This is a genomic window from Porphyromonas somerae (assembly GCF_022845615.1).
Lineage (GTDB): Bacteria > Bacteroidota > Bacteroidia > Bacteroidales > Porphyromonadaceae > Porphyromonas_A > Porphyromonas_A somerae.
Genome location: NZ_AP025559.1, coordinates 1,210,234 through 1,267,904 on the forward strand (window position 1 = coordinate 1,210,234; position 57,671 = coordinate 1,267,904).

The 57,671-nt window shown below is 44.5% G+C and carries 47 protein-coding genes, 3 tRNA genes and 1 pseudogene (2 of these 51 only partly in view); 13 read left to right on the plus strand and 38 right to left on the minus strand.

The features are described 5' to 3' along the window. The 4 genes in view from MWL85_RS05320 to MWL85_RS05335 are tightly spaced (at most 26 nt apart) and all read left to right on the plus strand, a layout consistent with a single transcriptional unit that may run on beyond the window. Positions 1–266, plus strand: the 3' portion of a protein-coding gene (locus MWL85_RS05320; protein WP_021903535.1) for a DUF4387 domain-containing protein. 55 nt of this gene lie to the left of the window's left edge; the window shows 266 of its 321 coding nt (coding positions 56–321); its start codon lies beyond the left edge, outside the window; the stop codon is at positions 264–266. Beyond that, a complete protein-coding gene (locus MWL85_RS05325) occupies positions 259–1,236 on the plus strand; it encodes an alanine-tRNA synthetase second additional domain-containing protein (RefSeq protein ID WP_244401743.1) in 978 nt (325 codons plus the stop codon). Before MWL85_RS05320 ends, MWL85_RS05325 begins: the two co-directional genes overlap by 8 nt. Positions 1,237–1,245: 9 nt before the next feature. Then, the gene (locus MWL85_RS05330) at positions 1,246–2,088 is read left to right on the plus strand and encodes a fumarate hydratase (RefSeq protein ID WP_244401744.1); all 843 of its coding nucleotides are present in this window, start codon (positions 1,246–1,248) and stop codon (positions 2,086–2,088) included. Between the two features lie 26 nt (positions 2,089–2,114). Continuing rightward, entirely contained in the window at positions 2,115–2,672 is a 558-nt protein-coding gene (locus tag MWL85_RS05335) for a Fe-S-containing hydro-lyase (RefSeq protein WP_018029173.1), read from the plus strand. A 65-nt stretch (positions 2,673–2,737) separates the two neighbouring features. On the opposite strand, the gene MWL85_RS05340 is transcribed toward MWL85_RS05335, so the two are convergent. The 20 genes from MWL85_RS05340 to MWL85_RS05435 form a co-directional block, all read right to left on the minus strand. Further along, positions 2,738–4,441: a sensor histidine kinase gene (locus MWL85_RS05340; protein WP_244401745.1), complete on the minus strand. Its 1,704-nt coding sequence runs from the start codon at positions 4,439–4,441 to the stop codon at positions 2,738–2,740. 12 nt (positions 4,442–4,453) lie between these two features. After that, positions 4,454–5,155 carry a two-component system response regulator PhoB gene (locus MWL85_RS05345; RefSeq protein ID WP_244401746.1) on the minus strand — a complete coding sequence of 234 codons (702 nt, stop codon included), beginning with the start codon at positions 5,153–5,155 and terminating at the stop codon, positions 4,454–4,456. After that, positions 5,139–5,843 carry a phosphate signaling complex PhoU family protein gene (locus MWL85_RS05350; protein WP_018027979.1) on the minus strand — a complete coding sequence of 235 codons (705 nt, stop codon included), beginning with the start codon at positions 5,841–5,843 and terminating at the stop codon, positions 5,139–5,141. Before MWL85_RS05350 ends, MWL85_RS05345 begins: the two co-directional genes overlap by 17 nt. 14 nt (positions 5,844–5,857) lie before the next feature. Continuing rightward, positions 5,858–6,697, minus strand: a complete 840-nt coding sequence (pstB, locus tag MWL85_RS05355) for a phosphate ABC transporter ATP-binding protein PstB (RefSeq protein WP_244401747.1) — start codon at positions 6,695–6,697, stop codon at positions 5,858–5,860. A 7-nt stretch (positions 6,698–6,704) separates the two neighbouring features. Continuing rightward, a complete protein-coding gene (pstA, locus tag MWL85_RS05360; RefSeq protein ID WP_244401748.1) occupies positions 6,705–7,547 on the minus strand; it encodes a phosphate ABC transporter permease PstA in 843 nt (280 codons plus the stop codon). 14 nt (positions 7,548–7,561) lie between these two features. Further along, positions 7,562–8,413 carry a phosphate ABC transporter permease subunit PstC gene (pstC, locus tag MWL85_RS05365; RefSeq protein WP_244401749.1) on the minus strand — a complete coding sequence of 284 codons (852 nt, stop codon included), beginning with the start codon at positions 8,411–8,413 and terminating at the stop codon, positions 7,562–7,564. Positions 8,414–8,474: 61 nt separating this feature from the next. Further along, complete coding sequence (gene pstS / locus MWL85_RS05370; protein WP_244401750.1) at positions 8,475–9,542, minus strand: phosphate ABC transporter substrate-binding protein PstS; 1,068 nt, start codon at positions 9,540–9,542, stop codon at positions 8,475–8,477. 215 nt (positions 9,543–9,757) lie between these two features. Then, on the minus strand, positions 9,758–11,233 hold the full coding sequence (gene cls, locus MWL85_RS05375) for a cardiolipin synthase (protein WP_244401751.1): 1,476 nt from the start codon (positions 11,231–11,233) through the stop codon (positions 9,758–9,760). Positions 11,234–11,478: 245 nt separating this feature from the next. Continuing rightward, positions 11,479–11,928 carry an ATP synthase subunit C-like protein gene (locus MWL85_RS05380; RefSeq protein ID WP_021903543.1) on the minus strand — a complete coding sequence of 150 codons (450 nt, stop codon included), beginning with the start codon at positions 11,926–11,928 and terminating at the stop codon, positions 11,479–11,481. 57 nt (positions 11,929–11,985) lie between these two features. Further along, the gene (locus MWL85_RS05385; RefSeq protein WP_244401752.1) at positions 11,986–13,845 is read right to left on the minus strand and encodes a V-type ATP synthase subunit I; all 1,860 of its coding nucleotides are present in this window, start codon (positions 13,843–13,845) and stop codon (positions 11,986–11,988) included. Next, complete coding sequence (locus MWL85_RS05390) at positions 13,842–14,459, minus strand: V-type ATP synthase subunit D (protein ID WP_018027987.1); 618 nt, start codon at positions 14,457–14,459, stop codon at positions 13,842–13,844. Before MWL85_RS05390 ends, MWL85_RS05385 begins: the two co-directional genes overlap by 4 nt. Positions 14,460–14,481: 22 nt before the next feature. Continuing rightward, on the minus strand, positions 14,482–15,810 hold the full coding sequence (locus MWL85_RS05395; protein WP_018027988.1) for a V-type ATP synthase subunit B: 1,329 nt from the start codon (positions 15,808–15,810) through the stop codon (positions 14,482–14,484). Positions 15,811–15,836: 26 nt separating this feature from the next. Continuing rightward, positions 15,837–17,603, minus strand: coding sequence for a V-type ATP synthase subunit A (locus tag MWL85_RS05400; RefSeq protein WP_018027989.1), 1,767 nt, complete (start codon positions 17,601–17,603; stop codon positions 15,837–15,839). Between the two features lie 24 nt (positions 17,604–17,627). Beyond that, complete coding sequence (locus MWL85_RS05405) at positions 17,628–18,596, minus strand: DUF2764 family protein (RefSeq protein ID WP_244401753.1); 969 nt, start codon at positions 18,594–18,596, stop codon at positions 17,628–17,630. A gap of 22 nt (positions 18,597–18,618) precedes the next feature. Next, positions 18,619–19,233, minus strand: coding sequence for a hypothetical protein (locus MWL85_RS05410; RefSeq protein WP_070707256.1), 615 nt, complete (start codon positions 19,231–19,233; stop codon positions 18,619–18,621). A gap of 146 nt (positions 19,234–19,379) precedes the next feature. Next, a complete protein-coding gene (locus MWL85_RS05415) occupies positions 19,380–20,240 on the minus strand; it encodes a DUF4296 domain-containing protein (protein ID WP_244401754.1) in 861 nt (286 codons plus the stop codon). Beyond that, the gene (locus tag MWL85_RS05420; RefSeq protein ID WP_244401755.1) at positions 20,227–20,907 is read right to left on the minus strand and encodes a lipoprotein signal peptidase; all 681 of its coding nucleotides are present in this window, start codon (positions 20,905–20,907) and stop codon (positions 20,227–20,229) included. The genes MWL85_RS05415 and MWL85_RS05420 overlap by 14 nt, the downstream gene beginning before the upstream one ends. Before the next feature lie 32 nt (positions 20,908–20,939). After that, positions 20,940–21,317 carry a TraR/DksA family transcriptional regulator gene (locus MWL85_RS05425; protein WP_018027994.1) on the minus strand — a complete coding sequence of 126 codons (378 nt, stop codon included), beginning with the start codon at positions 21,315–21,317 and terminating at the stop codon, positions 20,940–20,942. 30 nt (positions 21,318–21,347) lie between these two features. After that, positions 21,348–24,752, minus strand: coding sequence for an isoleucine--tRNA ligase (gene ileS, locus MWL85_RS05430; RefSeq protein WP_244401756.1), 3,405 nt, complete (start codon positions 24,750–24,752; stop codon positions 21,348–21,350). Positions 24,753–25,085: 333 nt separating this feature from the next. Next, positions 25,086–25,481 carry a rhodanese-like domain-containing protein gene (locus MWL85_RS05435; RefSeq protein WP_244401757.1) on the minus strand — a complete coding sequence of 132 codons (396 nt, stop codon included), beginning with the start codon at positions 25,479–25,481 and terminating at the stop codon, positions 25,086–25,088. Positions 25,482–26,774: 1,293 nt separating this feature from the next. Between MWL85_RS05435 and MWL85_RS05440 the strand changes: the two genes are divergently transcribed. After that, entirely contained in the window at positions 26,775–26,999 is a 225-nt protein-coding gene (locus tag MWL85_RS05440; RefSeq protein WP_244401758.1) for a DUF7675 family protein, read from the plus strand. A 55-nt stretch (positions 27,000–27,054) separates the two neighbouring features. Continuing rightward, positions 27,055–27,285, plus strand: a complete 231-nt coding sequence (locus MWL85_RS05445; RefSeq protein ID WP_244401759.1) for a hypothetical protein — start codon at positions 27,055–27,057, stop codon at positions 27,283–27,285. A 167-nt stretch (positions 27,286–27,452) separates the two neighbouring features. Here the strand turns inward: MWL85_RS05445 and MWL85_RS05450 are convergent, their stop codons facing one another. The 8 genes from MWL85_RS05450 to MWL85_RS05485 form a co-directional block, all read right to left on the minus strand. Further along, the gene (locus tag MWL85_RS05450; protein WP_244401760.1) at positions 27,453–28,745 is read right to left on the minus strand and encodes an ATP-binding protein; all 1,293 of its coding nucleotides are present in this window, start codon (positions 28,743–28,745) and stop codon (positions 27,453–27,455) included. Positions 28,746–29,485: 740 nt separating this feature from the next. Continuing rightward, a complete protein-coding gene (locus MWL85_RS05455) occupies positions 29,486–31,042 on the minus strand; it encodes a restriction endonuclease subunit S (protein WP_244401761.1) in 1,557 nt (518 codons plus the stop codon). 2 nt (positions 31,043–31,044) lie between these two features. Further along, the gene (locus tag MWL85_RS05460; RefSeq protein WP_244401762.1) at positions 31,045–32,571 is read right to left on the minus strand and encodes a class I SAM-dependent DNA methyltransferase; all 1,527 of its coding nucleotides are present in this window, start codon (positions 32,569–32,571) and stop codon (positions 31,045–31,047) included. Beyond that, the gene (gene hsdR, locus MWL85_RS05465) at positions 32,572–34,923 is read right to left on the minus strand and encodes an EcoAI/FtnUII family type I restriction enzme subunit R (protein ID WP_244401763.1); all 2,352 of its coding nucleotides are present in this window, start codon (positions 34,921–34,923) and stop codon (positions 32,572–32,574) included. 32 nt (positions 34,924–34,955) lie between these two features. After that, on the minus strand, positions 34,956–36,119 hold the full coding sequence (locus MWL85_RS05470; protein WP_244401764.1) for a glycosyltransferase: 1,164 nt from the start codon (positions 36,117–36,119) through the stop codon (positions 34,956–34,958). 41 nt (positions 36,120–36,160) lie between these two features. After that, positions 36,161–37,399, minus strand: coding sequence for a GTPase HflX (gene hflX, locus MWL85_RS05475; RefSeq protein ID WP_244401765.1), 1,239 nt, complete (start codon positions 37,397–37,399; stop codon positions 36,161–36,163). Between the two features lie 147 nt (positions 37,400–37,546). Continuing rightward, entirely contained in the window at positions 37,547–38,701 is a 1,155-nt protein-coding gene (locus MWL85_RS05480) for a M20 aminoacylase family protein (protein ID WP_244401766.1), read from the minus strand. Between the two features lie 25 nt (positions 38,702–38,726). Then, entirely contained in the window at positions 38,727–40,196 is a 1,470-nt protein-coding gene (locus tag MWL85_RS05485; RefSeq protein ID WP_244401767.1) for an MFS transporter, read from the minus strand. Between the two features lie 228 nt (positions 40,197–40,424). Here MWL85_RS05485 and MWL85_RS05490 point away from each other — a divergent pair. The 4 genes from MWL85_RS05490 (at position 40,425) to MWL85_RS05505 (ending at position 45,306) form a co-directional block, all read left to right on the plus strand. After that, positions 40,425–40,511, plus strand: a tRNA-Ser gene (locus MWL85_RS05490). 243 nt (positions 40,512–40,754) lie between these two features. Beyond that, entirely contained in the window at positions 40,755–42,800 is a 2,046-nt protein-coding gene (locus MWL85_RS05495) for an HsdM family class I SAM-dependent methyltransferase (protein WP_244401768.1), read from the plus strand. Positions 42,801–42,817: 17 nt separating this feature from the next. Beyond that, positions 42,818–43,927, plus strand: coding sequence for a restriction endonuclease subunit S (locus MWL85_RS05500; RefSeq protein WP_244401769.1), 1,110 nt, complete (start codon positions 42,818–42,820; stop codon positions 43,925–43,927). 92 nt (positions 43,928–44,019) lie between these two features. Beyond that, the gene (locus MWL85_RS05505; protein ID WP_244401770.1) at positions 44,020–45,306 is read left to right on the plus strand and encodes an ApeA N-terminal domain 1-containing protein; all 1,287 of its coding nucleotides are present in this window, start codon (positions 44,020–44,022) and stop codon (positions 45,304–45,306) included. A gap of 121 nt (positions 45,307–45,427) precedes the next feature. On the opposite strand, the gene MWL85_RS05510 is transcribed toward MWL85_RS05505, so the two are convergent. From MWL85_RS05510 to rpsA, 10 genes and pseudogenes are all read right to left on the minus strand, one after another. Further along, positions 45,428–46,123 (minus strand): hypothetical protein, encoded by a 696-nt coding sequence (locus MWL85_RS05510; RefSeq protein ID WP_244401771.1) that lies wholly within the window; start codon positions 46,121–46,123, stop codon positions 45,428–45,430. Then, a complete protein-coding gene (locus tag MWL85_RS05515) occupies positions 46,120–47,037 on the minus strand; it encodes a relaxase/mobilization nuclease domain-containing protein (RefSeq protein ID WP_244401772.1) in 918 nt (305 codons plus the stop codon). The genes MWL85_RS05510 and MWL85_RS05515 overlap by 4 nt, the downstream gene beginning before the upstream one ends. Continuing rightward, the gene (locus MWL85_RS05520) at positions 47,034–47,387 is read right to left on the minus strand and encodes a MobC family plasmid mobilization relaxosome protein (RefSeq protein ID WP_244401773.1); all 354 of its coding nucleotides are present in this window, start codon (positions 47,385–47,387) and stop codon (positions 47,034–47,036) included. The genes MWL85_RS05515 and MWL85_RS05520 overlap by 4 nt, the downstream gene beginning before the upstream one ends. Before the next feature lie 240 nt (positions 47,388–47,627). Beyond that, a complete protein-coding gene (locus MWL85_RS05525) occupies positions 47,628–48,518 on the minus strand; it encodes a DUF8464 domain-containing protein (protein ID WP_244401774.1) in 891 nt (296 codons plus the stop codon). A 153-nt stretch (positions 48,519–48,671) separates the two neighbouring features. Next, positions 48,672–49,736, minus strand: a pseudogene (locus MWL85_RS05530) (AAA family ATPase). A 2-nt stretch (positions 49,737–49,738) separates the two neighbouring features. Then, a complete protein-coding gene (locus tag MWL85_RS05535; RefSeq protein WP_027451226.1) occupies positions 49,739–50,041 on the minus strand; it encodes a DUF3853 family protein in 303 nt (100 codons plus the stop codon). A 260-nt stretch (positions 50,042–50,301) separates the two neighbouring features. After that, a complete protein-coding gene (locus tag MWL85_RS05540) occupies positions 50,302–51,561 on the minus strand; it encodes an ATP-binding protein (RefSeq protein ID WP_244401775.1) in 1,260 nt (419 codons plus the stop codon). A 108-nt stretch (positions 51,562–51,669) separates the two neighbouring features. Further along, positions 51,670–52,941, minus strand: a complete 1,272-nt coding sequence (locus tag MWL85_RS05545; RefSeq protein ID WP_244401776.1) for a site-specific integrase — start codon at positions 52,939–52,941, stop codon at positions 51,670–51,672. A gap of 263 nt (positions 52,942–53,204) precedes the next feature. Next, positions 53,205–54,173, minus strand: coding sequence for a YeiH family protein (locus MWL85_RS05550; protein ID WP_244401777.1), 969 nt, complete (start codon positions 54,171–54,173; stop codon positions 53,205–53,207). 84 nt (positions 54,174–54,257) lie between these two features. After that, positions 54,258–56,048, minus strand: coding sequence for a 30S ribosomal protein S1 (rpsA, locus tag MWL85_RS05555; RefSeq protein ID WP_018029043.1), 1,791 nt, complete (start codon positions 56,046–56,048; stop codon positions 54,258–54,260). A gap of 606 nt (positions 56,049–56,654) precedes the next feature. Between rpsA and MWL85_RS05560 the strand changes: the two genes are divergently transcribed. The 3 genes from MWL85_RS05560 to MWL85_RS05570 form a co-directional block, all read left to right on the plus strand. Next, positions 56,655–56,728 (plus strand) — tRNA-Arg (locus MWL85_RS05560). A 26-nt stretch (positions 56,729–56,754) separates the two neighbouring features. Beyond that, a tRNA-Arg gene (locus MWL85_RS05565) sits at positions 56,755–56,828 on the plus strand. A 68-nt stretch (positions 56,829–56,896) separates the two neighbouring features. After that, on the plus strand, positions 56,897–57,671 hold the 5' portion of the coding sequence (locus MWL85_RS05570; protein ID WP_244401778.1) for an MATE family efflux transporter. The gene runs 584 nt beyond the window's last position; 775 of the gene's 1,359 nt are visible here — the first part of the coding sequence; it begins with the start codon at positions 56,897–56,899; its stop codon lies beyond the right edge, outside the window.

The window sequence follows — 57,671 nt, forward strand, 5'->3', positions numbered from 1 at the left end:
GTCCCTACGAGCTTACTTTCGATATTATATTCAAGACCTTTGATGATTACAACTTCTTCAAGAAGCATGAGCCTATTAATAAGTCATCTTTCGCAAAGCTTTACGGCATTGCCGAGGAGGATGTGCTACAGGTGATTTATTTCGACCCTGCAAAGGCAGTAAAGGCTACCATCAAGCGTCCAATTCCTAGTGGTGCACTAGGAGAGACTGATGTGTATGGTGCTCAACAGCACGCTCCACTCATGAAGTTTACTTTTGATGCATAATCATCACAGTGCAAAGCCAAAGAGATTGCAGGAGCATTGGGTCTCCACGCAATACTATGCCCCTAGGGGTAAGGAGAGACTCCTTACCCTTGGGGAGCAATTGGCTCACTTTCATCTGAGCTTTACAGATCGCCTTATCGGCTTTATCGGTGACGCAGGGAGCGGTAAAAGTTCACTGATTAAGGGAATATTTCCTGGTCTAGAACTTGCTAATGACGATGATGTCCTTGACCCTCGTAAGATTATGCAAGTAAGGCAAGGGATGGAAAACCTCAGAGAGGCCTCTACCTACCATATTGACATGCGATTTCAGACTGCATTTACTCAGATGTATGAAATCGTTGACTTTGTTCAAGAGGCTCTGGATAAGGGCAAGCGAGTAGTTGTAGAGCACTTCAATCTACTCAATCAAGCACTAGGCCGCAATGCCGATATCATCTTTGCTATTGGTGAGGAGATCATCGTTACACGACCTAGCATTTTTGGGCCCCAACCACAAACTCTATACGATATTGTTCACACTTCACTGCTTTATCGTAAGATGGCTCACTCTGCCGAAGAGGTAGCAAGCTATGCACTAGATAAGCTATTCGGGCTAGATATGTCTAAGTATTATAGTGCTGATGTACCCTCGGGCTTTGTCTTGAAATTCAATGAGGATCCAAAACTTTCACGAAGCGATTTGGACCGACTTGAGGAAGAAATTATTCATTTAATCAATGAGGATATCTCTATTGATTATTATGATGAAGACCATATCCGAATGGGTAATGAGATAAAGCCTTGTGATGGTCCTCGTATTCATGTCCGTTCTACAGGTGAAATAGAGAACTTTTCATTACACAAGGAGCTCATCTACGACAAAAGGTACGACGCCTACTGCCTCATAGGTCTTCTGGATAAAGATCCTAAGAGCCACGAAGAAATCAATAATAGAAACTCATTCTACTTTTTAGGCAAGAAATACTAACGTATAGATATGAGAGAAATCAATGTAAAGCAGATTTCAGAGCTTGTCAGTAAGCTATGTATTGAAGCCTGCTACTTTATGACTCCAGACATTCACCAAAAGATTACGGAGTCCAAACTAATAGAAAAATCTCCCCTGGGACAAGAAATATTGGGAACCCTCCTCGAAAATAGCCACATTGCCCGCACCCAAGAGAAACCTCTTTGTCAAGATACCGGTATGACGGTTGTCTTTGTTAACCTTGGGCAAGATGTACACGTGATTGGTGGATCTATTGAAGATGCAATCAATGAGGGGGTTAGAGAGGGTTACGAAAAGGGCTATCTACGGAAGTCAGTAGTCAATGATCCTATTCTTCGGGAGAATACCAAAGACAATACTCCTGCTGTAATACACTATAACATCGTACCTGGTGATAAAATTGAAATAGAAGTGTCTCCCAAGGGCTTTGGTAGTGAGAATAAGAGCCAACTCAAGATGCTTACACCAAGTCAAGGTGTTGAGGGTGTAAAGGACTATGTAGTTCAGGTTGTATCAGAGGCCGGTGCCAATCCTTGTCCTCCCATTATTGTTGGTGTAGGTATTGGCGGTACGATGGAGCGTTGTGCCTATTATGCCAAGCATGCTTTACTTCGTCCTGTAGGTCAACACAGTAACAAGCCACACATCAAAGCCATCGAAGAGGAGCTTCTGGAGCGTATCAACAAACTAGGAATTGGCCCTGCTGGATTTGGTGGTACCACTACCGCACTTGCTGTAAATGTTGAGGTAGGTGCCACACATATTGCGGGACTACCAGTTGCTGTGAATATTGGCTGCCATGCTACACGACATGCCCATGGCGTATTGTAAGAGACACAAACTTATAAGCTACTAAAATGAGTACAGATAAACGCATTATAACCCCTCCCCTGACTGACGATGTTATTAAGACACTGCATGCAGGCGATATGGTCTATATTTCTGGCACTATCTATACCGCCAGAGATGCAGCCCATCTAAGACTGGTAGAGATGCTTAAGGAGGGTAAGCCTATGCCCTTTGACTTCAAAGGGCAAATCGTCTATTATGCTGGACCTGCTCCTGCAAAGCCTGGAGAGCCAATTGGATCGGTAGGACCTACCACTGCTGGTAGAATGGATGCCTACTCCCCTACCCTTATGAAGCAAGGTCTTAAGGCTATGATAGGCAAAGGTCTTCGTAGCCAAGAGGTGATTGATACTCTTAAGTCTGAAACCGGAGTTTATTTTGCTGCCATAGGTGGTGCAGCTGCTTTGATGGGACAAAGAGTAAAGAAAGCTGAAGTGATTGCATTTGATGACCTAGGCCCAGAAGCAATACGTCGCTTAGAAGTTGAAGAACTTCCTGTAATCGTAGCTATTGACTGCCAAGGCAATAATGCCTACGAGAAAGGGAGAAGTCAATTTGCCGAATAAGGGGCAGACTAATCAAATAAAAAAAAGAGAGAGGACCCATAAAAGGTCCTCTCTCTTTTTGCATCCTATTTATGGAGATTGAATAAGATCTCCAGTCCTCCCGATGAGTGAATGCGAGCCTCTACTTCACCGCCATGTAGTAGGATAGAATTTTTTACGATACTCAATCCTAGGCCAGTACCTCCACTTTCTCGAGTTCGTCCCTCATCCACACGATAGAATCGCTCAAAGATGCGGCTAAGTTGCTTTTCATCTACTCCCTTACCAGTATCATAGTAGCTAAAGAAGAGATGATTTTCATCTTGATGATAGCAATTAATCACCATTTCAATCCCCTCTCCGGCATATCTCAAGGAGTTCTCCACCAAGTTTTGGAATATTGAATAGAGGAGTGATTCATTTCCCTTTACCTGAAGTTCCTCAGGCAGATTGTTTTGCAATTTATCACCTTTCTCATTGATCTTAGTGAGGAAAGCAACTCTTACCTCCTCCACAATCTGGTGAAGCGAAACTGTACTGAATTCAAATGCCCTAGTAGGCTCATCTAGCTTAGTCAGCAATCCGATATCCTTCATCAAATCACTAAGTCTAAGAGTTTGGTCATACGCCTTTTCAATAAAGTGCTTTTGCTTATCTTCGGGAAGCTCCATAAAGTTAAGTGTCTCAAGGTATCCTCGTATAGAGGTTAATGGCGTACGTATCTCATGCATAATATTACTGGTCATCTCCTGCTTCAGCTGCCGATTCTTTTCCTGTTCAGTAATATCCTCAATAGTAATTTCAAAACTACCATACTCCGATTTAAGAGCCTTCACCTCGTAAGTCTTCCCCCCTTTAGGGATCAGAATTGATATGTGCTGCTCCTCAGACTTATCCTCAATAAAATGCTTTATCGGTAGCATCAAAGGGTCTTCGATCAGTTCGCCTGCATCAGTAATAGGGTTACTAGCCAGCAAATTGGCATATTGAATAAAGTGAGCATTGGCATATTCTACACTGTGCACCATATTAAAGAGAGCGATCCCGATATGCGAGAGCTTAAAGTGTTGAATGAGTCTTTCTTTAGCATTTTCAATCTTATGCCTTGCATCCTCTTTTTGTCTTAGTATCCTCAAGAGTTGCTCCGACACATCGTCCAACTCAGTCTCCCCCACATCTATATCTTGCTCATAATCGCCATCAGCTATCTGCTTAGTCAGCTTATTGAGCTGCATGAGCATCCGATCATATCGCTTTGTAAGTAGATATACAAAGAGGGCCATCAACAAAAAGAAAGTGATAGAGACATAGATGAATACTCGGCTCGACTTGAGTTTTTGTTGCAGCTCTAAATCATAAGGAAGCGCTGTGCGGACATAGTGATCGTCATAATAAGTGGCATAGTACAAAAAATCTCTATCCATTGTAGCAGACTTTCGCTTAGTTACACCATGCTTATTAAAGCGCGCTTCTCTTAGCTCTGGTCGTTTATCATGATTTTCCATCCCCGATACATTGCCAGCTTCATTATCCATAAGGACTTTCCCGTCATTGGCAATAATAGTGATCCTTAACTCATCTGGAAGGTCCGATACGAGTGAGTCTAGGTGACCAAGGTCAAAGGATTTACTGATCAACTCATTATAGCTATCCAACTTTGAGGTAAGTAGATTAAGTCTATACTGTGCCTCACTCCGCTGCTGTACTACCACCAAAGAAGTAGCGAAAAGAGCAGTGACTAAGATAATCCACCCAAATAATCGCCGTGTAAATTTAGTTTGTAACTTCATAATTATAGGTCATTAATTTGCACTAAAGGTATAGCCAAAGCCTACTCTATTCACAATACATCCCGCATATTCTCCGAGCTTCTTGCGTAATCTGGCAATATGTACATCCACGGTACGCTCTAGTACAAGGCTATTATCTGGCCATACACTATCCAAGATTTCAGCTCTTGAAAAGATCCTCCCTTCACTTGTCACGAGCAACTTGAGGATATCATATTCCGTTTTTGTCACCTCAATGACACCTTCAGGCGTAGAGACTTCCATTGCATTCAAATCAATAGTAATTGCCCCTTTATGCAAAATGCCGTGGTTCTTTTCACTTGAATTATCTTGCCGGTGGCTATAGGTTCTGCTAAGAACGCTATGTACTCTAGCAATCAACTCCTTAATTGAAAAAGGCTTTTTGATATAATCATCTCCCCCTATCGAAAAGCCTGTCAGCATATCATTTTCAGTATCCTTGGCAGTAAGAAATATGATTGGGATCTCATTTCCCTGCTTGCGAATATAGTCAGCCATCTTAAAGCCCGACATTCCCCCCATCATCACATCTAGGATAATCAAGCAAAAGGTTTCGTCTAGCATCTCCATAGCCACCTCTGCCGAAGAAGCGGTGACCACCTCATACCCCTCATATTCTAGATTAAATTGTAGAATATCGGTAATATCCACCTCGTCATCAACGACAAGAATTTTCTTAGCTTTCTCCATCATTAACATGTCTTATATCGCTTCCTTTTACTAGATATATGGTAGACTCTGCTATATTTGTGGCACTATCTCCGCATCGCTCCAAATTATGCCCCACTCCCTCTAGATTAAGCAACACCTGCACATCGTTTTCTTGAAGTTCGACGTGAGAAAAAAGCTTACATAGCAGTGCTCTCAAGCTATGGTACATCTCATCCATTACTTCATCACTACCAATCACCTCCACAGCAGTTTCATACGATTCATTTGTAAAAGACATCACTGCATTTCGCACCATTTGAGTGACATGATCCGTCATCTGAATAATCAAACCTCTCACCTCATAAAGGCGAGTATCACTCATCGGCAATTCTCTCACAAATCTAATGATATTAAGTGTCATATCCCCAATTCGTTCAAGGTTCGTAGTCAGATCCTGATAAGCAATGATCCGTCTGAGGTCCTCAGCTACAGGCGAAAACTTGAATATCGAAAAGGCTACCTCCTCCCTAATTTTCACCTCCAGGCGATCAATAATGATTTCATTAGATAGAGCCTCTTCATAAAGTGCCTGAGTTTTCGGTTCATCAAATAGCTGCTTCAAGATAGTCAGCTGCAGTATTGTGTTTTTTGAGATCAGCTCAAATTGATTACGTAGGATCTGCAGCTGCAACTCCTTAATTCTATTAGAATAAAGATTATTCATCATCATAAATGGCAATGATATTAACTAAATACACCTGTGAGATACGCCTCCGTCTCCTTGTGCTTCGGATTCGTAAACATTTGGTCCGTATCACCATACTCAATTAGCTCCCCTAAATACATAAATACCGACTTATCCGACAGTCTAGCAGCCTGACTCATATTGTGCGTCACAATGACAATCGTATACTGCTCCTTAAGTTCCATAATCAGCTCCTCAACTCTATTAGTAGAGATTGGATCCAAAGCAGATGTCGGCTCATCCATTAAGAGCACTTCAGGCCTTAGAGCAAGAGCTCTAGCGATACAGAGTCTCTGCTGCTGCCCTCCAGAAAGAAAAGAGCCACGCTTCTTCATAGCGTCCTTCACCTCATCCCAAAGAGCTACACTCTCCAGGCTTGTCTGTACGATCTCCTCCTTCTCCTCTTTAGAGAGCTTGATCCCATTCAGCTTATATCCAGCCAATACATTATCCTCAATAGACATCGTTGGGAATGGATTGGGGCGCTGAAATACCATACCAGCTCTACGGCGTGCAATCATCGGATCCATAGCAAGCATATCTTCACCCTCAATAAGGATTTCACCCTCCACCTTAATATCGGGATACAGATCATGCATTCTATTAATAGCCCGTAGCAAGGTACTCTTTCCACAGCCACTTGGTCCCATTATAGCAGTTACGAGGTTTTTGTAAATCGTCAAGTTGACACTCTTAATCGCTTTTTTCTCTGGACTATATGATACTGATAGGTCCTTTACTTCTATGATTGGGGACAGCTCTTTACCTGTGGCACCATCTCTTGAAAGCACCTCAGGGGAGACCGGTCTATTGGTTACTTTTATTTCATTCATATTCATCAAAAACTTATATCCTCCACTTGGCAGCCACAGACTTCGCGAGAAGGTTCATTCCTAAGATCAAAAGCAATAGCAAGAGCGACGACGACCAAACTAAGTCAGCCAAAATAGGGTTACTGTAAAACTCCCAAATAAGTAAGCTTATTGCACTCATCGGACGAGTTAAATCAAAGTGGACATAGGTGGCACCAAGAGCGGTCACCATCAGAGGAGCTGTCTCGCCCATTACACGAGATATTGCCAAAAGGATCCCAGTAAAAATACTGCCAAACGCACTAGGGACCACAACGGTAAACATGACCTTCGTATAAGAGCCACCCAAAGCCAGACCCGCCTCTTTTAATGTTCCTGGCACCATCCTCAACCCCTCCTCTGTACTACGAATAATCATCGGGATCATCATAAAGCCTAAGGCGACCCCTCCAGCCACAGCACTATAAGTATGCATGGTTTTAACCACTAGCATATAAACCACAATTCCCCAAACGATACTCGGCACACCTTGTAAAATATCGGTCAGAGTACGAACTACATTGGTAAGCTTAGCATCCTGCTTTTCGGATAAAAAGATACCTGTAAAAAGGCCTAAAGGAATGGAAAGGACTGTCGCAATCAAAAGCATCATAAAGGTCCCTGTAATACCATTCAAAATGCCTGAAGGAGTAGACTGAGTAAATAGGTCAATATTGAAATGGCTCCAACCCTTCACCACCAAGTCAATCAATATAGAGAGAAGCGGAATAGCAGTGAGTAGACTAAAGACAATCACTACTACATAAGCTGTTCGGCTAAGTGCCTGTCGCCGCTTTGGACTTCCTGTTCGCTTTGAAATGACGTCAATGCTTTTCATTTATGGATCCCTTGCTATTTTCTATTAATACGATTCACGATTCCCTTTGCGATGAGGTTAATCAGCGCTGTAATCAAAAAGAGCAGAAAACCGATGGCAAAGAGAGCACTCAGCTTTACTCCCGACGCTTCTCCAAATTGATTGGCGATTACACTAGCCATCGTATCACCTGTATCCCTAAGACTTAGCGGTACTCCACTCGTGTTACCGATCAACATGGTGACCGCCATAGTCTCGCCTAAGGCACGCCCAAAAGCTAAAATGTAAGCAGCGAATATACCACTACCCGCTACAGGCACACTAATGTTTCTAATAACCTCAAGCCTAGTGGCCCCCAAGCTATAAGCTCCTTCCTTCAAATCCCTAGGAATCATACCAATAAATTCGGCACTTAGAGAAGAGGCATAAGGGATGATCATGATAGCTAATACAATTGAGGCGAGAAGAACACCAAACCCTTGTGCATTGACATTCAGCATGATAAGAATTGGGCGAACAGTATAAAAGCCCCATAGTCCATACACAATTGAGGGAATACCAGCAAGCAAATCTACTATTGCACTCACTACGGTAGCCACCTTTTTACCCCTAAAGTATTCACCTGTAAATAGTGCCACACTAAGAGAGAAAGGGATGCAGAATAATAGCGCTAGCAATGAAGTAAGCAATGTGCCAGTAATAAAAGGAAGGGCTCCAAACGACTGTGATCGATCCGACCATTCAGTAGAGGTCATAAAATCAATCAGACCAAACTCCTTAATAGCAGGCAAGCTCTCAGAGGTAAGTGCATAGAGGATCCCTCCTGCAATGAGTATCACCCCTACTCCAGATACTAGTAGCAGAAGATCAAATAGCTTATCTCTCATATTAGCCATTAATGCCAAGTGGTCAGTAATTAGAAAAGACTAATACACTGACCACTTTATTTTACTGCTTTATAGTAATATCCTTTACCAATTGACCATCGTAAGTCATGCTATTAATTACATTGATAGCATTCATACGAGCCACTTCAGGCAGAGGAGAGAAGTAGTTTTTTCTAGCACTTGCTGCACCATTATCCCCTACAATGTAGAGCAAGAAATTTTGAAGTGCTTTAGCCTGCTCAATAGTTCTATTATTGTAAGCTTGCTCTTTATAAACTATAATCCAGGTAAATGTGCTGATCGGGTATGCACCTACTTGTGGAGAATTGGAGATGACCATACGCGTATCAGCGGGCATATCAGTGGTATTAGCACTAATAGAAATCGTCTCCATATTGGCCTCCACATATTCACCTCGCGAATTAAGCATCTTGGCAGAAGGGATATCTTGTGCCAATGCATACTCAGACCCTAGATAACCAATAGCACCCACAGTTTGAGAAATCACCCCTGCTACCCCAGGATTACCCTTTGCAGCAATACCTTTACTAAAGTCCACCGATTTTCCCGCCCCGATAGTGGTTCGCCAAGTCTCATCTACTTCGCTCATAAATCCAGTGAATACAGCAGTCGTGCCACTACCTTCACTACGATACACAGGGGTAATAGCTTGGTCGGGCAAGTTAATGCCAGGATTTATTGATGCAATCAGAGGATCATTCCAATTGGTCACTTCACCAGTGTATATTTTAGTCACCAATTCAGGAGTCATATTAAGTTGATCAACTTGTGGTAGATTATACCCCATCACCACCCCACCAATACAAGTAGGGATATGCAGTATCTCAGGCATAGCACCCATCTCCTTATCACTCAGAAATACATCGGTCCCGCCAAAGTCTACAGTCAAGTCCTGCAGATTTCGGATACCTGCACCACTACCAGTAGCACCATAGCTTACACGTATGCCATACTCATCACCAAATTGCTTAGTGATGTCTTTATAAAAAAACTCAGGGAATGTGGCGCCTGCTCCACTCAGTGATACCTCTTTATTGCCACACGAACTTGCTAGTAACATCACAAGTATTAGGAGTACACTAGTCTCTACACATCTCTTTAGCTTCATACCATTTTTCTAAAAACAATTGTTATACAAGGGCGAGTGGACTAACTGCCTAACCCTACCACCTATTTCACCGCAAAGGTAGCATATAGTAATTGCAGAGAAATTACGAGCGTGTTACATTCTTGTTACGACAATAGGAGAGAAGAGAATATTGCACGAATTGGCATTCTCACATAGATAAACTGACGATAAAAAAGAATGCTCTCACTAAGAGATTAAAGCAGAGGAGAAAACAGTCTAAATATCGACTGCAAAAATCTTAAACCTATCTTGCGCTTCCTCCACTGATACGAATCAATAGGTACGCAATGAGTTTCAAGATTGCTTTTAATCGATTGCTCCAGCAATTGGGTAAATTGCTCATTATAGATAATAGATGTCAGCTCAAAGTTGAACTCCATGCTTCTAAAGTCCATATTAGCAGAACCAATATAAGAAATCCTACCATCCACTGTCATCAGCTTAGAGTGGTTGAACTCCCCATTGAAACGATGAATCTTCACCCCCGCTTCTAGTAGATTAGCATAATAAGATTGTGAGGCATACTTCACTAGCAGAGCATCACTATTCCAAGGTAGCACCAAGTGCACCTCCACCCCACTCAGTGCAGCACCGATCAACGCTTTATTAAGGCTATCAGTAGGCAAAAAGTAAGGGGTTTCAATATATATGTGCTTCTTAGCCTCATAGATACTTCTACTCCATGCTTGCAAGAGCGTTCTAAACTTATTGGTCGGGCCACTCGAAAAAGTCTGCATCCCCACATTGCGGACTTTAATCGCCGACTGATACGCTACAGAAAGATTAACACTCGGGATCTGAAACTCTTCAGTAGGATTAAGGTAGTAATCTCTACTAAGAGCGATCTTACTTGCAAATCTCCAATCACTCATAAAGGCCGATGCCAGACCATTCACAGCCATACCAGTTACTCTAAAATGAGTATCCAGCCAACGCCCTTTCTTATTACCTATCGTGTAGTGATCCGCAATATTCATCCCCCCTATATACCCTATATTACCATCAATCACGACTACCTTACGGTGATTACGGTAGTTGATGTCGCTACGAAGAGAAGGCATCACAACCTTCAGAAACTGCCGAAACTCAATCCCAGCATCCGTCATCCGCCTATAGAATGACCTTCTAGCCCTAAAACTTCCCACGTAATCACACATCACACGCACCTTTACCCCCGCCCTAGCCTTTTCAATTAATGCATCAGCCACACGTGTGCCAGTGTGATCATCAAGAAAGATATAGTACTCCACGTGAATAAATCGGCGGGCATTTCGAATATCCTCAAGTAGCGAATCCACCTTATCCACCCCACTTCTAAAGATCGCCACCTCATCCGCTCTCAAAATTCGAGCACTAGTTTCATACTCCACCATGTCCCTAAGGAGTCGATACTCACTTTGCTCAGCGGGTAGCTCTTCAGAGATATTAGATGAGGTAGGAGTACTACTTAGATCAAAGCTATCATACGCATGCTTTTGGATTTTCTTTAGATGCCACTGCTCACGACCAAAGAGTAGATACAAAACCACCCCAAGTCCTGGCAATAAGGTCAAGACCAGCACCCAGCTGAGCGCTTTATGAGGGTTGCGATTCTCTAATAGAATGACACAAATCAATCCTATAATGATAAGGACCAGTATTCCACTAAATATGTAGCCCCATGAAATCATAATACCAGCTCTCGATTTTAGTTATGTATTAGTTTTTCTAAAGGTACCAATATTTTATGATGTAAAAAACTATACAAAGGCCTTCCATTTTCAACTCAATATATGAACTCTCTACAATAGATACTCTTTAATAGATGAACAAAGAAGATTTACAATGAAGGGGGGGGGGAGAGCGTGGGAAAAACAAGATCCCTCACTTGTCAAAAGGCAAGTGAGGGGTCTATAATTATTGTGATACTCTAAGATTAGATTGTACCTAGAACCAATATGCTCACCAAGAGTGATAGGATGGAGTATAGCTCAGGGAACACAGCCATCACCATAGTTGCGGCGAATACATCGTGACCATCAGCTGTTGCTGCGATACCATTGGCAAGGATACGTCCCTGTCTATTGGCAGAAGCGACTCCTACAATACCAAGAAGCAGTCCAAGGATGAGTATTCCAATTGCGGTTTGGAACGTCATCTCAGGAGTAATCTTGCTAACTGCAAAGAAGTAGCCGATAAATCCATAAAGGCCCTGAGATGAGGGAAGAGCAGAAAGACCGATATACTTACCCATTTGGGTAGGGTCTTTGCGCATTGCTCCGATCACCGCTTGACCTGTGTAAAAAAGTCCGTACGCACTACCAATACCGCTGACACCTACCATCATAAAGATGCCGAGGTATGCTAAGATTAAGTTTAATTCCATAAGAAGTTGTTTGTCTTAGTTGTATATAAATTCTTTTGTTGTTTCTCAATTATCCACTTACTCTTCGTTTGACTTGATCTCTCGAAGAGGATTGTAAGCTTTTCCGCCTCCTTCGTATTGGGAGTTATTAAAATACTCCACAAATATCAATCGTATAGGGTGTACCAGTGCTCCGATGGTGGTCAGTGCAAAATTGATGCCATGACCAATCAGGAGAATAACAGCTCCTATAGGTATTGCCAGGAATATTGGTAACCCAGCAGTGGCCATCCCAGCTAGTTGGTTAAATACGCCACCTAGCACAGCTCCCGTAAGTCCGATAGCAAATAGGCGGATATAGGAGAGGGTATCTCCCAATAGACCAGTTGCCGCATTGTACGTATCCCACAATCCAGCCCCAAAGTTGACGAATATGTTTTTGCCAGGGCTATTATAGAATAGGACAAGTAGAACACAGATCCCTACAAAGCCATACAGTACATACTCTAGCCACTGAGGTAGGGTAATATCGACCATAGGCAACCCAAAGAGCAACCCTGCAGCAATAATCAGCGTAGGCCATGCATACGAAGAGAGGGCTCGCTTAAATCCCACTTGCTTAGTACGCTTGAGTGCTCCGATATACTTAGCAAAGATAATCTGTATCACACCGAGTGCTAGTGAGATCACCATCATATTCTCGGACGAGATGAAGTACTCCTTAATCGAGGCGAGGAAAGGTACTTTGACCAGCTCAATGCCGAAGAAAGAGCCACTCAAAAATCCCATTACTAGTCCACCAATTCCTAGCCATTGAATCAGTTCTAGAAGCATCTTCTTGGACTCCTTAGCCTTACGCTTCAAGATGGTAGCCACAATAAAGGTGAGCAAACCATAGCCGGCATCTCCAAAGCAGATACCAAAAAAGATCATAAAGAATGGAGCAATATAGGGAGTTGGGTCGAGCTCTCCATAATTAGGCAGAGAAAACAACTCCACTATTGGCTCAAAAGCTTGAGCAAAGCGATTATTATGCAACTTGATTGGCACTTCGCTCTCATCACCTACCTCCAGTTCAGTAAAGGCAACGCCACTATCCTGAAGGTTTTGCTCCATCTCCTTAGCAATTCTCTCAGGCACCCACCCTTCAAGGATCACCAACTTATCGCCATAAAGCCGCTCTCCTTGAAGATTGGCATTGCTCATATTGTAAGTGTTAAGCAGCGTTGCCATCTCCTCGTCAAGGACCTCTGGATGATAAGCTAAATACTTTTGAGTATTCTCCAGCAACTGCTTCTTTTCGTGTAGCAATTCCTCATCATGCCTCAGATGGCTGAGACTCTTCTTTGGCAGCTTCTGAAGATCTGCACCCTCTAATGTAGGAGGTGCCTCTGTAGGAGAAACCGTAACGAAGTATATATATCGCCCTTGGTCAGCTATTTTAATAGCTTGATATGCTTCTTCCCACGCTGTGTCATAGCTATTTTGCTGAGCCACCCAAAAGTGGAGGTGATGACCTGACTCACGTAGCTTGGTAATGAGCTCAAGATCAAAGTCGCCCCAGACCTCTAACTCCTTTTGCTTTTGCTCAACTAACATCAACTGATCGGATATCTCCTGTAGCTTGTCAAGGGTCTCCTTATAGCTCTCAGTATAGAGGGTATATTCCTCTAGCACCTCCTTAGGGAGCTGGTCGTGAGCAATATCATCTCTCGTCTCCCCTTCTGCCAATGGATGACCATTGCGGAAGGTAGTGAGCCGTTGCTTGAGTTGCTTGATATCCTCCTGCTTCTGTAGATTTTGAGCAAAAGAGGCTATCTCCTTTGGATTGGTACGCTCCTTAATGTGTACCACTCCAAGTGCACGTAGTTGCTTCAGAAAAGATTGGTATTCTGGCTCGTAAACAAAGTAGGAATACCGCTTCATTGTTTCAATCATAGCTCTTCTCCTTTCCTTTCTTTAGCTTTTTCCTCTATATTGGCTCGCATTATCTTTTGTGACGCCTTAGAGAGTGACTCCTCATCCTCTAAGTAGCGCTTGATTTTGCGAATAGCATCTTGGTAGCCAGGTATCTGCACCTTCTCAAAGAGATTAACCTTTTGAGTGGTCTTCCTACGAGCATGATCCAGCAAGTCTAGCTTGATGCGTCCGACCTCTGCTTCTATCCCAATAGTCGCCATGGATTTAATGAGCTGTGTCCCCTCCATAAACCACGATGGAGTAGTCAACAGACTAAATGGGTGCACTTCAAAGTCAATCTCTCCAAGCTCTGGTATCTGCACGCCCGCAAATCGCTTGATATGGATCTCCACATCATTCACTTGGACTATAGAGGGATCGAACTCATTCCAAAGGGCTACCATACTATCAAAGCTCTGCATACTCTCTTCTAGTTTCCGCTCCATCGCTTCCACATGGTCTTTGGTTCGCTTCACCTCCATTCGGAGGGCACTCTCCTTACTCTTAATCGTAGGGAGAGCTCTTTCACGAACCTTGAGCTGTTTGCGTTGCTCCTGTAGTGAGGTCTTATTGTATTGAAATTTTATAGCCATTATCTCTATCTCCTAAGAGCTCTTATTGAGCACTATTAGGCCAATACTTATCTACAAATTCTTGGCGGATATTCACCTCGGCAGGTGTAAAGTGCTCTGCAAAGAGTGACCAAGCAGTATCAAGCATCTCAGTAGTATCAATATTGACATCGATAGAAAGCAAGTTCCTTGAGTACTCTCGAGCAAAGGCTAGAGCCCGCTGGTCATAATCGGTAAGGTCAAATCCATTCTCCTGCTTTGTCTGTGCATTGGCCGCATCAGCATATAGTCGCACAGAGGCATTCATCACTTGTGGATGATCCTCTCTTGTCTTTTTTCCAATCACCAATTGCTTAAGTCGCGACAAGCTTCTGAATGGGTCCACAATCACCTTACCTACATCGCTATCATGTCTTAGATAGAGCTGACCCTCAGTGATATATCCAGTGTTATCTGGCACAGCATGGGTAATATCTCCACCTGATAGAGTAGTGACAGCAATAATAGTGATAGAACCACCGTCGGGGAATTGCACCGCTTTCTCGTAGATCTTAGCAAGGTCAGAATATAGAGAGCCTGGCATAGAGTCCTTGGATGGGATCTGGTCCATCTTATTAGAGACGATTGCCAAGGCATCGGCGTAGTTACTCATATCAGTAAGAAGCACCAATACTTTTTCTTTTTTCTCTACTGCAAAGTACTCAGCAGCAGTCAGAGCCATATCAGGGATCAATAGTCGCTCAACTGATGGATCCTCAGTGGTATTGACGAAACTCACGATACGGTCAAGGGCACCAGCATTTTGGAATGTATTACGGAAGTAGAGGTAGTCATCATTGGTCAGACCCATACCTCCGAGGATGATCTTATCAGACTCCGCACGCATCGCCACAGTAGCCATTACTTGGTTGTAAGGCTGGTCGGGGTCGGCAAAGAATGGAATCTTTTGACCCGTCACAAGGGAGTTGTTGAGGTCGATACCTGAAATACCAGTAGCGATTAACTCCGAAGGTTGCTCACGTCTAACAGGGTTGACAGATGGGCCACCAATCTCTACTTCACGCCCCTCCACCTCTGGTCCACCATCAATAGGTTCGCCATAGGCATTGAAGAAACGCCCAGCAAGCTGCTCGCTTACTTTTAGAGCAGGAGCGTGACCTAGAAATATCACCTCAGCATTGGTAGGGATATCTTCTGTTCCTCTAAATATCTGAAGGGTTACCTCATCACCATATATTCGTACCACCTGAGCTAGCTTGCCATTAACAAGAGCCAACTCATCAAATCCGACATCCTTAGCATTGAGGGTACAGGTTGCTTTGGTGATTTTAGTCACCTTGGTATATATCTTCTGAAAAGCTGTTGTTGCCATACTTTTACTATCTCTTTCAAAAAGTTTTACTCTGCTCCCTCTTCACTTTGGTTGGCTACCAATTGGTTCGCCTCCGCCAAGTACTTCTCAAATTGCTCACTCTTATACTCAGAGTAGTTCATCTGCTTCAGCAGGTTGATTAATCGCTTAAAGAAGTCAGAGACCTCTTCAAAGTTGTCAAAGGCAAAGTTCTTAGCACAGATGCCCATCACTAGCCTCATCATAAATCCCTGACGCTCAAGGGGAGTAATCTGGTCGATATCGTCGAATGCATCTTGCTGGTAGATGATAAAGTCAATCAACTCCGACTTCCAGAAGGTCTCGTGGTGGTCTAGTGGCACACCATCATCGCCCAAGATATTGATTTGCTCAGCCACTTCACGACCTCTCAGCATACGTCGTTTTGCCTCTTCTACAAGGTCCAGCCAACCCTCACCAGCACGCTTAGAGATATCCTCTCTAAACTCTGGATACTCTATGTACTTAGAGTAACTCTCAATAGGATTGACTGCAGGGTAACGCTTACGGTCGGCACGGTCCTGCTCAAGAGCATAGAAGCATCGAGCTACCTTTTGGGTATTCTCCGTCACAGGCTCCTTTAGGTTACCACCCGCAGGGGAAACAGTACCAATAAAGGTGATGGATCCGGTCTTGCCATTATTAAGGTAAACAAAGCCGGCACGTGCATAGAAGTTGGCGATGATAGCCGAAAGGTCCATAGGGAATCCATCAGGTCCCGGAAGCTCCTCTAGTCGATTGGACATCTCACGGAGTGCTTGTGCCCATCGTGAAGTAGAGTCAGCCATAAGAAGTACTTTCAGCCCCATGCTTCTATAATACTCTGCCATGGTCATAGCGGTGTATACTGAAGCCTCACGTGCGGCCACAGGCATATTGGAGGTATTGGCGACGATGATGGTACGCTCCATCAGCTTACGACCTGTATGAGGGTCCTCTAGCTCAGGGAACTCCTTAAATATCTCCACCACCTCATTGGCACGCTCACCACAGGCTGCCATAATCACGATATCTGCCTCGGCCTGTTTAGAGATTGCGTGCTGAAGCACCGTCTTTCCTGTACCAAAAGCACCGGGGATAAATCCTGTACCTCCCTCCACAATCGGATTCATGGTATCGATCACACGCACCCCAGTCTCGAGCAGCCTAAAAGGTCTTGGCTTCTCTTGATAGGCATTATTGGCTTTCTTTACTGGCCAACGCTGTACCATCGTCACATCATGGTCGTTGCCATCAGCATCCTGAAGTACAGCAATCACGTGATCTACATTGTACTCCCCTTCGGGGACAATGCTCTTAACGGTGTAGCTCCCTTCAAAAACGAAAGGCACCATAATTTTGTGGGGCTGGAAGTTCTCATCTACCTCCCCTAACCAACTAGCGGCTTCCACACTATCTCCCACTTTGGCAAGTGGCTTAAAAGCCCAAAGCTTCACCCGATCCAGAGGGTCGGTATACTGACCACGACTCAGGAAGACCCCTTCCATCTTATCGAGGTCATTTTGAAGACCATCATAATTCTTTGATAGCATACCTGGACCTAGCTGTACTTCCAACATATGTTGCTCGAAAGTAGCTATATCACCCACACGCATACCACGCGTGCTCTCAAATACTTGCACAATGGCATGATTTCCCTCCACCTTAATTACCTCTGCCATCAGGTCACGCCCTTTCACTGTCACGTAGCAGATCTCATTTTGTGCTACTGGGCCGTCTGCGAGGATGGTCACGAGGTTGGAGACCACTCCTATCACCTTGCCGGTTGTTTTCATTTGTATCTTGTGTTTATTTATCTATCAACTTTCGTGTGTGTGCTTTACATCTATTCTCTTCGCCTTAGCTACCTGCTTAAGTTCCCTTTTGAAGTCCTGCATCTCCTCTCTAAATTCACCATTAAGAGTGGCTACAATAGTCTTGAAGCGTTGCTCGCCTTGAACCTTATCAAGCTTCTCCCAACGCTCAAGTATCTGAAGCTTCAGTAGATAGGTGAGCATTGCATTGATTGAGAAAATGTCTGTAAAGGTTACCTCATCTAGCAGGTTCCACTTGTATTCATCAATTCTCTCCTCTCTGATAGCCAAGTCCTTCTCATCGGCGATCCTACGCATTGCATCAACCATCTCTCCCTCTGGTAAGTAGGCAATTTCATGCCAATTGCCCTCTCGTAAGAGCTGATGAAGCGGACGCGTACCAAGAATATATTGCTCCCTTTTTAGCTTGAATTGGTCAGCAGTTATTGCCGCAAATATGGCTGCGATATCATATTCCAAAGCAAACCACTTGCGTAAAAAACTATTGCCATGCTTCTGAATATAGTCGGCATATCCCATCAAAAGTAGATCGCTATAAAAATAGGACTGATTGACCCCCTCCATCTGCTCCTTAAGGTAGGTAGTAACGAAGTCAATCATATATTGGGGATAGACGCCTTTAGGTAGTCGAGGGTACTCAAGCTCTTGGTAAATGGTCACTGCATTACGCTCTGCCTCTAATCGCTTACTTATCGAGTCAATCAAAGTCCTCAATTTCTCCTCACCAAGTACATACAGTTTACGCTCCTCTTCAGTTGCGTAACTATCACGAAGGAGTTGCAAAAGGAGGGCGTTGTCTTCTCTTAAGAGAAGCAACTCCACCTGTCGGCGATCTCGCTTGGTTGCCTGCTTTAGGAGGATATCTACAAAGTCTTTACTAGTGAGGGCATGATTGCGATAGTCGCCCTTTTTGAGCATCGGAAGTTGAGCCCCTAGTGTATAGTATTCACTCATGGTCTGTCCTTCTTCAATCAGGTTATGCGTTCTTCTCTCCCCCAAATAAGATTTCACGCATACGTGGACGCATAAATTCTGTGAAGTACTTCGTAAATGCCTCTTTGCTTACATTTATCTTGTAGTCTGCCCCCTCTGGAGAGATATCAAAGTTAGCTGCCTTACCAGCCACCTCCTTAATCGTTACTCCATTATCAAGCACCTCTTTGGCCTTAGATCGGATATAGCTCTCCAATGCCTCTGCATCGCTAGTGGTGATCTCTACCCCCTTTGAGTTATCATTAAGGGTCTGCTTAGCCATTTCCAATACCACCTGGTATAGAGACTCAGGCTTAGCAAAAGTCTCATCAATGGCTGCTTTGACCGCCTTACTATTGACCAAGTCGGTAATCTTAAGGAGAAGAGACTCCTCTGCGCCATTAACCATATTCTTCACCTCAGTAACAGATTGTTTCCTGATTTGCTCTGCTTCTGCTGTGGCATTGGCTATAATGGCTTTGGCTTTTTCTTCCGCCTTCTCCACCACTGCTTTGCTCGAACGCTCAGCATTAGCTACGATTTGACCTGCTTCGGCATCAGCTTTAGCTACGCCATCCTTGTAAATCTTCTCGGCTAACTCTTGAATTTTATTGTCCATAAACTACTTATTATCTCTTCCGTCGCTATTATAGGTTATCAGAGCAAAGCTCTGTATTTTTTCAAAGCTACAAATAATATTATTCCCTACCAACGATAATTTGCTATAATAAGAAAAATTATACTTTGTTCGTACTGAAAGTGGGGCTAATTGGCTTCTAGTGGCTCTTCTGGCTCTAACTCTTGTTGGTTTTCTACAGGGAGTACCTCATCATTTGCTGTCTCTTCGTTCTCGGGCTCATTAGATTCCTCACTAGTTCGCAATTCCTCTTCCTTCTTGGCTAAAGATATCTGCTGAAGGTAAAGGGGGTGATTACTTTTCTGCAATTTTAGGAAAAGCGTGAAGCGAGGATTTGGGGGCAGACTATCGGGTAGAAGTAGCTTGCTCTCCAGCCGAAAGGCATTGATTGATATTTGCGAACCCTTTATTTTATCAAACCGATACCCATCTTGATTTACGATCAGCAACTGCACTTCTATATCAAGCGTATCGGGTAACTCCCCCACCCTTATAGCACTCCAGAGCAGTGAGTCTGAGGGCTGTAGATCCTCACTATTGTATATTGACTGAGTATATATAAACAGTCTCTCCTTAGCAGGAATGTAGAGCCGTTTGTCTGTGGACCAAAAGCTCTCCCCTGGCTCAAACCGCACTCTATATTTATGTATAGAGTCGGTAAGAAAAGTATCCACCACGGCTTTTGAAGCCTCCAATTCGGCATTGATTTGCGTATAGATGTCGGATAATTTGTGGGCATTGGCAGAGTACCAGACGAATGAAGAGTCGTACTCGGCACGAGTTACCCCATGCTTCTTAAACACCCCTTCGTAGGATGAAATTACAATAGAGTCAGAGTAATTATTCTGCTGTAAGTAAGCCTCAGTGAGAATCAGATCCTTAGTGATGGCTCTCATTTTCTTCTCTCCTAAGACACCAAATGGCTTTTGGCACTGAGTCATTAGGAGCATCAGTAAAAGAAATATGGTGCCCAGTCTAAGCCTCTTCATCTTCTTTAGCGGCAACTTTATCCTCTTCCACACCCTTCGAACCGCCTAGCAGATGGCTAAATGAGTGGGCATAAAAAAGGATGAGACAGACAACCCCTACAGAGATGCAAGCATCCGCAAAGTTGAATATCGGTCTGAAGAATACCAATTCCTCCCCGCCCCAAAAAGGCATCCACTCTGGCCAAGTGGTATTGATGATAGGGAAGTAAAACATATCGACCACTTTGCCGTGAAGCCAATTGGCATATCCTCCTCCCTCGGGAAATAAGGTAGCTATCTGTCCATAACTATGTGAGAATATCTTTCCATAGAAAATGGAGTCAATGATATTACCGACTGCACCTGAAAAGATAGCTACCATACAGAGTAGGAAACCAATAGAGTATCGACCCTTGATGATTTTAGCTACCAACCACGCAATGGCTACACTCGCCACTATGCGGAATATCGTGAGGAATAGCTTATCTATCACCTCCCAACCAAAAGCCATCCCTGGGTTTTCAGTAAAATAGAGGTAAAACCAATCGGTCACATGAATGCTCTCGCCAAGCATCAAGTGGGTTTTGATCCATATCTTGATAGCCTGGTCTATAAGTAGCAGTGCGAGAGCAAACAGAATAGCTATCCACGCACGCGACTTTGTAGTGTAGCGTGGATCTAAAGCCATAGTGGTTGAACGAACCATAAAAGACTTCCCTATTACTTATGTCCCGACTCCTTGGCCTCTATACTTAGTGTAGCGTGAGGTACAGCACGAAGTCGCTCCTTGGGGATAAGCTTTCCTGTGGCTCTACAGATCCCGTAAGTGCCATTCTCAATTCTCACAAGTGCCGCCTCGAGGTTTTTAATAAACTTCTGCTGCCTTGCTGCTTGGCTTGCAGTCTCCTGCTTTGAGAGGAGCATCGCACTCTCTGTAAGGTTTTTATACGTAGGAGTGGTATCGGTAATATCGTTACCATCATTCGTATCCAGCGTAGAGACTAGTAGGTCATAGTTGCGACGTGCCTTAGCTAGCTTCTTCTCTATTATCTCGCGGAATTCTTGTAGTTCCTCCGGACTGTAGCTATTCTTTTCCATATCTCTATCTCTATTCAAAACGTTCTTAACTTACTCAGCTTTATTAATCAGAATGGAGAGGCTCACCTCCTCATCTAGGTCTAGTGGCTCACCCTCATTATGGAGATCTCTCATCGTGATCTCCAAAGCTTGCACTTGGGTGGCGATATAGTCGTGATGAGCTTTGAGCACCTCCTCGATCTGACTATTATTCTCGAGTACAATATTTATCTTATCCGATACGTTGAAGTCCTTCGCCTTACGGATATTCTGAATTCTATTCACCAGCTCCCTTGCCAATCCCTCAAGTCGTAGTTCGGGAGTGATCGTCTCATCGAGTGCCACTGTAATGGCGCCCTCATTCTGTACCAGCCAACCTGGCACATCGTCAGAGATCACCTCTACTTGGTCTAGGAGAATCTCCTTGCCAAGGTACTCCAACTTCCCATTATTCTGGAAGTCAATAATATCTTTATTCGATAACCCTCCGAGATAGGCAGCTACTTGCTTCATCTCCTTGCCAAAGACAGGGCCTAAAGCCTTGAAGTTGGGCTTAATCTTACGCTGAACCACATCGGCCGAAGTATCGGCAAACACCAGTTCCTTTACATTCACCTCATTAAGGATCAGCTCCTTCACCCTGTCAATTGCTTCGCGTGCTACCAAATCGTCGGTAAGCACTAAAAACTTAGAGAGTGGCTGGCGTACCTTGATATCCATACGACGGCGAAGTGCTAGCACCATACTGCTGATTCGCTGTGCATAGTCCATCGACTCCTCTAGTCCCTTGTGGATCAGTGCTTCATCCGCTTCTGGGAAGGCCGTGAGATGAACCGATCTATCACCATTGGTAAGGTCACGATATAGGCGATCTGCATAGAAAGGCGACACCGGAGCAATAAGCTTTGCAACGGTCACCAGACAGTGGTATAAGGTTTGGTAAGCAGAGACTTTATCCTCGCTCATACCCCCACCCCAGAAGCGCTTACGTGCTAGTCGCACATACCAATTGCTCAATTGATCATTTACAAAGTCCGAGATCGCACGTGCTGCCTTGGTTGGCTCATAGTCGTCCAAGTCAGTAGTTACCTCCTTAATCAAGCTATTGAGAGCCGAGATGATCCAGCGGTCTAGCTCTGGTCGTTTTTCGTAAGGAATCGCCTCACTCTCTGGGTCAAAATGGTCAATATTGGCATAGAGTGCAAAGAATGAATAGGTATTGAAGAGAGTCCCGAAGAACTTACGCTGCACCTCGTCCACCCCATCCATATCAAAGCGGAGGTTATCCCATGGAGATGAGTTACTAATCATATACCATCGAAGCGGGTCAGATCCCTTCTCCTCAATCGCCCCAAATGGGTCAACGCCATTGCCTAGGCGCTTACTCATCTTATTGCCATTCTTATCCAATACCAATCCATTGGAGATGACATTCTTAAAGGCGACACTATCAAAAATCATGGTGCTGATGGCGTGGAGCGTAAAGAACCACCCACGAGTCTGATCCACTCCTTCGGCAATAAAGTCGGCCGGATAGAAGCCGTGGTCATCAATCAGCTCCTTATTTTCAAATGGGTAGTGCAATTGAGCATAAGGCATCGCACCAGAGTCAAACCAAACGTCAATGAGATCCTTCTCACGGTACATAGGCTGCCCTGAGGCACTCACCAGTACAATCTCATCTACATATGGGCGGTGTAGCTCAATAGCTTCATAGTTGTCATTGCTATTATCGCCCACCACAAATCCAGCATAAGGGTTCTGCTTCATCAGCCCCTTAGCGACCGATTTATCTATCTCTTTTTTGAGCTCCTCTACCGAGCCAATACAGAGCTCCTCACGCCCATCTTCTGTCCTCCAAATTGGGAGCGGGGTGCCCCAGTAGCGAGAGCGGCTTAGGTTCCAATCCTGAAGATTTTGTAGCCACATACCAAAGCGACCAGCCCCTGTACTTGCAGGCTTCCAGAAAATCGTATTATTGAGCTCCTGCATACGCTCCTTAAGGGCGGTACTGCGGATAAACCAACTATCCAATGGGTAGTAAAGAATTGGCTTATCGGTACGCCAGCAATGAGGGTAGCTGTGGCTCTGCTTTTCAATCTTAAAGGCAAGCCCACGCTGCTTCAGCTGCATACAGATAGATATATCGAGCGTCTCATCCTTATCGGTGAGCTGCTCATCGTAGCTATTCTTTACAAATCTACCCTCAAACTCTTGATAGGCCTTGGCATCCATCTTCTCACTTACGAAGTCAGGGTCTAGTTCCTCAAGGAGGAAGTACTTACCTTGTAGGTCCACCATTGGACGCTCTTTACCCTCCTTATCAAGTAGCATCAGAGCTGGCACCCCATGGGCATTCGCCACCTTTTGGTCATCAGCACCAAACGTAGGTGCAATGTGTACAATACCCGTACCATCTTCTGTCGATACGAAGTCACCAGTAATCACTCGATAAGCGCCCTTCCCAGGGTTTACCCAAGAGAAAAGTGGCTGGTACATCATTCCCTCTAGGTCACTGCCAGTATAGGTTTTGATTACTCGATAAGGCATCACTTTCGCCCCCTTTTCGGGCATCTCCATAGGTAGCTCCGCCCCTTCTGGGTTGAAGTATGCCGAGAGTAGTGGCTTCGCCAAAATAGCAGTCATCGGCTCTAATGAATAGGGGTTGTAGGTCTGTACAGCCACATATTCAATCTTTGGTCCTACAGCAAGCGCTGTATTACTTGGCAAAGTCCAAGGGGTGGTGGTCCAAGCGATAAAGTAAGCCGTGCCGTGTGCAGTCAGCTCTTTTGCAGGCTCTTTGATCTCAAACATCACCGTCGCCATCGTATCCTTGACATCTCGGTAGGTGCCTGGCTGATTCAGCTCGTGAGAGCTAAGTCCAGTACCTGCAGCCGGCGAATAGGGCTGAATGGTGTACCCCTTGTAGAGCAATCCCTTCTCGTAGAGTTGCTTTAGTAGGTACCAGAGGGTCTCAATATAGCGATTGTCGTAGGTGATGTAGGGGTGATCCATATCCACCCAATAGCCCATCTTTTCGGTAAGGCTACGCCACTCAGCTGTGTACTTCATCACCTCCTCACGGCAAGCCTGATTGTACTCCTCTACACTGATTTTACTTCCGATATCGGCCTTGGTAATGTGCAGACGTTTCTCCACACCAAGCTCCACAGGTAGCCCATGAGTATCCCAGCCAGCTTTACGCTCTACTAGGTACCCCTTCATAGTCTTGTACCGACAAAATAGATCCTTGATAGTACGTGCCATGACGTGATGGATTCCCGGCATGCCATTGGCGGAAGGAGGTCCTTCGTAAAAGATAAACCTAGGTGCCCCTGCTCTCTCAGCTAGGGAAGCCTTGAAAAGATCTTCAGCCTGCCACTTCGCAAGCATATCTTTATTGATATCTGATAAGTTCAGTCCGCTATGTTCGGCAAATCGTTTGTTGCTACCCATACAAGTTATCGTTATTTATAGATGGCTCTCGCCATCTTTTTACTCTTGATTTAATTAATGTGCAAATATACCTCTTTTCAATTAGATAGCCTTAGTACATTCCGAGAACTTAGGGGTACGCATTAGAGTTGCAAATAAACTTTTCGCTCGTCCACCACGTCCGACTTGTCCGACCTGTCCGACTTGTCCGATAAGGCACCCCCCAATTAATCGCCCTCTAGTAAGGACCTCAAAGGTCCTTACCCCATAGCCTCCCCCCTACGAATACCATACGGTAAGGCCTTTCTAATGCGTAACCCCAGCTCCATCTTGAGGGTACACACAATAATAGAGCTACTTCAAAACCGGATAGCCTGCATCTAACCACCCAAGTATACCGTCCTTGAGGTTGACGATGCTGTAGCCCTCCTTTTCTAGTTCCTTAGCGGCCATCATACTCCTCTTGCCCGAACGACAGTAGAGATAAATTGGCTGACTCTTGTCTAGTTGCTCACTTACCTTTTTCGTAAAGCTTGGGCCCTGCACATCAATATTGATCGCAGACTCTAGATGCCCCTCGGCAAATTCTTCCGCAGTACGGACATCAAGAAGCTGTACCTCTGAAGCCACGCTAATTCGCTCTTTGAATGTAGCAGAGTCCACCGTCTCTATCTTTTGTGATGCTTGGCACGATCCAAAAAGCATTGCAAATATCCCCATAATGATGCTGTAGTAAAGTATTCGTTTCATTTATATCTCTAACGTTATTATCATTTGCATGGTGTACACCTAACCACACAAACATACCAATAATTGCACAGACAACAGACAATTACCGCCCCACCCCGCTAGGGCAACGCATTAGAAGAGACTGTTGTATGAATGGTCAAATACAAGTTGTTGAATAATGGCGTAAGGACCTCGGTAGAGGTCCGTGTTAAATAGGCACAGGTCGGAGGGGCGTAGCCCCCGAACGACCTGTGTGTAAGAGCATATTGCCTACCTCAATGACCCCGGCTGAGGGGTCAGACCTAGATAAGGTTGTCCGACCCCTCTGCCGGGGTCGCAAGGGTGTTTTGCACATCGTTATACACAGGTCTTCGGCACTGCGTGCCTTGACCTGTGCCTATTTAGCACGGACCCCTCAACCGGGGTCCTCCTCTATAGACGCACCTATGAATGCAATACGGCAAGACCTTCCTAATGCGTAACTCCTGACGGTACCTACTACCTAGAAGGAATTGTCTCGAGTATATTGTAGGTTATTAATTAAAGAGAAGGCACCCCAATAGGGAGATTATCACAAGAGCCCATTTATCAACGATTAAAGTAAAACCCCGGATGGGTTCCATGGACTAATAACCCAAGCTTCCCACTGAAGGCGAGCATCAGCAAGTCTGAGGGTGAAGCTTGGGTAGCGATGTCACTATAATATCACACTACCCCGAAGGGGTTGCATATCCACAATAACCTATGGATACCAAAGTGCAACCCCTTCGGGGTAGTATTTTGCGGTCTATTCCTCTTCCCAACCTTCTCCTCGCAGGTACGCTTCGCATACCAGCGAGGGGGAAGGCTGGGTTATTAGGCCATGGAAGCCCTTCGGGCTTCTATCATCACCCCTCCTAAAAGCAGGGGTTCTCATTAGAAAGGTCTAACCGTGACTGACCTCCCCTGTGGGAGGTCAGACGGATCATTGCCCCTAGTCAAGGCTCGTAGAGCCGATGACTAGGGGACAAAAAAACGACCCACCTTCACCATTCGACCCCTTGTGGGTCGGACAACTCATTACAGGATTAAACTGATGCGGTTGTCCGACCCGCAAGGGGTCGATTATATACGTGCGACATTGGGTACCCCCAGTCGTTCGGGGCTAATGCCCCTCCGACTAGGGGGCTACGACAAATCGGACCTCCTCGCGGAGGTCCATACTCATAGACATTCCGCTAAAAAACATACGGCGTGAACTTTCTAATGCGTAATCATTGATACCATTAGTGGTATAACAATTGTTTTGCTACCTTTGTGGTAAAAGAAACTAATATGAAAAAGGTAAGTGACTACGATTACATAGACGAGTTCTGCAAAGACGAGGATGAGGATAAAATATGGTGGGCCGAGACGGATAGAATAGGCGAGTTCCTATTTACATTCGATAAGCAAACCATCTTCAACCTCTTTGAGGACTACCCTCACAATCTCACTCCTGAGCAAAAAGAAGTCTTTGACAAAGAGAATCCATTTTGGAAAAACTTCTTTGGCGAGTAGCTATTCAATCGCTCCTTTCACTCCATCTTATTGGTTTGCAATAAATGAAATTGATATGAATACGTCAAAATACACACCTACGGAGAAAAGGCTTGCTGATGAGCTTGCTAAGTCCATGGGAAGTGACTTTGCTACTTTTGTTTGTGAATATAAAGGGGGTAAAGCCTTCCTTGGCGATCGCAATAAATTTGCAGTTGTCGGAATACCTCCTGCCATTTTGGTAAAAGATGGGAAGGCAACACTGCTATCCATCGATGATTCCTTATACCTCATAAGTCATTCATAGCCTCGTACCCTTCTCTCTTATCCACATTAATATTCATCAAAAGGTTATCCACTTTTTATGGAAAGTATCAGCAACTATTCAAGGGAGAATTAATCCCTCACGAGTGATTTAATAGTAGCGGAGTCGACTAGTTGACTCCGCTTTTTATATGATGATGCCCTATAGAGTTAATCCTTAAGGGCTCCTAATGGAACAACTTTAACACCATCAGGTCGAGTATAGGCCATCTTACCTCCAGTTAAGATAATAAGCAGGTCGGGTTCTCGCATCTGAATTTGAGGCTCCTTATTATTGCGTTCTTGGATTAGTTGCTTTAACTCCAAGAGATGCTTTGCACCACTATCTATCTCACGGCTTCCCAGCTTACACTCAATGAGAGCATAACGCCCATCCTCAAGATGTAAAACGATATCGGCCTCCAAACCATAACGATCGTTGTAGTATGAAACATGACTATTCAGGTCAATAGTATAGGCTTTGAGGTCTCTAATACACATCTGCTCAAAAATAAAACCAAATGTTTTCAGCTGTACAGAGAGAGATTCTGGCGATAATCCAAGGAGAGCAACTGCTATAGATGGGTCACAAAATCCTCGTTTCACTGAGCTTCGTATAGCTGTTTTACTACGTATCGCAGGGCTCCAAGCATCTATATTCTGTATTACAAAAAGACGCTCAAAAGTAGTTTCATAATCAGAAAAAGTATCCATAGAGAGTGAGATCTCTCCCGATGAAATCACATCCTCCAATAGGGTAGTTTTTTTAGCAAGAGTAGAGATATTTCTAGCATAAGATCGCAAAATAGCCGATGCAGTTTTGGGGTCTCTTTGAATACCATCAATATGTGAGACATCTTCGGCACACACTGTTTGCACATAGTTTTTAGCTATTAGCAATTGAGCTTTAGGAGTTCGCCCATATAGAGATGCAGGCCAACCACCCCGTGAAGCAGCAAAGATTAAGTCTTCAATAGACATCTTTGATATCTTACCATCTATATCATAATCTGGATTATCAAAAAGCTCCTGCAACGACACTTCGCCTGTAGACTCTTGTGACTCCCACAGACTCATAGTAAGCATTTTAAGTCGTGCAATACGTCCTGTACCAGAGTGAAGTATCTCAGTTCTATCCACCGAATTAGATCCGGTGAGAATGAATTGTCCTGGCACCCTTCTATCATCTACCATTGTCCGTACAGCGTCCCACAAAATAGGAGCATCCTGCCACTCATCAATAAGTCGAGGCGTTTCGCCCCTCAGTAGCAAAGATGGCTTGGAGGAAGCAGTGGCTAAATACTCCTCCCTCAAATCAGGATCCTGCATCTTTATGATACTTTTGGCAAGCATGGAAGCAGTAGTTGTTTTGCCACACCATTTAGGCCCCTCAATTAAGACAGCCCCAAAAGCGTCAAGAAGTTCTCCTAATAAACGATCTGCATTTCTCTTTAGATATTCCATAGCGATGAAGATAATGTATTACGTATGCAAAACTAATGAATATTATTGACTTACAAAAGCCATTCGGTGTTTTTGTGGTATTCCGTTCGGTGTTTTTGTGGCAATCCATTCGGTGTTTTTGTGGTATTCCATTCGGTGTTTTTGTGGCATTCCGTTCGGTGTTTTTGTGGTGGTAGGTCGGAGAGTACACGAGGAGAAAAATAGAGACTATTGCACGAAGGTTTACGCCCTAGTTAGTAGAGCAAAAGTTGAGTTGCAACTAAGCAATTGCCGAGATGCAACTAAGCATTTGCTTTGTTGCAACTAACCGATCGCTTAGTTGCAACTCGATAAACGCAAAAATAGGCTACTGATTATCAACCACTTACAAAGACGCTCCTAGCCACCTACATTTCACCACAATTCCTGTAAAGGTTCCCCAAAAAGCACCCGCCAGGGTGCCATTCAGATAGCCCCCGGTCAAGGCTCAAAGAGCCGAAGACCGGCGGGGAAATAGTACGATAATATCAATCGACCCTTGTGGTCGCACCCCCAATAGGTTGTGCGACCACAAGGGTCGTATGGTTGGTCTACTCCGCTTCCCCGCCGGTCGTTCGGGGCTTTCGCCCCTCCGACACGGGGGCTATCTGAGTGGCACCCTGGCGGGTGCTCTTATGCCCTTGAAGACGAATTGTTCAGTCTAATCTAATACCTATTGGCGAAACTTCTAATGCGTAACCTTTGGGCAAGCCACTCTAAGGCTAACGCAATTTATCTATCCTAGGCATCAGCTCCTCAATCCTAGCCACTATTCGCTTCTGCTCCTCCAGTGGTGGCAAAGGAAATAAAAAGCCTTCTACATGTCCGTTATTTATAGATGGGGAGTTCTCCCCTTTCATGTAGTAGTTTAACCCGTCTATTACGTATGGAGATAATACCATATAAAAGACATACCTAGGAAACAATGCAACCGAAGGTGTGATAACATAGAAACCCGTACTAGCAATGGCATCTCCATAAGGCTCCTTTACTAATGCTACATTCCTAAGGTAAGGTCGCACCATTGAGAATAAGATATCGTTGACATGCAATTTTCTTCGGGCTCTACTTGGAGCATCTTTTGCAGATATCATCTTGGGGCACTCAATAGAGTTTGTTTTATTACTGACTGAATTAATATCCACATAAATAATCTCTCCCTCTGGAGTAGTATTCTGCATAGGAATAAAAAGGGTTTTACCTCTGCACCACTCCCAACCGGAGGGGAGGTCGAAGGGGATCTCGTGGTTGATGCAGACAGGGTCTTTGGTGCCGACTTTTTCGTAGTAGGAGCCCTCGTCGTCGCGGTAGATATGGGAGGTGGGCTGACCCTTCTTCATCTTGCCCTCCTTGATGAGTTGTGCTTTCTCGGTGCGTATCCGTTCCAGTAGCACGGAGGCAGGCTCGTCGGTTGGGCCTTGCGGTACCAGCTTCCCTTGGATGGCTTCTTGCAGGATAGACTTCTTGAGCTGTTCGGGCAACTGGTCGTTTAGCCGAGTCAATTCGCTATGCGCCTTATCGTATTGCTCCACCAGTGGCATCAGCTCCTCAATCCTAGCCACTATCCGCTTCTGCTCCTCCAGCGGTGGCAAAGGAAATAAAATTGTCTCCCAATTACTTCTATTTATTATTGGTGTTGCCGTACCAGTTGATTTCACAACCATTTGTCGCCTGAAAAAGTCAGACATCATCCCTAGATAGACATAACCCACGTCACATATTACTGGAGTAATAGAATTAATTTGCTGATTAAAGGTAACCTCTTCATAAGCAATTGCACACTTACCTATTGAGCCCCCTATGCATACTTGCATTACAGTAAATGGTGGAACTACGTTAGCTACTTCCATTCCCTTTTTTGATAGCCCTTGAGTTACACTAATAATCTTATCATCTGAGATATTCGCTGGACCGAGAAAAGGAATATAATCACCAAAAAACTCTGGACAACCCCTCGGGGGAGTTTTTCCTGTCATAGTAATACCGATATCAGATAGTCGGCACCACTCCCAGCCAGAGGGGAGATCGAAGGGGATCTCGTGGTTGATGCAGACGGGGTCTTTGGAGCCGACTTTCTCGTAGTAGTAGCCTTCGTCGTCGCGGTAGATATGGGAGGTAGGCTGACCTTTCTTGAGCTTACCCTCCTTGATGAGCTGTGCTTTCTCTGTGCGTATGCGCTCCAATAGCTCAGAGGCAGGCTCGTCGGTTGGGTCTTGAGGTACCAGCTTCCCTTGGATCGCCCATTGGAGGATGCTATTTTTGAGTTGTTGACCAGTCATAGTTACTCCGTTGGGTTATCATTATTGGCATCTAATTCGAGCCCCAGTAGCTGCTCTATCTCGGCGAGGGTTCTATCGATCTGCCGGTCGAGAGCGGTCCGCTTATCGAAATAGTAGCGAAGCAAGTCGGCTGGAGGCAATACCTCTTCCTCCTCATTGGGGAACTTGCAAAGGTCGAAATTGCAATTGAGCTCTACCAACTGCTGTGCCGTAAATCGGCGAGACTTCTCATCTTTTTGCTCCAGAGGTCTGATCTCTTGGCGGTCGTGCCACCACGCTTTGATAGGGTCGGTGTGCTGTGTGAGCATTGGATTGGTCTTGGAGAAGTTTTTATAACCCTCTGGCATATCCATTCGGTAGAACCAGATCTCCTTGGTGCTAAAGCCGGTCTCGGCACCCTCCGCCACTTCGTTATTGAAAAAGAGGATATTGGTAGCGATACTGGTATAGGGAGCGAAGATACTTCCAGGGAGACGGATGATGGTGTGGAGGTTGAACTCCCGGAGGAGCTTCTCCTTGATAGCGAGCTTGGCATTATCGGCACCGAATAAAAAGCCATCTGGCACAATGACGGCTGCTCGCCCACCCTTGGCGAGTCGGTACATAATCAGTACCATAAAGAGGTCGGCCGTCTCGCTCGATGCCAGGTCGGATGGGAAGTGCTGCTTGACGTCGGACTTCTCATTGCCCCCGTAGGGAGGATTCATCAGGATGACATCGTACTTATCCTCGTCCGTATAATTGAGTACATCCTTGATGAGGGCGTTATCGTGCATGATGGCCGGGGCATCGATATTGTGCAGGAGCATATTGGTGACGCAGAGAATGTAGGGGAATTGCTTCTTCTCTATCCCAAAGACCGACTGAGCGTAGAGGGCTCTATCCTCGGCCGTGGTCACCTCCTTATCGAGGGCTTTGAGCCAACTGGTGAGGAACCCACCAGTACCGCAGGCGAAGTCGGCCATCCTTTCGCCCACCTTGGGCTGAATCATCTCGGCCATAAAGTCGGTGAGGGCACGTGGGGTATAAAACTCTCCAGCGGAGCCGGCGGACTGTATCTCCTTGAGGATGCTCTCGTAAATCTCGCCAAAGGCGTGGCTCTCTTCGTAGCTACTGAGGTCGAGGTTATCGATTACGTTGATCACCTGCCGTAGTAGCACGCCATCCTTCATGTACTGATTGGCATTTAGGAAGGTGATGGGGACGATGGCACTCCTCATCGGAGTTTCGGGGGTGACCATTAGCCCCTTTAGTGTAGGGAAAAGGGTGTTATTGACGAAGTCTAGTAGAGGCTCTGCAGTGAGGGCGTGCCCATCGTGGTCGTCTTTTGCCCACGCTTGCCAACGACAATTGGCGGGGATAAAGGAGTGGTACTCCCTTTCATTGAATTCCCAATCCTTCTCCTTTTCGTCGTAGACCTTTAGAAAAAGCATCCAAGACATCTGCTCGATACGCTGTGCATCGCCATTGATGCCGGCGTCGTTGCGCATAATGTTTCGGATGCTCTTAACAAAATTAGTGAGTGCCATTTATTCTTTGTTGAAATTGTAAATCAGGTGTCCTAGCTCGCTAACGGCTGAGTAGTATTGATCTCGTCCGCCAAAGTACTCGGCTATCTTGCGAGGGGAGCCCATCTGGGTAAAGGGCTCCAGCTGTAGTACGAGGGGATTCTCCAATTGAGAGATACCCCCCGTGGTATACTTATCTAGTAGCTCCTCGAGTACCTGCCGTGCCTGGGCTCCGTACCGATTGAATATATCTCTCTTCTTCACCGCCTCTGCCCGCTCTCTACGCGTGAGTGGCTTTTGACCAAAGGCTATGTAGCAGATGAAGTCAAAGTCATCTACATCGGCCATTCCTTTCTCCTCCTTGAGTGCCTCTAGGTCGATGCCGTAGGTCTGTAAGAGTTGGGCAAACTCGGCTTTATTCTCTGAATTATTCCACTTGGTGATGAAGTCGCCCAGCGTGGTGTAGGTAGCGGAGATATTACGCCGTGTGTAGTCTGTGATGCTCTCGGTGCGTAACAATTTGCCATCGGTATCATAGACGGAGACCACTTTATTGATGATCTGCACCGGGCAACCTGACCTATCGACTATCGGCTTGATCTTGGGAGGATCGGGCACACTAACGCCACCGCCACCACCTTGTGGAGGTGTATAGCTTTTTGGCTCCTCAGGGTCGTAGCCTTCGTGCACCTCAAGTGGACCATCCCAATCGGGATCGGCAAAGAGCTGTGTGACATTGCGGAAGTCCATTATGACGAAGTGGGTCTTGCCATCTTTCTCACGGATACGGGTACCTCGCCCTACTATCTGCTTAAATTCGGTCATGGAGCTGATATTCTGGTCGAGTACTATTAGCTTGACCATCTTGCAATCAACGCCAGTACTGAGCAACTTGCTGGTGGTGGCGATGACGGGCGTTGGGGCGGTAACGGAGATAAAGTAGTCTAGCTTCTCTTTGCCATAAGGGTCGCTGCCAGTGATACGAACCACGTAATCGGGGTACTTCTGGCACATATCGGAATTGGCATTGACTAGAGCCACTCGCATACGCTCGGCATGCTCTTCATCGGCACAGAAAACAATGGTTTTGCTCATGCGGTCGGTATTCATCAAGTAGGTGGTGATCTCCTTCGCCACCTCGCGAATACGATCCTCGAGTACGATATTATAATCGTAGTCGGTATTATTGTAGATGCGGTCCTCTATCTCATTTCCATAGATATCGCGCTGACCTCTGGTGGGTCGCCATTCGGAGCCGATGTTGGTGGTGACGTTGATCACCCTGAAGGGGGCGAGGAAGCCATCATCGATGCCCTCCTTGAGGCTATAGGTATAGATCGGCTCGCCAAAGTAGGTAATAGAGGATTGGTACTGTGTCTCTTTGGGGGTGGCGGTCATACCAAGTTGTGCTGCCCCTTGGAAGTACTCGAGGATCACTTTCCACGAGCTATCATCGCGAGCACTGCCTCTATGGCACTCATCGACGATGACCAGGTCGAAGAAGTCGGGCTTGAAGAGCTCTTGGTACTGTGGCTTATTATTCTCTCCTATCATCTGCTGATAGAGGGCGAAGTAGACTTCGTAGGCTGTCCTGCCGGGGTTCTTGACATCTTGCTGATAATTGACCTTGTGGGTGGTATTGGCGAGTGGCTGGAAGTCTTGCTGTATTGATTGATCTACCAATATATTGCGGTCGGCGAGGTAAAGGACTTTCTTTACCTTTTGGGCTTTGAGCAAGCGGTAGACAATCTGGAAGGCGGTATAGGTCTTGCCGGTACCCGTTGCCATCACAAGTAACATCCGCTTCTTGCCCTGAGCGAAGGCATTGAGGGTGAGATTGACGGCATTTCGCTGGTAGTAGCGTGGGGGATAGATATCTTTCCCTGTACAGTAGGGTTGGTCGATAAGCTGTAACTCTGCCTCCGATAGTCCATTGCCTTTGTTGCTCTCGGTGAGAAATCTCTGGTAAAGCTCCTCCTTGGTGGGGAACTCGTCCATGGTGAGGTGACGCTCCTTGCCGGTGAGGAAGTCGTACTCGTGAAAACCCTGACCATTGGAGCTATATGCGAAGGGAATGCGCATCATCTCGGCATAGGTCTTGGCCTGTTGCATACCGTGGCTAACGGAGAATTTGGCCACCTTAGCTTCTATAATGACGATGGGGGTAGTGCTATTATAGAATAGGAGGTAATCGGCGTACTTAGGGGTGCTCCGTGAGACAAGATTGCCTTTTAGGTTGATCTTGCCATCGGTAAACTGTACCTTGTACTCCATAGAGATATCATCTAGGGACCACCCTTTGGAGCAAATCTGAGGGGTGATATACTTTAGCTTTATATCTTCTTCGGAAAGGGTATAGATCTTCTCATCCATAAGCGACACTATTAATTGGGAGTGGGATAGGGTTATTTTCCGTTGTGGCCTATGAGCTTTTTCTCCCTTAGTACTTCATAGCGGGGGATAATCTCGTCTCGTACCACTTCGCCCCAGGAGGAGCCAAGCTGTTGGGAGACGTGGTCGGCAACCTTATCAAGGTGTTGGCGGTTATTCACAAGTTCACGAATCTTATCGGCGTAGGCTTGTGGGGTACTCTCAGAGGTAAAGCCATTCACGCCCTCCTCCACAAAGGTGGCGCAGGTACTCTCACGTAGCAGTAATGAGGGGGTGTGCATGGCAGCTGCTTCTCGAATCACATTGCCAAAGGTATCATAGAGTGAGGGGAAGAGGAAGAGGTCGGCAGCAGCGTAGTAGCTCATCAATTGTACGCGGTCTGATACCAAACCAGCAAACTTCACCTTCTCCCCTAGCCCGAGGGCGATTGTCTTCTCCTCAAACTGTTCTTTGGCATTGCCAGTCCCCACAAAGAGCATTCGAAATGGGAGGTCATCAAGCAGAGCCAAGCTATCCAAAATGAGGTCGATATTCTTATGTACAATGTGCTGGCCTACGAATAGGAAAAGGGGCATATCATCTGCCAGCCCTAGCTCATGGCGACATGAAACTCTTGCTGATCTCCAATCCACTCCAGCGGTCTCAATGCCCATTGGCACGATCTCAACTGGGCCGTAGTAACCATACTCAATCAGTGTCTTTTCGATAGAAGGGTCGGCGATCCACACCTCATCGGCACTGGTATAAAACTTTACGATCTTCTCTACCACTAGCTCGGTAATCCCTTCACTTTTGGTGGCTTGGTAGATATCATCCCAATACTTGGAGTGAAATGTAGCGATGAAGGGGACCTTATTCTTTCGGGCTATCTTTCTGCCCAGTAGACCTACAGAGAATGGGCTATGACAGTGGACAATATCAAAGTCCATTCCCTTCACCTCCGAGAGCACAGGGCTAGGAAGTGTGGAAAAAGCATAGCCATAGGGCTTGCGGTTACGCAATAATATAGTAGGCAATCGCTTTACGTCAAAGGGCTCCTGAAAGGGCTCGCCCTCCGCATTGGCAGTCACCACCGACAGATCTACACCGGCTTTATGTAACTCTAGTGCCGTATAATACTGCCCAACCCCTACCCCATCTATCGCGGGTGGAAAACTATCTACAAAAATACCCAACATAGTTACTTACATCGTCCTCAAATCAATAATAAAAAGATGGGCTAGTGAGACATCTCCTCACCGGTCTCATCGTAATAGCTAAAAAGGAAATCGTCGTAAGGGAAGCGAGTGACGTGGATCTCCTTCACACGATCGTAGAGACGCTCCTTGAGCTCTTCAATCCCTAACCCCTCTTTGGCCGAAATGAATAGTACGTCCTCCTCACCCTGCTTGGCCATCCAGGTCTTTTTCAGCTCCTCCAACGAGATATTTTCTTTAGTAGCTGGCGTGAGGTCGTCCTCATCTTTGGGTTCAAAGGTAAAGGCATCAACCTTATTAAAGATAAGGATTGTGGGCTTTTTCTCTCCGTCGAGTATTTCACTGAGGGTTTGATTGACCACTGCTATCTGCTCCTCAAAAGCGGGATGCGACACATCAACTACGTGGATAAGGATATCAGACTCCTTCACCTCGTCGAGTGTCGACTTGAAGGACTCTATCAGTTCGGTCGGGAGCTTACGGATAAACCCAACCGTATCGGAGAGAAGGAATGGCAGATTCTTTACCACCACCTTGCGGACGGTGGTATCAAGGGTGGCGAAGAGTTTGTTCTCGGCAAATACTTCGCTTTTGGCTAGGAGATTGAGGATGGTGGACTTTCCCACGTTCGTATAGCCAACTAGTGCCACTCGCACCATCTTACCTCTATTCTTGCGTTGTACCACTTTCTGCTTGGCGATCTTATCTAGCTCTTCTTTGAGCTTGGCAATCTTATCCAATACTATTCGGCGGTCGGTCTCTAGCTGAGTCTCACCAGGTCCACGCATCAAGGCACCTCCGCCTCGCTGTCTATCCAAGTGGCTCCACAACCTCGTTAGTCGTGGAAGGAGGTAATTGTATTGAGCCAGCTCCACCTGTGTCTTGGCGTGAGCTGTGCGTGCTCTGGAGGCGAAGATATCTAGGATAAGAGAGGTGCGGTCTAGCACACGCACCTTGAGCTTTTGCTCGATATTACGCATCTGATTGGGGGATAGTTCGTCGTCGAATATCACGGTTCCTATCTCGTCATCCTCTATTTTATCGGCAATCTCCTGGAGCTTGCCACTTCCTATAAATGTAGCTCCGTTGGGGTGCTCTAGTCTTTGCGTAAAGCTCTCCACTGCCTGTATCTGTGCGGTATGCGCTAAAAAGGCCAATTCCTCTAGGTACTCATTGACCTCTTGCTCCGACACATCGGGGGTCACGAGGCCCACAAGGTAGGCGCGATCAGTAGCTGCATCTGTCTTTATAAAGTCTCTCATTTCTATTCTCTCTTTGGCTTATTCACAAAGGTACAAAAAAGAATAGATACACTTGAAGTAAACACAATGGGGCACAAATAGCATTAAGAAGAGAAGTCCCTTGCACCTTTGGCACAAGGGACTTCTCTCTTTATATGTGACAGACCGTTACTTCAGATAGGCCTCTGCAAGTGAAACCCAATAATTGGCTCCGATGGGGAAAATATCTTGATCCAAGATATACTTAGGGTGATGCACCATTGGGGTATCTCCATTGCCAATCATCAAGTAGGTGCCTGGCTTCTTTTGAAGCATAAAGGCAAAGTCTTCGCTACTCATAAAGGAGGCGGCTGGATTGACCACATTTTCCGCTCCATAAGTATCAATCGCCACTTGAGTGGCAAAGGCTGTCTCCTTGGGCGTGTTGACGAGTACGGCCCCAGGCTGACCCTCTCTAATCTCGTAGGTACAGCCATAACACTCTGCTTGGGCTTTGGTGATTTCACGGATACGACGTAGCACCAACTCCCGATCCTCGGCAATCATATTGCGCACCGATAGACGTAGGATGGCACTATTGGCAATCACATTGCCAGCGTTACCAGCGATAAAGGCTCCGATGGTGACGACAGCATTGTGCCAAGGACTGAGGTTGCGTGAGACAATTGTCTGGAGAGCCATTACGAGTGAAGCCCCTGCTACCACGGGATCAATACTCAATTCGGGCATAGAGCCGTGCGACCCCTTGCCCACCAATTCGATCTCCCAATTATCCACAGCCGACATAGTGGCACCCTCACGGAAGTAGAGTTTGCCCTTTTCAAGTCCGGGGATATTGTGCATAGCGTAGACGGCATCTACTGGGTACTTTTCGAATAACCCATCCACAATCATGCCAGGGCTACCTTGCATGGTCTCCTCTGCCGGCTGAAAGATAAGTGTCAGGGTGCCATTAAAATTCTTGGTCTCCATAAGATACTTAGCTGCCCCTAGCAACATGGCGGTATGGCCATCGTGTCCACAGAGGTGTGACTTGCCCTCAATAACGCTTCGGTAGGAAAGCTCATTAACCTCCTCTATCGGGAGTGCATCGAACTCAGCCCTAATACCAAGGTTCTTGGTACCATTTCCCACTTTGAGGGTAGCGACCAACCCCGTTGTGCCGATACCCTCTTCTACCTCATAGCCCATTGCACGAAGCTCTGAAGCGATGTATTTGGCGGAGTTGACCTCTTCGAGTGCTACCTCGGGGTGCTTGTGCAAATGCTCTTGCCACTCCCTCATCTTTGGTGCGAGGGCTTCTATCTCTTTTCTAACTTTCATATACTTTATTCAAAATGAATAGGGGTTACTTTTTACTTTGTTTGGGAACGGTGATGGAGATTACCACAATCGCAAGCAGCACCATACAGATATTGTAGGCCATAGCTATCATTGCAGACTGTCTAAAGACGAGGTTGGACTGTTCACCGATGAATATTTGATTGAAAAAACTATTTTCAGGTGCCAGTTGTTGTCCACTCCCAGAGAGCAAACCGTAGTAAATGGCACTAGAAACTGCAATACCAAAGGCGGAACCAAGAGATGAAGCCATCTTGTAAATACCTGACCCAGCTGCAGATTCCTTTGGAGGAAGGGTGGAGAGGGCAGCGTCGGTAGAAGGGGTGGCATAGCAAGCTAGGCCAAGTCCGAAGAGTGCGTACCCGACTCCCATCAAGATAAGATAGGTTTCTCGCATCACGTTGGTAGGCAACATCACTAGGAAAGCGAGCATAACGATAAAGCTTCCTAGTAGCATCGGCCTTCGTGGTCCATACTTTTGCAACAGTCGCTCTCCAATCCGGATAAAAGCAATGATCACCACTCCATAGCCAATAGAGAGGAATCCGATGACACTGCCATCGTAATCGGTCGCGGCAGACATTAGTGCGGGGATAACGACTAGTACGCCGGCGGTGCTATTGAGAATAAAATTGGAGATGGTAGCACCTGTAAAGGTTTTATTCTGAAAGAGCCGAATATTGACGAAAGGTAGCTCTACTCCTGATTCGATACTTACGAATAGGATAAGTCCTATAATTGCCACTGCCGTTAAGACCATAGTAATAGGGTTGTTCCATCCCCAACTGCTACCATAGTTTATCACTATCATCAAGCAGATGACGGAGATCATAAAGATGACCATCCCCTTGAAGTCAAACGTTACATCTTTGGCACCCTCCACATAGTTGCGAGGAATCTCTCGCACCAGTAAAAGTCCGATAAAGGCGGTTACAGCTGCCAAGACAAAAATAGAGCGCCAGCCCAAAAAGGAGGTCATATTGGTACCGACGAAAGTGGCGAAGCTTGTGCCACCCCAAGTGCCCATACTCCAAAGACTGATGGCTCTTTGACGCTCTTTTTCCTCCCAAAACTGAGCAATTATCGCCAGTGAAGCAGGCATGATACAGGCTGCTGACACCCCTTGCAGGGTACGACCCGTCAGCATAAATGGGAGGGTCCAAATACTACTAGCAGGGGTAGTAGCAATAAGAATACCTCCTACAATGGCAGCATAAAAGCCCCAACGCAATGTCTTAGCACGTCCGTAGCGATCGGCAATATTACCAAACATCACAACGGTCACACCCGAGACAAGGGAGGTAATCGTTACGGCAAGCCCTAAGGCACCTCTATCAATCTGAAGATCTTTTTGCACAACATCTTGAATACTCAGCATGGTCATGCCAAATAACCAAAATGAAAGCAGACCTAATATAATTCCGATAAGCACCTTATCATTTCCACGATAAGTAGTTGATGTACTAGATTCTGTCATAATATCTCTTGATTAAATACGTTAAATATATCCTTTGATCTTACTCTATCTTAGAAATCACTTAAATCACATTGACAAGATAAGAAAATAACTATAAACAGCGAATAACTACCACCTGATTTTTCAGGTGACTGCCCTACCCTTAAAGATAAAAAACAAACTTTGAAACCACTTTTGTGCTCAAATCCTTTGGCTGTAACGAAATAATTGTTATCTTTGCACTCGATTGGAAGTGTGGGTGAGTGGCTGAAACCACCAGTTTGCTAAACTGACGTACGGGCAACCGTACCGGGGGTTCGAATCCCCCCGCTTCCGCAGTAAAGGGTGTAAATCAACGTGTTACGTGGTTTACACCCTTTTTCGCACCCAGAAATATATATCTCTTTTGAGGGATACTCTTTTGACTACATTGTTCTTAGTGATTGCTTTAAGATAAAAAGGTTGAGCCTTGATAAGCTTTCAGAGATCTCTCATCAGAAGACGTTATAGTGATTAATTAAGTATATTTGGAGGTGATTTGTTGTATCACTACATCAAAACATTCATAGAAACTTGAATATGAAGAATAAAGTACAATCTGTAGAGCCCAATATAGCCGATCTCGTCAATGGTTGGCTTAAAACATATAAGCTCGACTATAAGTTAGAGCAGGAGAGCCTCAATGCTGAGATTGACAAAGCTCTCACCGAGTACTTCACCAAAAACGGAGGTGCGGGAGCCAATCGTCCCGATGCCAAGCTACTTCTTCAAGACAAACAACTAAACTACTATCCGATCCTCATTGAATACAAAGGATATAAGGACAAACTGGTCAAACTTGATGTCCTGGGGCAGGTAGACAATAAGAAGGCTAAGAATGAACCAAACTTCAAGCACATAAATGGGTATGCTGTGAATGGTGCCATTCACTATGCCAACGCCATACTGCACCATACCAGCTATACCGATATAATCGCTATCGGAGTGACGGGGTACAAAGACGAAAGAGGAAAACTACTACACGAGATAGGGGTCTACTATGTCTCTAAAAGCAACTTGGGCGCCGGTCAAAAGGTAGGCGAATATACCGACCTTTCCTTCCTTAGGGAAGAGAACTTCGATGCTTTCATAGAACAAATAAAAAACTTATCGCTCACTCCCGATGAGTTACAACACCTGAAAGAGCAACGTGAGCAAGAGATAAGCACCAGCCTTACAAAGCTCAATAACGATATCTATCAGAATGAAAAAGGACTTGGTGAAAATGACCGTGTTTATCTTGTTGCAGCTTCTATTATTGCCACGATTGGTGTACCGGGCAAGGTTGCACCCTTAGAGAAGTCTGACCTCAAGTCCTCTAGTGAGGTGGGCAATACAGACGGAGATATTATGGTGCGCAAGATCAAGGCTTTCTTGGAGCAAAAAGACATCCCCTCAGATAAGAAAGACCTAATCTTGCGTACCCTACAGAATACACTCACCACCGAAAACATTAACAAGGTAGAGAATGGTGAGACGCAACTCAAGCGCGTCTTCAGTAAGATCATTGATGACCTCGGCATTTACTATAAGATTGGTCTAACTACAGACTTCACCGGCAAGCTCTTCAATGAGATGTATTCGTGGCTTGGCTTTACACAGGACAAACTTAACGATGTCGTGCTAACCCCCTCATATGTTGCGCAGCTCCTCGTGCGTTTGGCTCGTGTGAATAAAGACTCCTATGTGTGGGACTTTGCCACAGGATCGGCTGGTTTGCTCGTGGCAGCAATGAATGAGATGCTCAGCGATGCACGTGCTACGATTACTTCTCCTGATGAATTAGCTCTAAAAGAAGCTCGTATCAAGGCGGAGCAACTACTCGGATTAGAACTTCTATCGAGTATTTATATGCTGGCTATCCTCAATATGATACTGATGGGCGATGGCAGCTCTAACATTCTCAATAAGAACTCCCTCACAGACTTCGACGGCAAGTATGGATTTGGTAAGCACAATACACCTTTTCCTGCCGATGCCTTTGTCCTCAATCCGCCATACTCTGCAGAAGGCAATGGGATGAACTTTGTGGAGCGTGCTCTCAACATGATGAATAAAGGCTACGCCGCCATCATTATCCAAAACTCGGCAGGCAGTGGTAAGGCACGAGACATCAATAAGCGAATACTTCAACGGAATACCCTTATCGCAAGCGTTAAGATGCCTATAGATCTTTTTCTTGGCAAGTCGAGCGTGCAGACCAACATCTACGTTTTCAAGGTAGCAGAGAAGCACGACCCCAAGCAGATTGTCAAGTTCATAGACTTTTCTAACGATGGCTATACACGTACCAACCGAAAGAAAGCCAGCAACAACCTACGAGATACCGATAGAGCTAAGGAGCGATACGATGAACTGGTAAACCTTGTTCATTATGGCAAGCAACACCTAAATATTTTCACCGAAAAAGAGTACTACGAAGATACCATCGACCCCACGAATGGAGGAGATTGGAATAAGTCGGCACCCATAGATACACACCCCACATTGGCAGACTTTAAGAAGACCGTAGCCGATTACCTTGCATGGGAGGTCTCCACACTCCTCAAGCAACAAGCCACTGACGAGGATAACTTGGGAAAATAGATGCCCCACTCAACAGTATGCTAGAGAGCGTTGAGTGGGGCGAATATAGACTCGGTGATTTGTTTGATATTGAAAACACTTTTAGTTTCAATAAAGAATCACTAACCTCAGGTAATGACTATGATTATGTGACAAGAACGTCTCAGAATCAGGGAATATTGCAGTCCACAGGGTTTGTAAACAACGAAAATATTAATGACGCGGGCACTTGGAGCCTCGGGCTACTTCAGATGGATTTCTTCTATCGAAGGAAACGATGGTATGCAGGACAATTTGTTCGAAAAATTGTCCCTAAAATAAGTCTAACTGATAGTAGCATCTCCTTTTTCTCAACGATACTAAATAAGCAAAAACAGGTATTATTATCGGTATTAGTGAGAGATGTAGATGAGGTATTTCGCAATATAACTTGTCTTCTCCCGACACGCGAAGGAGAGATAGACTACGAGTTTATGGAGAAGTTTATAGCGGAGCTAAACGCTGTACGTTTAGCGGAGCTAAACGCTTATCTCTCTATAACAGGACTCAAAGACTATACCCTAACTCCCGAAGAAGAGCAAGCCGTCAAGGACTTCGAAACCGGGAATGTTGAGTGGAGAGAATTTGATATAACCAAGGTGTTTGAAGTTCGCAATGCTGGAAATATCTTGGCAAGTGAGATAGTGGAAGGAAGTGGAGATATTCCATATCTATGTGCAAGCAGAGAGAATAATGCTGTCAGTTCCTATATCTCATATCGGGAAGAATTAATCACCGAGGGCAACTGTATATTCATTGGAGGTAAGACCTTTGTTGTCACTTATCAAGAACGAGACTTCTTTTCCAACGACAGTCACAATCTTACGCTACGTCTATATGCTACAGAACATCAGACTAAGTCTAAGCAACTCTATTTAGCCACTTGCGTTAATAAGAGCCTAAGACATAAGTATTCGTGGGGAGACAGCGTAAGCAAACAAAAGATTCGGAAAGATAAGATTTATCTACCCAGTATCAATGAAGAGGTCGACTTTTCTAAAATGGAGACCTTGATTTCTGCGGTTCAGAAGTTGGTGATTAAGGACGTTGTCCTCTATGCTGACCGAGAGATTGAGGCGACAAAACAAGTGATAAATAAGGAGAGATGAGCAGAACTAAATTACAGCAGAATTATGCTATAGATAATTCATCATATCTAATAAGTATATTGATCTGTATTTAGTCATCACGGCAATAGCATATGAGCGATAAGTTTAATAAGCCTATTTGGGGGTACTGGTATTTACCTGAATTGAAAGAGAATTCAGTACCGGGCATCTTGGAGCAAGACTTAGATGGAAGATTTGTTCTAAAAACATTTGGAGGATTTCGTTCCACAAAAGGAAACCCAGAAGCATTGAAAAAAGAGCCTTTCATCCCTGTGATACACGGACTTTCGTCTGAAGCGGAAAAAATATCTTTATTTCGAGCAAGCGTTTCTTTTACAGATAATTCACAGAGTTCTTATTCTATTTTTAGGTATCGTTGTGATTCAATTTTGATTGGAAAACAGGTACTGTCTGAGAAGGAAGGAGCTTTCAATAGAGTAAAAGTAAGATTTGACTTACTCCCATACTTTGCACCACCCCAGTATGTAAAGGAGAGCGATCCCATACAATCCTCATTTCTTCTAACTCAAAAGAATGGAGAAGATTACTCTGAGAGATCTAGTGAAATAGTAGTCAGTCTGAAAGAAGAGGGGTATAGAAGTTGTGAATCAACGAAAACTATCGAAGAGCGAACAACCGTGTTGATATTGGAATCAAAAGAGAAGATAAGTTTAAATGAGTTGATATATCAGGTTGAACTATTTTCTAGTCTATTAGATATAGCTTGTTTACACGAGGTTTCTGTACAAAGGTTCGATGTCTTTGATTTTGAAGATGTAAATGAAGATTCGATAGATCATTTCATGGATAGAGAGTATAACTATTTCGAAAGAGATTTTGTTAGGGACTCTTACGAAATAGGTGGTAGAAATCATTTTCTGTTTTCGCTCCAACAGATTCAAGACAATTTTAGCCTGTTTATCAAGAATTGGTTTCCTCTTGCTGCGGATATAAATACAGTTCTCTATTTTTTCGTTGATACTCTTCTTACAGAAAAAACGATGTATCCATATAAATCGTTCTCGGATATTATTAGGGCTGTAGAAGGATTTTACATACGTCGGAGAAAAGATGTGAGTGATTTAAGGCAGATTATACATGATTTGCTTCAAGAAAATAGTGATATAGACCTTGTTCAACAACAAAGAATTGACGTGGATAAGATAAAAGATACAAGAGACTATTTAATGCATTTGTTGCCCGAAAACAAAAAGGAAAAACGAATGACAGAAGAGGAGACAATTCCACTTATCTTCCAATTACAATTGTTATTGGTTACATGCTTGTTGAAAGAATGTGGGTTATCTCCGGATACGATTAATGGAATCTACAAAGAGTCATTCTCCTTTTTGATATTCCAATGCAAACATCTTGTTTAGGGGCTGATGTAATTTGAGGGAAATATATCTCAAAAATAAAATGTCCATAAAAAAAGAATAATGCTTTGTTTACATTGCTTGATAGCAACAGAGCGACCCGAAAATTCAGGTCGCTCTGCTATTATAGGTTTAGTTGCTGTTGGAGTTCGGCTTGTTCAGCGGTGATCAGTTGCTGTTGGATGGCGAGTTCAACCTGACGTCGGACAGCTGCTTCGTAGTTGATGACACGTTGCTCTAGAGTGGCAATGGCTTCGTTAGAGCGATGAGTTTCAAAGATGCTATCGAGTTGGGCGAAGGAAGTGTTACTGACTGAGTGCTCCATACGTAGGATGCGATATCGTAGGGCATAGCTTTCGAGGGTTTGATTGGCATTGTGGAGATAGACTGCCCAACCGATAGTGCAGGCGATGAGTACGATAGATATTCCCCAGATTAGCCATTCTATCCAACGTTTGACATCAAAGAGGTAGTACTTCTTGACCTCTGGAGGAGATTGAGTTTCTTGAATTTTCTCGGATAGAGAGGCTATGCTTTTAGCTTGTCGCTCTTGGTTCTTTGCTATGCTATCTTTGATTTCTCGGATTCGTTTGCCTAGGACGATAGCGACATCTGTCAGTTCACTCTTGAATTTGCCATCTGTCTCAATCTTTTGCCCAATAAGGCGTGCTACATCCATAAGAGAAATAGCGTCATCTTCTGAGGAACTGGTTGCGGGGTTAGGTTGAGATACAAGGTTGGTGATACTTGCTTTGAGCTCTCTGTTCTGTTGCTTGATCTCCTCTAGTACTTCAAGGAGAATATTCATTTGTTCGTTCATAGTCTTCTGCGTTTTAGTTTCTTATTAGCTTGATTTCTTAGTTTACGTTGGAATACGAGTTCAGCAACGTCAACTGCTGGGACATTGCTGTCAAAGAGTTCTTCAATGAAGTTCTCAGATGAACTCTCAGACTCTCTTTGTTCGGAAATCACTGGTGCTTTTTGAGAGCTGAGAACATTTGCATTCTGCTGGAGGAGTGTAGATAACTTTGAGTAGCTACAAGAGCGGTCAATGTGTGAGCCACTGAAGCTAACTCCATCCATGCTAAAGACTACTCCCTCAATGATATCTGTTTTGCCCTTGGTCTTGAACTGCACGTCAATACTCTGCTTTTGCAAAGCAGAAACAAGCTGTTCCCAATTCTTGCACTTGGGCAATACCTCTGTAATAGCATCGTAGATGGTGTAGCGAACTTTGTCACTGCCACGCAGTCTATTTCTTTTAACTTCCGTCTTGCCTTCTCCGAGCTTCAGCTGATACTTGTCTGTAAGCTCTCTGCATATCTTGGTGGAGCGAAACTTCTCATTGCTGTCCGAGATTGTATTGCCGTAATTGTTTACCCGATTGATGCAAATGTGAAGATGCGGATGCTTCCTGTCCATGTGTCTAACAATTAGGAACTGAGTGTCTGAGTAACCCATCTGCCTCAGGTATTCCCGTGCAATATCGACCATCTTATCGTCATCCAGTCGCTCACTGTCTTCGGAAGAAAAACTGAGGATGGTGTGACAGACTGGCTTCTTGATATTGGGGCGCATAGAGGCTTGCAGGTTGAAGTCGCCAGCAATCTCATTTGATGTTGCATCAACTCTTACACCTTCGCCATCAAGAATACGAGCCATCCCCTCACGCTTACCCAGCATGTAGGTAATCATTCCAAAGAATGAAGTCCCTTTAATGATCTTTGCAATCATGACTTCAGATCCTTGAGGTGTTTGTCTACGCATATCCTCAGTAGCTTAAGTTCTGTTGGGGCTACAGAAATGCCATAGGTATTAAGGCGACGAGCAATCTGATTGATGTTATTCGCAATACCTGTGAGCTGACGAATCTCATTCATCTGTTCAGGGGTAATGCGAGCCTTCACTTGGCTCTCATAAATAAGTGTGCGTAGATACTCACTCTTATTTAAGCCTGCCTCGTTCGCCTTGCTCTTAAGGGTAAAATACTCCTTGGTATTTAGTTTGAGCAATACGGAATAGCTTCGCTTTTCCGATAACTTTTTCTTAGGGCGACCGCCCTTGTTCGTTGTATTATCGTCCATAAATATTCTGTCAATAATGAGACCATCGGGATGATTTTTCGCCTCCCTTTGGTGGGGTGAAAAGTAGGTTTTGGGTAACCCAAAACACAAACTTGCTTCTCAGAAAATCTGTATGATAGATATGGCTCTGCCAAGCTCTGCTTGATTGCTTTTGGAAGAGCCGTAATTGTGCTGTGGCTTTTCAAGTGACGAAGCAAAACAGATCACGTGACGAGTGATTAACGATCACGTGACGAAAGATCACCTGAGTTTTATCTTTCGCTTAGACTTCATACTTATCTCTTTAGGAATTCGCTTTTGACATAGAAAGTCATTCAGATCCTTAAAGTCCGAAAACCTTTCTGAGATGTTTTCGATAGGGAGATTCAATCTCAAGAGTCTATTTCGGGCATCCTTTCCCGCAGCATCGTTATCGAGAAAGGAGTTTATTTTCTCGTACTTAGCAAGGAGAGGAATTGCTTTCGCGAGGTTGCTAACAGAGTTAAGGATTAAAGCTGAACTCTCTTGCTCTTTGGGATTCATCGTCAATAAACTTAGGTAATCCATAAACCCTTCAAAGAGATGGATTGACTTGGTGTCATTGTCAAATAGAGAAATCTCCTTTGGTGGAATACAGCCTTTGAAGAATGGGTTAAGGGTTTCATATCCACCAGCATTATTCGGGAAGCCAATAGAGAAATAGGTCTTACCTTTTACTCTATAATGAACCTCCTTGCAGTACAGCTGAGCGATGAGAAAAGAAATTCGCCTATTTTTCAACAACTGAATTAACGCTGGGTGCTGTAGCTCTTGAACTCTAATGTCTGATAGCCCTTTATGAGAGGGTGTTTGCTTACGAAAAGAAAAAGAGTTGCTGTTGTGGAGAGGGCATGCTTGCTCTATGGCAATGAGTGCCTCAGAAACAGTTACAATATGATTGATCTTCATTGCCAAATCAATAATATTCCCTCTTTCCCCACTTCCAAAGTCGTGCCAGCAGTTGATGCTTGTATTGACTTTGAATGAGGGCGTACTCTCTGACCGCAAAGGAGAGTAGTACCAAAGACTATTGTTTAGTACTTTGACAGGCTTTATGCCGAGCGTGAATAGGTAATCCTGTAGCGGAATTAGCTTTGCTTGTTTTGCATTCATCTTCTGATCTCTTTTTCTTTTCGTTAGCAAAGGAAGTCTCTATTCAGTTCGGTATGGTACAGGAATATATATCCTGATACCGAACCGAACTGATTTACAATTGGTATGGTATGGGTCAAAACCTTATATGCCCATATCGGACTGAACCGATAATCAATAGTAGAAATTAGGCTCATACAAGTACTTCTTATTCTTGAGTGTGATCATTCTCTTATTCTTCAGGAAAGTGAGTAGCTTTTTTGTTTTTCCTATACCATACGTAGTACCGACAATCTCAGCGTATCCTTTTCGTAAGGCATCCACTAGCTCACCATAACCTAATCCCCCTTCACTTTCAGAGAAAACAACTTCTAAAGCTTGTCGGTGTTGATCCTCTGTAAGCTCTGTATAGTCAAAGGCTGTTTTTGAAGTAATCGCTTCATCTTGAAAGTTTGTATCCAACTCGGGGACATTGATATGGTCTGGCTCATCAGTGATACGAAAAGCAAAATTCTCGAAAGGCTTTGAGCGGATAAATGTGGGTGATACGATGGATCTATCGGGGTCTGTCGGATCTTTGGTTACTTGAAGGACAGTTTCTGCCTTATTGTTGAGTTCAGTCCCAATATGACCTCTACTATTGTCATCACCTTTATTTAGATGAAGCACAGTCTGGATATGGATGCCTCGCTCACTAGTCCACTGCATAAGGTTTCCGATAAGAATCGTAGATTGAGTAGGATTGTTGATGTCGAGTATCAAGTCTCTAATTCAATCAATAACGACAAGTCCCACCCCTTCAATCTCATAGATCGCCTTTCGAATCACCTCGCATCGGATTGCAGGGTCAGATATTTCTCTAAGGTGACTGAAGATGAGATTCTCAGGTTGTTGGTTAAGTGGTAGTCCAGCTAACTTCAGTATTCGCTGTAATACCAGTTTGCAGTGAAATGGGCTCTGCTCAGTATCGAAGTAGAGGATTTTTCTTTTTCCTGAAGGAAGAGATGCTCTATACTCTAATACCTGTCCATTGATAAGTGCGGCTGCAACGATGGCAGAAACATTAAAGGTCTTCTTTGCCTTGGCTTTGCCTGTCGAGGCACTAAAGTTTCCCAATGTGCCAATGATGGCATCATCCACTTGGAGGATAACGGGTGGTAGAGAGAACTCATCCGTTACACGGACTAAAGACTTCTTCCAAAGGGAGTCATAGTCTACATTTTGGCTCTGTGGGATCATACTCATCTCCTTCCTCCGGTTTTCTTGCCTGCCAGCTCCAATGCTAGCTCAGCATCCACGATAATCTTTCGACCAATTTGTGTAATGGCTTGGTCAATTTTCCCGCTTTTCTTGATGCGATTGGCTGTTGGAATACTGCACCCAAATAGCTTTGCTATACCTGCAATACCATAGACATATTTCTTGTGGGTATTAGCTAAAGGAGAAACTGGTTCAGTTGCCACAGTTCGATTAAGTCCCTCTTTGAGGAACTCCATAAATTCGCCACTCGTCATTTGCCATAGTGGCTTATTTTCATCTGTCATAAACTCTCAGATAAGCTTGTTAAACATTGTGCTTCACTGGCCATGTAAAGCATTGATCTTTTGCAGTCTGCAGTGCAAATCTATGATACTATATTGAGAGTTTAAAGGGTCAGGGATATATCGGGAAGTGTCGAGAAGTTTAAGGAGGTAAGGAGAGAAGATTTCCTCAATAATTTGAGCGTTTGGAAGCGGAACTTGAATACAAAAAAAGCCCCTTGTCGATTTGAACAAGGGGCAGTAATTAGGTTGGGTTTTATGCGTTACAGAATAGTGTCAAGTTCCCACGCCGAAATATGGTCAATACCCTCATTTGTTGGAAGCTTGAAGTCATCCAAACTGACCACATACTTCTTGAAGTTATCTTCTATCGACAAAAGAGAGCGGTACTCTCGCTCTATTGTCTCTTGCTCTGTTAGTTGTAGCGTGACTTGGAAATATAACCTCTTGCTACCTTTGATAGCGACAAAGTCTACCTCAGCCTCTTTATTCGTGCCTACATAGATTTGATATCCAGTCCGTCTAAGGCTTAAATAGACAGCATTCTCCAATAAGTACCCCATTCCATAGCCAAATCCAGAATAGAGGTAATTGTGGTAGCACAAATCATTCAGATAGTACTTGTTATTAGCCGAAATTGTCTCCTTGCCCTTGATATTATATCTCTCTACCTTATGCACGAGGAACGTACTCTCGAGATGGGAGATATAGTTGGAGAGCGTCTCGTAGTTGGTTTTCCTATTTCGAGACTTAAAGAAGTTGACGATGTTGGCGATGGAGATAATGTTGGAGGCGTTATTGACTAGATACACAAAGAGGTCATCTAGGAGCTTCACATCCTTTACTTTATACCTAGCGACAATGTCACGAAGCATAACAGTGTCCTTGATTGAAGAGACGTAGTTTTGCTTCATCTCATCATTGGGGAGGTTGAAAAGCTCTGGTAGGGCTCCAGTTTGAAGGAAGTCTATATAACTCTCTCTATTAGGCTCTTTCTGAGTGATACCACAGAACTCTGAAAAACTAAAGGGGAGTATTTCAAACGCTACATACCTTCCCGATAGTAGCGTTGCAAGTTCACCAGATAGCAGACTAGAGTTGGAGCCACTGATAAATATCTCACAAGGCTCAGCAAAGTCTTGGGAGTGTGAGTTGACAAATCGTTCCCACTCTTCAATGCCCTGTATCTCATCTATGAAGAGGAATACTTTCCCTTGCGGGTTGAGGTCTTTCTTGTATTGCTGAAATAGGTTCTCGAGGTCTTGATAGTCAAGAATGTCTGAAAACTCCAGGTATTCCTTGTTGATGTAAAGAATGTTATTGGGACGAGTGCCGTTGGCAATTAGCTGTGAGGCTATTTGCCTTAGGATGTAGCTCTTTCCGGCACGTCTCTGACCTACCAATACTTTGATCAGTTTGTTATCAATGTATTGACCTATCTTATCTGTGTAGAATGTGCGTGGATACCCTAAGTCTATAGGGTTCTCATCCCAAAAGTTGTATTTCCTTATCGGCGCGAGCATTGTCAGGTGTATTTGAAATTTCTCTGCAAATATAGGGATTTTCAAGCGCACTTGAAATTTCTGTTGTGGATATCATAGTTTCAAGTCTGCTTGAAATTTCAAGTTCGGCTATAACTGATCGAACTTGTTCATTGCGTTAGCCTTTATATCATCAGCAATATCGATGTATGGTTTCATCGCTTTATAGTCGCTATGACCAGTCCACTTCATCACTACATTAGCGGGTATTCCCAAGGAGAGCGCATTACAAATGAAAGTTCGCCTTCCTGCATGAGTACTCAGTAGTGCATACTTTGGAGTCACTTCGTCAATTCTTTTGTTGCCTATATAGTAGGTTTCTCTTATTGGTTCATCAATCCCTGCCAGTTCTGCCAGCTCTTTCAAGTAATCATTCATTCGTTGATTGCTGATTACTGGTAAAGCCTTGTCTTTCTCAAAGACCACATTCTCATACTTTTCAAGAACTGATCTGCTGTGTTTGTTCAGTTCTATGATTAGGCTATCAGCTGTTTTGACTGTAGTAATCTCAATATGATCCTCTTTGATGTCGCTCCTTCTGAGATTAAAAACATCAGAATAGCGGAGACCTGTAAAGCAACAAAAAAGGAAAACATCTCGTACTCGCTCTAAGTACTGTTTGCTTTCAGGTATCTCACACTCCCTTAGACGTGTCAGTTCATCCCATGTAAGGAAGATTACTTTCTTCTGGGTGCTTTTTAGTTTTGGCTTAAATGTTTCAAAAGCGGTAAGAGTCGTATAGCCTTTGCCAAAACTCCATCTTAAAAACCACCTGAGGAATGAAAGTTGATTCTCTATAGTGCTATTCCTCATCTTTCTCTTATCTCGAAGAAAAAGGACGTACTTATTCAACCCGACTTCGTCAAATAGCTCAAAGGATACAGAGGGATTAAACTCTAGAAGATGGTTCTTCACAGCTGCAAACTTCTCATAGGTAGAGTGCGTCCAGCTATTTTGTACACCTCTTTCACTGACAAACTCATCAAATGCCTGCATAAAGCATATTCCCTCAGGTTGCTCTTCATTTCTCAACCTTGAATTGAATATATCTTTGATTTGTTCAGGGGTTGGAATTAGCTCCTTAATTTCAAACTCCTTGAATATCTTCTGCATTTCAGATCCATATCTCTGCAGGTCTGCATTGATCTCAGTAGCTGATTGCTTGAGCTTATTGGTGCATCCTCTTTTCACCTGCTGAAGATCACTATCCCATTTTGAAGCATCAATTCTGTATCCAGTCGCAATCTCAATGCGCTTACTGTTATAAATCACACGCATTCTGATGGGCACATTCTCTGTAATGAGTACTCCATCTTTCTTGCGTCTCTCCAGTGCGAAAATAATGTTCCTCTTAATATTCATAGTTCATACGCGGATTAAATCTACACCCAAATTTACACCCAATTTTCGACATATGGAAAGAGGTTGTATGATATTCTGTTTAAGTGGTGATTTTATATTCTGCTGAAATACAGAGAATTGATATTGCGTGATATTCTGCGATTTTCAAGGTTTTGGAGCCCCCGCTTCCGCGACAAAGAAACCGCTCAGAGCCTAATACACTGGCTTTGAGCGGTTTTTTTCATTTCTAAGAAAAACTCCTTAGGAGGTTCTTTGTCATTTAACTAGACCCAGTAAATGTAGCAGAGGGTACCAGTGGCTATTAGGATCCACAAGGTAACTCCTAAGAAAAGAGCTTTTGCCCCGACTGACTTGAGCACATCACGAGACAATCCAGCACCAATAAAGAAGAGGGCTACATTTAGGCATTGCTTAGAAATCTTGCTTATCATCTGTCCAAATGTAGGATAATCTCCCAATAGGAAAGTATTGATGAGCATTGCAAGAATAAAGAATAGGATAAACCTAGGGACAGCTATCTTTTGTCCTTTCTGTTTGAAAATAAACGAGGTAACTAATGCTAAGGGTACTATCCATAAGGCTCTAGTAAGCTTCACCGTAGTAGCCACTTGTAGAGCAATATCACCATAAGCCTCTCCAGCTCCTACCACAGAGCTGGTATCGTGGATGGCAATGGCAGCCCATAATCCGAAGTCTTGCTGACTCATTCCTATCGCTCTACCGATAGGAGGGAAGATAAATAGAGCTATCGCATTGAGGATAAAAATAACTCCTAGAGCCACCGACATCTGTCCACTCTTAGCCCCTACAATCGGTCCCACAGCAGCAATGGCACTTCCTCCACAGATCGCCGTACCAGAGCTAATCAAGTAACCGGTATTGGTATCTATCTTGAACACATACTTTCCTAGAAGCCAGCCCACCACCATGGTACCGATAACCGAAATAATAGTGAATACCATACCCTCCTTACCTGCTGCTACAGAGCTATAAAGGTTCATACCAAAACCGAGACCCACCACCGAGTACTGAAGTAGGTATTTGCTCATAGCCTTATTTAGCTTGGGGGCGATATTTCCGAATGAAAGTGCAAAGATAAGTCCGAGCAATAGTGCAATTGGTGGACTCACCCACGACCCTAGTGGCGCCAGGGTAGGAACATGGGTGCAGATCAACCCTAAGAGCAGTACTCCAATTAAGGAGTAGTAGATGATCTCTTTATAATTCTTCATAGTCAAGTAAAAGAATAGAAATGGGGCGACTCGTCGTAGACAAACCGCCCCATTTAATTAATTTTCTAGCAATAGCTCCAGATATTACTCCTCACTATTAGCCTTTTCGATCTTATCACGAAGTGCAGCAAGTGCATCGATATCACCTAGGGTAGACTTCTCTGCCTGAGCACTCTCCTGACGAATCATCTCACGAGTAGCTTGTGCAGCAGCTCTCTCCTCTTGGCGAGCTCCCTTCTCCTGATCCTCACGGATACGGCTGTGGCTAAGGATGATGCGCTTTGAGTCGCTATTGAATTCAATCACCTTGAAATCAAGAGTCTCACCAAGCTCAGCTTGCTTACCATCCTCCTTCACAAGGTGCTTAGGAGTTGCAAAGCCCTCAATTCCGTGAGGTAGCTCAATCACTGCGCCACGGTCTAGAAGCTCTACGATCTTACCTTGATGGATAGTACCAACAGAGAATACAGTACCAAGGTTCTCCCATGGATCTGTAGTGGTCTGCTTGTGACCAAGGCTTAGACGACGGTTCTCCTTATCTATCTCAAGAACAACTACATCAATGTCATCACCGATCTTAGTAAACTCACTTGGGTGCTTGATACGCTTAGTCCAAGAAAGGTCACTGATGTGGATTAGGCCATCGATACCATCCTCAAACTCTACGAAGATACCAAAGTTGGTAAAGTTGCGAACCTTAGCAGTGTGACGTGAACCTACAGGATACTTAGACTCAATATCAGCCCATGGGTCAGGAGTCAATTGCTTGATACCTAGGCTCATCTTACGATCTTCACGATCTAGAGTAAGGATCTGTGCCTCTACCTTCTCACCCACCTTCAGAAGATCGTGTGGGCTACGTACGTGCTGCGTCCAAGACATCTCACTTACGTGAATAAGTCCCTCAACACCTGGTAGTACCTCAACGAATGCACCATACTCAGTAATCACTACTACAGTACCCTCTACCTTATCGCCAACCTTCAGATTCTCATCAAGGCTGTCCCATGGGTGTGGAGTGAGCTGCTTCAGACCAAGGGCGATACGATTACGCTCCTCGTCGAAGTCTAGGATCACCACATTGATCTTCTCGTCAAGAGAAACCACCTCCTCTGGAGTGCGGATACGACCCCATGATAGGTCGGTAATATGGATAAGACCATCCACACCACCAAGGTCAATAAACGCACCGTAAGGTACAATATTCTTAACCGTACCCTCAAGTACCTGACCCTTCTCAAGCTTAGAGATGATCTCAGACCTCTGAGCCTCAAGCTCCTCTTCGATCAGTGCCTTGTGTGATACAACTACATTCTTATACTCCTCATTAACCTTGATGATACGGAATTCCATAGTCTTTCCAACAAACTCATCAAAGTCGCGGATAGGCTTCACATCAATCTGAGAACCTGGTAGGAATGCCTCGATACCAAAGATCTCTACGATCATACCACCGCGAGTGCGGTTCTTGATGAAGCCCTTAACAACCTCTTGCTTCTCCATAGCCTCGTTGATACGTTCCCAAGCACGTGCCTGCATAGCTTTACGATGCGAAAGGATTAGCTGACCCTCCTTGTTCTCTTGTACCTCAACATAAACCTCTACCTTGTCTCCAACAGCTAAGTCGGGATTGTAGCGGAACTCCGCTGATGATACAACTCCAAAAGACTTAAAACCTACGTCGACAATAACTTCGCGCTTAGAGATAGACTCTACCGTACCAGTCACAATCTCGCCTTCAGAAACCTCTCCCATTGTAGCAGCGTACTGCTCTTCCATCTTCTTGATGCTCTCAGGAGACTCCTCCGTAGCGCGCTCGAAGCTGTCCCAATCAAAGCCTTCCAAAGGCTTTACTTCTTCGTAGTAATTTTTCATTTAAAAAATTGGTGAATAAAATAATGTTACATCTCTACCTTGACAATGCAAGGCTTTATCTTTAGTTTCCACCCTATTTCTCTTATATAGAGTACAAACTTTTGCAAAGATAGATAAAAAGTTTGGTCTATACAATATATTAACCGCTTAAAGTCCAAAAGATTAGCCGATTGATAGACCTTAGAGAAGAATCATCGGAGAAATATCCAACAAAAATATTTCATGTACCAAACAAAAATGTTTCTCGTATCAGACAAAAATGTTTCTCGTATCAAACAAAATGACTTCATATACCAAATAAAAACGCCACTAACCTTAGGTGTAAATCCATGATTTAGCAAGACAAAAGTTTAGTTGCAACTAAACTAAGACCGATATAATATACTGTATATCAACATATTAAATAGGGGCCATTAACGCCTCATTATCAACCCACTTTTTCACGTCATAAAGGTGTACCACAAGATTTATTAAGGAGGGCTTCTTGCTCTCGTTAGAAACTCCAACACTTGAAACGCTGCAGATTTCTCATCTGAAATGTTGGATAGATAAATAATTATTATTACCTTTGCACGCAGTTAAGGCTTTATGCCTATTAGTAACGATGGCCACGTAGCTCAACTGAATAGAGCATCTGACTACGGATCAGAAGGTTGCAGGTTTGAATCCTGCCGTGGTCACTACCCTCGGGTAAGACTGGATAACTGGCCACGTAGCTCAACTGAATAGAGCATTTGACTACGGATCAAAAGGTTGCAGGTTTGAATCCTGCCGTGGTCACTACTAAACTAAGGCAAACCATCTTTGGATAGTTTGCCTTTTTCTTTTTGAAATAAGCGGACACCCTTATGAATATCAGTAGACATACGAAGGAGATTTTGAAGCTAGGGTACCCCATTATGCTTGGTCAGATGGGAGTTATTTTAGTTGGTTTTATTGATAATATTATGGTTGGAAGATACGGCACCTCCGAGCTTGCTGCCGCGTCATTTGTCAATGGATTCATCAATATTGCCTTTGTCTTTGCGATGGGATTTTCGTACGGACTCACTCCACTTGTATCCGGCTCATTTGCCACTGGCAATGGCCAACTTCGCTCCCTTCTAAAGAGCAGCATCTTTCTTAATACCATCGTGGGCATCCTTATCACACTTGTTATGTGGATATGCTTGGTCAATATCCACTGGTTTGGTCAGCCCGATGAGTTACTTGGTCTTATACGTCCATACTACACGATTCATCTAGTGAGTATCATTCCTCTAATCATCTTTTATGGATACAAGCAATTTGTAGACGGTGTAGGGTTGACAAAGATTGGGATGACCGCCATCATTCTATCGAATATCATTAACATCGTATTCAATTACTTACTCATTTTCGGTAAGTGGGGATTTCCTGAGCTAGGTCTTGTGGGTGCTGGACTTGCCACCTTCATCTCCCGACTTGTGATGCTCGCCATCCTTATCTATGAAGTTCACGGAACGACAAGATTTAAGAGCATTTTTGAGACCAACCACTCCACTAAGGGGGCTATAGATAGAGGTCTACTCAAGAGGCTCAGTGGCATAGGGATGCCCTCAGCCCTTCAGCTAGGAATGGAGACAGCATCATTCAGCATTGCGG

Bases quoted from the DNA above. Each gene is read 5' to 3' on its own strand.
- MWL85_RS05405 (WP_244401753.1), bottom strand. From the start codon at position 18,596: ATGAGTGAATACTATACACTAGGGGCTCAACTTCCGATGCTCAAAAAG.
- hsdR (WP_244401763.1), bottom strand. From the start codon at position 34,923: ATGGATGAGAAGATCTATACCCTTTCCGAAGAAGATATAAAGCTAAAG.
- pstA (WP_244401748.1), bottom strand. From the start codon at position 7,547: ATGAAAAGCATTGACGTCATTTCAAAGCGAACAGGAAGTCCAAAGCGG.
- MWL85_RS05480 (WP_244401766.1), bottom strand. From the start codon at position 38,701: ATGAAAGTTAGAAAAGAGATAGAAGCCCTCGCACCAAAGATGAGGGAG.
- MWL85_RS05510 (WP_244401771.1), bottom strand. From the start codon at position 46,123: ATGAACGAACAAATGAATATTCTCCTTGAAGTACTAGAGGAGATCAAG.
- rpsA (WP_018029043.1), bottom strand. From the start codon at position 56,048: ATGAAAAATTACTACGAAGAAGTAAAGCCTTTGGAAGGCTTTGATTGG.
- MWL85_RS05445 (WP_244401759.1), top strand. From the start codon at position 27,055: ATGAATACGTCAAAATACACACCTACGGAGAAAAGGCTTGCTGATGAG.
- cls (WP_244401751.1), bottom strand. From the start codon at position 11,233: ATGATTTCATGGGGCTACATATTTAGTGGAATACTGGTCCTTATCATT.
- MWL85_RS05425 (WP_018027994.1), bottom strand. From the start codon at position 21,317: ATGGAAAAGAATAGCTACAGTCCGGAGGAACTACAAGAATTCCGCGAG.
- MWL85_RS05345 (WP_244401746.1), bottom strand. From the start codon at position 5,155: ATGATGGAGAAAGCTAAGAAAATTCTTGTCGTTGATGACGAGGTGGAT.
- MWL85_RS05450 (WP_244401760.1), bottom strand. From the start codon at position 28,745: ATGGAATATCTAAAGAGAAATGCAGATCGTTTATTAGGAGAACTTCTT.
- MWL85_RS05460 (WP_244401762.1), bottom strand. From the start codon at position 32,571: ATGGCACTCACTAATTTTGTTAAGAGCATCCGAAACATTATGCGCAAC.
- MWL85_RS05455 (WP_244401761.1), bottom strand. From the start codon at position 31,042: ATGACTGGTCAACAACTCAAAAATAGCATCCTCCAATGGGCGATCCAA.
- MWL85_RS05495 (WP_244401768.1), top strand. From the start codon at position 40,755: ATGAAGAATAAAGTACAATCTGTAGAGCCCAATATAGCCGATCTCGTC.
- MWL85_RS05535 (WP_027451226.1), bottom strand. From the start codon at position 50,041: ATGACAGATGAAAATAAGCCACTATGGCAAATGACGAGTGGCGAATTT.
- MWL85_RS05485 (WP_244401767.1), bottom strand. From the start codon at position 40,196: ATGACAGAATCTAGTACATCAACTACTTATCGTGGAAATGATAAGGTG.
- MWL85_RS05540 (WP_244401775.1), bottom strand. From the start codon at position 51,561: ATGCTCGCGCCGATAAGGAAATACAACTTTTGGGATGAGAACCCTATA.
- MWL85_RS05340 (WP_244401745.1), bottom strand. From the start codon at position 4,441: ATGAAGTTACAAACTAAATTTACACGGCGATTATTTGGGTGGATTATC.
- MWL85_RS05380 (WP_021903543.1), bottom strand. From the start codon at position 11,928: ATGGAATTAAACTTAATCTTAGCATACCTCGGCATCTTTATGATGGTA.
- MWL85_RS05390 (WP_018027987.1), bottom strand. From the start codon at position 14,459: ATGGCTATAAAATTTCAATACAATAAGACCTCACTACAGGAGCAACGC.
- MWL85_RS05505 (WP_244401770.1), top strand. From the start codon at position 44,020: ATGAGCGATAAGTTTAATAAGCCTATTTGGGGGTACTGGTATTTACCT.
- MWL85_RS05500 (WP_244401769.1), top strand. From the start codon at position 42,818: ATGCTAGAGAGCGTTGAGTGGGGCGAATATAGACTCGGTGATTTGTTT.
- MWL85_RS05515 (WP_244401772.1), bottom strand. From the start codon at position 47,037: ATGATTGCAAAGATCATTAAAGGGACTTCATTCTTTGGAATGATTACC.
- hflX (WP_244401765.1), bottom strand. From the start codon at position 37,399: ATGAGAGACTTTATAAAGACAGATGCAGCTACTGATCGCGCCTACCTT.
- MWL85_RS05470 (WP_244401764.1), bottom strand. From the start codon at position 36,119: ATGTTGGGTATTTTTGTAGATAGTTTTCCACCCGCGATAGATGGGGTA.
- MWL85_RS05550 (WP_244401777.1), bottom strand. From the start codon at position 54,173: ATGAAGAATTATAAAGAGATCATCTACTACTCCTTAATTGGAGTACTG.
- MWL85_RS05330 (WP_244401744.1), top strand. From the start codon at position 1,246: ATGAGAGAAATCAATGTAAAGCAGATTTCAGAGCTTGTCAGTAAGCTA.
- MWL85_RS05385 (WP_244401752.1), bottom strand. From the start codon at position 13,845: ATGATTGAAACAATGAAGCGGTATTCCTACTTTGTTTACGAGCCAGAA.
- MWL85_RS05545 (WP_244401776.1), bottom strand. From the start codon at position 52,941: ATGAATATTAAGAGGAACATTATTTTCGCACTGGAGAGACGCAAGAAA.
- pstS (WP_244401750.1), bottom strand. From the start codon at position 9,542: ATGAAGCTAAAGAGATGTGTAGAGACTAGTGTACTCCTAATACTTGTG.
- ileS (WP_244401756.1), bottom strand. From the start codon at position 24,752: ATGGGTAGCAACAAACGATTTGCCGAACATAGCGGACTGAACTTATCA.
- MWL85_RS05325 (WP_244401743.1), top strand. From the start codon at position 259: ATGCATAATCATCACAGTGCAAAGCCAAAGAGATTGCAGGAGCATTGG.
- MWL85_RS05335 (WP_018029173.1), top strand. From the start codon at position 2,115: ATGAGTACAGATAAACGCATTATAACCCCTCCCCTGACTGACGATGTT.
- MWL85_RS05435 (WP_244401757.1), bottom strand. From the start codon at position 25,481: ATGAAACGAATACTTTACTACAGCATCATTATGGGGATATTTGCAATG.
- MWL85_RS05525 (WP_244401774.1), bottom strand. From the start codon at position 48,518: ATGAATGCAAAACAAGCAAAGCTAATTCCGCTACAGGATTACCTATTC.
- MWL85_RS05410 (WP_070707256.1), bottom strand. From the start codon at position 19,233: ATGGACAATAAAATTCAAGAGTTAGCCGAGAAGATTTACAAGGATGGC.
- MWL85_RS05440 (WP_244401758.1), top strand. From the start codon at position 26,775: ATGAAAAAGGTAAGTGACTACGATTACATAGACGAGTTCTGCAAAGAC.
- MWL85_RS05420 (WP_244401755.1), bottom strand. From the start codon at position 20,907: ATGGCTTTAGATCCACGCTACACTACAAAGTCGCGTGCGTGGATAGCT.
- MWL85_RS05395 (WP_018027988.1), bottom strand. From the start codon at position 15,810: ATGGCAACAACAGCTTTTCAGAAGATATATACCAAGGTGACTAAAATC.
- MWL85_RS05415 (WP_244401754.1), bottom strand. From the start codon at position 20,240: ATGAAGAGGCTTAGACTGGGCACCATATTTCTTTTACTGATGCTCCTA.
- MWL85_RS05350 (WP_018027979.1), bottom strand. From the start codon at position 5,843: ATGATGATGAATAATCTTTATTCTAATAGAATTAAGGAGTTGCAGCTG.
- pstC (WP_244401749.1), bottom strand. From the start codon at position 8,413: ATGAGAGATAAGCTATTTGATCTTCTGCTACTAGTATCTGGAGTAGGG.
- MWL85_RS05520 (WP_244401773.1), bottom strand. From the start codon at position 47,387: ATGGACGATAATACAACGAACAAGGGCGGTCGCCCTAAGAAAAAGTTA.
- MWL85_RS05400 (WP_018027989.1), bottom strand. From the start codon at position 17,603: ATGAAAACAACCGGCAAGGTGATAGGAGTGGTCTCCAACCTCGTGACC.
- pstB (WP_244401747.1), bottom strand. From the start codon at position 6,697: ATGAATATGAATGAAATAAAAGTAACCAATAGACCGGTCTCCCCTGAG.